The sequence below is a fragment of the Pseudomonas sp. 8(2025) genome (assembly GCF_052665325.1).
This window is the reverse complement of sequence record NZ_JBQOIE010000021.1, coordinates 1-57,671: the sequence shown is the minus strand read 5'-3', so window position 1 is coordinate 57,671 and position 57,671 is coordinate 1. Positions and strand designations below refer to the sequence as shown.

General features: G+C 67.2%; 39 protein-coding genes and 1 tRNA gene. 23 read left to right on the top strand and 17 right to left on the bottom strand.

Features of this window, described 5'->3' with window-relative positions:
- Window positions 1–209: 209 nt before the first annotated feature.
- From ACUXVH_RS28505 to ACUXVH_RS28475, 7 genes are all read right to left on the bottom strand, one after another.
- A complete protein-coding gene (locus tag ACUXVH_RS28505; protein WP_445496507.1) occupies window positions 210–1,844 on the bottom strand; it encodes a BatD family protein in 1,635 nt (544 codons plus the stop codon).
- Window positions 1,841–3,586, bottom strand: coding sequence for a tetratricopeptide repeat protein (locus tag ACUXVH_RS28500; RefSeq protein ID WP_445496505.1), 1,746 nt, complete (start codon window positions 3,584–3,586; stop codon window positions 1,841–1,843). Before ACUXVH_RS28500 ends, ACUXVH_RS28505 begins: the two co-directional genes overlap by 4 nt.
- Window positions 3,583–4,659, bottom strand: coding sequence for a vWA domain-containing protein (locus ACUXVH_RS28495; RefSeq protein WP_011061030.1), 1,077 nt, complete (start codon window positions 4,657–4,659; stop codon window positions 3,583–3,585). Before ACUXVH_RS28495 ends, ACUXVH_RS28500 begins: the two co-directional genes overlap by 4 nt.
- Entirely contained in the window at window positions 4,652–5,146 is a 495-nt protein-coding gene (locus ACUXVH_RS28490) for a DUF4381 domain-containing protein (RefSeq protein WP_011061031.1), read from the bottom strand. Before ACUXVH_RS28490 ends, ACUXVH_RS28495 begins: the two co-directional genes overlap by 8 nt.
- Window positions 5,143–6,084, bottom strand: a complete 942-nt coding sequence (locus ACUXVH_RS28485; protein ID WP_011061032.1) for a DUF58 domain-containing protein — start codon at window positions 6,082–6,084, stop codon at window positions 5,143–5,145. Before ACUXVH_RS28485 ends, ACUXVH_RS28490 begins: the two co-directional genes overlap by 4 nt.
- Window positions 6,085–6,089: 5 nt before the next feature.
- The gene (locus ACUXVH_RS28480) at window positions 6,090–7,049 is read right to left on the bottom strand and encodes an AAA family ATPase (protein ID WP_003218556.1); all 960 of its coding nucleotides are present in this window, start codon (window positions 7,047–7,049) and stop codon (window positions 6,090–6,092) included.
- 371 nt (window positions 7,050–7,420) lie between these two features.
- Window positions 7,421–7,777, bottom strand: a complete 357-nt coding sequence (locus ACUXVH_RS28475; RefSeq protein ID WP_019094865.1) for a hypothetical protein — start codon at window positions 7,775–7,777, stop codon at window positions 7,421–7,423.
- A 547-nt stretch (window positions 7,778–8,324) separates the two neighbouring features.
- On the opposite strand from ACUXVH_RS28475, the gene ACUXVH_RS28470 reads away from it, so the two are divergent.
- A complete protein-coding gene (locus ACUXVH_RS28470; protein WP_077934015.1) occupies window positions 8,325–13,184 on the top strand; it encodes an NAD-glutamate dehydrogenase in 4,860 nt (1,619 codons plus the stop codon).
- 97 nt (window positions 13,185–13,281) lie between these two features.
- Here the strand turns inward: ACUXVH_RS28470 and ACUXVH_RS28465 are convergent, their stop codons facing one another.
- The 3 genes from ACUXVH_RS28465 to ACUXVH_RS28455 form a co-directional block, all read right to left on the bottom strand.
- Window positions 13,282–14,004: a DUF4377 domain-containing protein gene (locus ACUXVH_RS28465; RefSeq protein ID WP_445496497.1), complete on the bottom strand. Its 723-nt coding sequence runs from the start codon at window positions 14,002–14,004 to the stop codon at window positions 13,282–13,284.
- Window positions 14,005–14,370: 366 nt separating this feature from the next.
- Window positions 14,371–15,735 carry an ArnT family glycosyltransferase gene (locus ACUXVH_RS28460; RefSeq protein WP_445496495.1) on the bottom strand — a complete coding sequence of 455 codons (1,365 nt, stop codon included), beginning with the start codon at window positions 15,733–15,735 and terminating at the stop codon, window positions 14,371–14,373.
- A 286-nt stretch (window positions 15,736–16,021) separates the two neighbouring features.
- A complete protein-coding gene (locus ACUXVH_RS28455) occupies window positions 16,022–16,336 on the bottom strand; it encodes a hypothetical protein (RefSeq protein WP_011061037.1) in 315 nt (104 codons plus the stop codon).
- Window positions 16,337–16,580: 244 nt separating this feature from the next.
- On the opposite strand from ACUXVH_RS28455, the gene ACUXVH_RS28450 reads away from it, so the two are divergent.
- From ACUXVH_RS28450 to ACUXVH_RS28440, 3 genes are read left to right on the top strand one after another with little or no spacing between them, the layout of a single operon-like run.
- Complete coding sequence (locus tag ACUXVH_RS28450; protein ID WP_050783811.1) at window positions 16,581–17,237, top strand: STN domain-containing protein; 657 nt, start codon at window positions 16,581–16,583, stop codon at window positions 17,235–17,237.
- Complete coding sequence (locus tag ACUXVH_RS28445) at window positions 17,234–17,779, top strand: RNA polymerase sigma factor (RefSeq protein ID WP_011061039.1); 546 nt, start codon at window positions 17,234–17,236, stop codon at window positions 17,777–17,779. Before ACUXVH_RS28450 ends, ACUXVH_RS28445 begins: the two co-directional genes overlap by 4 nt.
- A 37-nt stretch (window positions 17,780–17,816) precedes the next feature.
- Window positions 17,817–18,767 (top strand): FecR family protein, encoded by a 951-nt coding sequence (locus ACUXVH_RS28440; RefSeq protein ID WP_053158187.1) that lies wholly within the window; start codon window positions 17,817–17,819, stop codon window positions 18,765–18,767.
- 126 nt (window positions 18,768–18,893) lie between these two features.
- On the opposite strand, the gene gspJ is transcribed toward ACUXVH_RS28440, so the two are convergent.
- Entirely contained in the window at window positions 18,894–19,505 is a 612-nt protein-coding gene (gene gspJ / locus ACUXVH_RS28435) for a type II secretion system minor pseudopilin GspJ (protein WP_015635429.1), read from the bottom strand.
- Window positions 19,502–19,963, bottom strand: coding sequence for a GspH/FimT family pseudopilin (locus tag ACUXVH_RS28430; protein ID WP_011061042.1), 462 nt, complete (start codon window positions 19,961–19,963; stop codon window positions 19,502–19,504). The genes gspJ and ACUXVH_RS28430 overlap by 4 nt, the downstream gene beginning before the upstream one ends.
- Window positions 19,964–20,093: 130 nt before the next feature.
- Here ACUXVH_RS28430 and ACUXVH_RS28425 point away from each other — a divergent pair, with 130 nt between their 5' ends.
- Window positions 20,094–20,522 carry a type II secretion system protein N gene (locus ACUXVH_RS28425; RefSeq protein WP_011061043.1) on the top strand — a complete coding sequence of 143 codons (429 nt, stop codon included), beginning with the start codon at window positions 20,094–20,096 and terminating at the stop codon, window positions 20,520–20,522.
- 3 nt (window positions 20,523–20,525) lie between these two features.
- Here the strand turns inward: ACUXVH_RS28425 and gspI are convergent, their stop codons facing one another.
- Entirely contained in the window at window positions 20,526–20,912 is a 387-nt protein-coding gene (gene gspI, locus ACUXVH_RS28420) for a type II secretion system minor pseudopilin GspI (RefSeq protein WP_011061044.1), read from the bottom strand.
- 148 nt (window positions 20,913–21,060) lie between these two features.
- Between gspI and gspG the strand changes: the two genes are divergently transcribed.
- The 11 genes from gspG to ACUXVH_RS28365 all read left to right on the top strand — a co-directional run bounded on the left by gspG (window position 21,061) and on the right by ACUXVH_RS28365 (window position 46,191).
- Complete coding sequence (gene gspG / locus ACUXVH_RS28415) at window positions 21,061–21,510, top strand: type II secretion system major pseudopilin GspG (RefSeq protein ID WP_011061045.1); 450 nt, start codon at window positions 21,061–21,063, stop codon at window positions 21,508–21,510.
- 8 nt (window positions 21,511–21,518) lie between these two features.
- Entirely contained in the window at window positions 21,519–22,499 is a 981-nt protein-coding gene (gene gspK / locus ACUXVH_RS28410) for a type II secretion system minor pseudopilin GspK (RefSeq protein WP_019094873.1), read from the top strand.
- The gene (gspL, locus tag ACUXVH_RS28405) at window positions 22,496–23,710 is read left to right on the top strand and encodes a type II secretion system protein GspL (protein WP_445496490.1); all 1,215 of its coding nucleotides are present in this window, start codon (window positions 22,496–22,498) and stop codon (window positions 23,708–23,710) included. Before gspK ends, gspL begins: the two co-directional genes overlap by 4 nt.
- Window positions 23,703–24,269, top strand: a complete 567-nt coding sequence (gene gspM, locus ACUXVH_RS28400; RefSeq protein WP_019094875.1) for a type II secretion system protein GspM — start codon at window positions 23,703–23,705, stop codon at window positions 24,267–24,269. The genes gspL and gspM overlap by 8 nt, the downstream gene beginning before the upstream one ends.
- A complete protein-coding gene (gene gspD, locus ACUXVH_RS28395; RefSeq protein ID WP_445496488.1) occupies window positions 24,266–26,659 on the top strand; it encodes a type II secretion system secretin GspD in 2,394 nt (797 codons plus the stop codon). The genes gspM and gspD overlap by 4 nt, the downstream gene beginning before the upstream one ends.
- A 220-nt stretch (window positions 26,660–26,879) precedes the next feature.
- On the top strand, window positions 26,880–28,301 hold the full coding sequence (gene gspE, locus ACUXVH_RS28390) for a type II secretion system ATPase GspE (RefSeq protein ID WP_015635436.1): 1,422 nt from the start codon (window positions 26,880–26,882) through the stop codon (window positions 28,299–28,301).
- Complete coding sequence (gene gspF / locus ACUXVH_RS28385) at window positions 28,301–29,512, top strand: type II secretion system inner membrane protein GspF (RefSeq protein ID WP_019094876.1); 1,212 nt, start codon at window positions 28,301–28,303, stop codon at window positions 29,510–29,512. Before gspE ends, gspF begins: the two co-directional genes overlap by 1 nt.
- A 547-nt stretch (window positions 29,513–30,059) precedes the next feature.
- A complete protein-coding gene (locus ACUXVH_RS28380; RefSeq protein WP_065363919.1) occupies window positions 30,060–31,238 on the top strand; it encodes a substrate-binding domain-containing protein in 1,179 nt (392 codons plus the stop codon).
- 125 nt (window positions 31,239–31,363) lie between these two features.
- A complete protein-coding gene (locus tag ACUXVH_RS28375) occupies window positions 31,364–32,542 on the top strand; it encodes a substrate-binding domain-containing protein (RefSeq protein ID WP_011061053.1) in 1,179 nt (392 codons plus the stop codon).
- Window positions 32,543–32,742: 200 nt separating this feature from the next.
- Window positions 32,743–45,306, top strand: coding sequence for a filamentous haemagglutinin family protein (locus ACUXVH_RS28370; RefSeq protein ID WP_445496484.1), 12,564 nt, complete (start codon window positions 32,743–32,745; stop codon window positions 45,304–45,306).
- A gap of 168 nt (window positions 45,307–45,474) precedes the next feature.
- Complete coding sequence (locus ACUXVH_RS28365; RefSeq protein WP_065363922.1) at window positions 45,475–46,191, top strand: class I SAM-dependent methyltransferase; 717 nt, start codon at window positions 45,475–45,477, stop codon at window positions 46,189–46,191.
- 95 nt (window positions 46,192–46,286) lie between these two features.
- On the opposite strand, the gene ACUXVH_RS28360 is transcribed toward ACUXVH_RS28365, so the two are convergent.
- Together ACUXVH_RS28360 and ACUXVH_RS28355 are read right to left on the bottom strand one after the other, a co-directional pair.
- The gene (locus tag ACUXVH_RS28360) at window positions 46,287–46,415 is read right to left on the bottom strand and encodes a hypothetical protein (protein WP_255313423.1); all 129 of its coding nucleotides are present in this window, start codon (window positions 46,413–46,415) and stop codon (window positions 46,287–46,289) included.
- On the bottom strand, window positions 46,412–47,617 hold the full coding sequence (locus ACUXVH_RS28355) for an MFS transporter (RefSeq protein ID WP_065363923.1): 1,206 nt from the start codon (window positions 47,615–47,617) through the stop codon (window positions 46,412–46,414). The genes ACUXVH_RS28360 and ACUXVH_RS28355 overlap by 4 nt, the downstream gene beginning before the upstream one ends.
- 124 nt (window positions 47,618–47,741) lie before the next feature.
- Here ACUXVH_RS28355 and ACUXVH_RS28350 point away from each other — a divergent pair, with 124 nt between their 5' ends.
- Window positions 47,742–48,650, top strand: a complete 909-nt coding sequence (locus tag ACUXVH_RS28350) for a LysR family transcriptional regulator (RefSeq protein WP_011061057.1) — start codon at window positions 47,742–47,744, stop codon at window positions 48,648–48,650.
- Window positions 48,651–48,663: 13 nt separating this feature from the next.
- Here the strand turns inward: ACUXVH_RS28350 and ACUXVH_RS28345 are convergent.
- Both ACUXVH_RS28345 and ACUXVH_RS28340 read right to left on the bottom strand, forming a co-directional pair.
- Window positions 48,664–48,738, bottom strand: a tRNA-Gln gene (locus tag ACUXVH_RS28345).
- A gap of 169 nt (window positions 48,739–48,907) precedes the next feature.
- Complete coding sequence (locus ACUXVH_RS28340) at window positions 48,908–49,612, bottom strand: hypothetical protein (protein WP_065363924.1); 705 nt, start codon at window positions 49,610–49,612, stop codon at window positions 48,908–48,910.
- A 179-nt stretch (window positions 49,613–49,791) separates the two neighbouring features.
- Between ACUXVH_RS28340 and ACUXVH_RS28335 the strand changes: the two genes are divergently transcribed.
- The 6 genes from ACUXVH_RS28335 to ACUXVH_RS28310 all read left to right on the top strand — a co-directional run.
- On the top strand, window positions 49,792–51,396 hold the full coding sequence (locus ACUXVH_RS28335) for an FAD-binding oxidoreductase (protein WP_065363925.1): 1,605 nt from the start codon (window positions 49,792–49,794) through the stop codon (window positions 51,394–51,396).
- Window positions 51,393–52,982: a glycerol-3-phosphate dehydrogenase/oxidase gene (locus ACUXVH_RS28330; RefSeq protein WP_065363926.1), complete on the top strand. Its 1,590-nt coding sequence runs from the start codon at window positions 51,393–51,395 to the stop codon at window positions 52,980–52,982. The genes ACUXVH_RS28335 and ACUXVH_RS28330 overlap by 4 nt, the downstream gene beginning before the upstream one ends.
- Before the next feature lie 23 nt (window positions 52,983–53,005).
- Entirely contained in the window at window positions 53,006–54,580 is a 1,575-nt protein-coding gene (locus ACUXVH_RS28325) for an FGGY-family carbohydrate kinase (RefSeq protein WP_065363927.1), read from the top strand.
- Window positions 54,581–54,709: 129 nt separating this feature from the next.
- The gene (locus ACUXVH_RS28320; RefSeq protein ID WP_011061062.1) at window positions 54,710–55,213 is read left to right on the top strand and encodes a hypothetical protein; all 504 of its coding nucleotides are present in this window, start codon (window positions 54,710–54,712) and stop codon (window positions 55,211–55,213) included.
- Window positions 55,210–55,422: a DUF4287 domain-containing protein gene (locus ACUXVH_RS28315; RefSeq protein ID WP_053151294.1), complete on the top strand. Its 213-nt coding sequence runs from the start codon at window positions 55,210–55,212 to the stop codon at window positions 55,420–55,422. Before ACUXVH_RS28320 ends, ACUXVH_RS28315 begins: the two co-directional genes overlap by 4 nt.
- 148 nt (window positions 55,423–55,570) lie before the next feature.
- On the top strand, window positions 55,571–57,671 hold a 2,101-nt coding region (locus tag ACUXVH_RS28310; RefSeq protein WP_445496479.1), incomplete at its 3' end, for a TonB-dependent receptor family protein.

Below are 57,671 nucleotides of genomic sequence, written 5' to 3'. Positions count from 1 at the left end.
TAAGCTACGCGCAGCCAGGCGCACCTGGCTTGTCGCCGGGTGCAGGGCTTTTTGCGTTCTGGTGCACTGTCGTCACTGCTGAATGTGGGGGGCACGCGCTGCAGGAGCTGGCTCGCCAGCGAACAGGCCCGCCCCGGCGCGGCATGGCTTACGGGGCTTTTCGCCGGCAAGCCGGCTCCTACGGGGGAGGGGGCTGCGCGAAGCGCCGGTTACTTGGGGTACAGCGGCGGCAGGCTGGTGGTGTCCGCCACCGGGTCCTGGACCCGTTCGTCGATCGGGATGGCGCGTATCGCTCGCCACAGTTCCTCGCCCTGCCAGTACTGGCCGGTCTCGCTGTAGAGCGCGCCGTTGAGGCCGTCCAGGGCGTCGGACAGCGGCACGAAGCGCGCGGCCATTTCGGCCAGGGTTTCGGGCTGCTGTCGGGCCCAGGCGTCCAGGGCCTGGCGGGTGGCCTGGGGGTCGTTGGCCTGGCAGGCACGCTTGAGGTCGTCCAGCAGCGAGCGCGGGCTGGGGCCGGTCTGGGTGGCGCGCAGCACCGCCGGCTGCCAGCGGGCGCGCCACCACAGGCCGAAGCCCAGCAGGGTGGTGCAAGCCAGCAGCAGGGTGCTCAGTTGCCACAGCCACAGGTTGCCGCTGTCGGGCGCGGCCGAGGCGTTGCCTGCCGGGGTGTCCACCACCAGGCTCGGGTTGTTCGCCACCTGCAGGGCCCGCGACGGCAGGCTGGTGCTTTCCAGGCGGTCTTCGACGGTGTTCCACCAGGTCACTTCAATGGCGGGCAGTTCGACGTTGCCGGGGCGGGTGGGCACCAGCGCCTGGCGGTCTTCGCGAATGCCCAGAAGGCCCTGTTCAACGTGCTGGTTGCTCAATTGCGGCTGGTCCGGGTAGCTGCGCAGGCCATTGACGTCGGCCAGGGGCAGCGGCGGCAACTGGGCGCTGGACAGGCCTTCGGCGCGCAGGGTCAGGCTGCGGGTCAGGGAGTCTCCGACCTGAGGGTGCTCGGGCTCCGGGTTCCAGCTTTCGCTCAGGCTCAGGCTGCGGGCCGGCAGCCAGGGCGCGTCGGCCGGGTAGGTGGCGGGCTTGGCCTTGACCTGCAGGCTGATGTCACTGGAGCTGACGTGGATCAGCTTGCCGGCCCGGGGCGTCTGCGAGCTGGTTTCCTGGCCCGGGTCCGGGTTGGCCAGGGTGGCGCTGAAGGTCAGCGCGGGAATCTGCAACGGCCCGCTGCGCTGGGGATAGAGCGCGTAGCGCATCTCGATCACCCCGTGGCGCACGCCATTGATGAGCTTTTCGTAGGTGCGCGGCTCGCCCAGCTGTTCCACCCGGGTGTCGCTCAGCAGCAGCGGGCTCAGGCTGCTGTCGTCGAACAGCGGCACCGAGTGGTAGATGTGCAGGGTCAGCAGGGCCTGGGCCTGGACATAGACGCTGGGCTGGTCGAGCTCGGCTTCGATGAACACCGGTTCCAGGCGGGCGTTCTGGTCCTGGGCCGGGCTGGTGTTGACCTGCAGGCTCAGGGGCTGGCTCTGCAGGCTGCCCAGTTGCAGCGGGGCGATTTCCAGGGTGCCGGTGTGGCGCGGCAGCAGGGTGACGATCCAGCGGGTACTGGCGTGGTTGTCCCCCAGGCCGTTGAGCTGGTTGACCTGGCGCGTGCCGCGCACCTCGAATTGTGCCTCCAGGGGCGCCAGGTCCGGCTTGCCGAACTGGGTGACATCGGTGGACTCCAGGGTCAGCTCGACGGTTTCCCCGGAATTGACCTGGCTGCGGTCCAGGCTGGCGAGCAGGCCGGCAGCCTGGGACTGGCCAGTGCAGAACGCGAGGGCAAGCAGTAGGGCGGTGCAGCGGGTCATCGAGTTTTTCCCTGATCCTGATGTTGTTGCTGTTCGTACCAGAATTTGCGCCTGAGCAATTCACCCGGGTCGTCGGGGATCTTGCGCAGCCATTGTTCCAGCGCCTGCTGGTGTTCAGCGTCCAGGCTGTCCTCCACCGGGCGCAGCGGGGTGGTGGTGTGCTGGTCGTCCAGCTCGCTGCCGGGCACTTCGCTGTGGCCGGCGGCCTGTGGATCCGGCGGCGGCGTGTCGCCTTCGTTGGCCGGCGCCTGTGCCGGGTCCTGCGGGCCATTGCTGCCCGGTGGTGGCTGGGTGGCTGCACCGCTGGGGCCCGGGCGGGTGTCGTCGCCTTCGGGGGGGTCCGGCTTCTTCGCCGGTGGCGGTGTTTGCGCCTGGGCCTGTTGCTGTTGCAGCAGGCTTTCCACCAGGGCCTTGTTCTGCAACGCCGGTTGCAGGTCCGGCTGGCGTTCCAGGGCCTGCTCGTAGGCGTCGATGGCGGCTTCCAGCTCGCCGCTGCGGGCCAGGGCGTTACCGCGATTGTAGTGGGCGCGGGCGTCGTTGCCCTCGGCGAAACGCTCGGCGGCGGCAGTGTAGTTGCCGGCTTCGTACAAGGCCACGCCTTGCCATTGCGGGTCCTGGAAATGCCGCGCGGCCTCCGCCGGGCGCTGCTGTTGCAGAAGCCGCTGGCCCTGCTGGTCGGGGCGCAGCCACAGGTCATTGAAGTCTAAGGCGTAGCTCGGTTGTGGCACGGCGAACAGCAGCAGGGGCAGGCAGAACAGCCAGCCCCGGCGCCCGGCGCAGGCGGCCAGCAGCAACAGCGGCAGCAGCAGCCAGTAGCCCTGGTCGGCCCAGGTATCCAGGCGCAGGGTCTGGCCGTCGCTGCGCAGGCCTTGCGGGCCGCCCAGCAGGCCCAGGCCGCGCAGGTCGCTGTCGTCCAGGCGCGCCTGGCGGTAGCGCCCGCCCACGTCGCCGATGAAGTGCTTGAGGTCCGGGCTGTCCAGGCGCGATACCAGGATCGCGCCCTGGTCGTCCTTGAGGTAGCTGCCGTCTTCCAGGGCCACCGGGGCGCCGTCGCGGCTGCCGAAGCCGAGCATCAGCAACTGTGGGGCGTCGCCCTTGAGCGCCTGGCGGATGCCCTGGCGTTCCTCTTCGTTGAGGGAGGAGGCCATCAGTAGCACCCGGCCCTGGCCCAGGGCCCCCTGGTCCAGCAGCTTCAGGGCCTTGAGCAGGGCCAGGTCGGCGCGCTGGCCGGCCTGGGGCATGATCGACGGCTTGAGGGCGTCCAGCAGGTTGCGGCTGGTGGCCAGGTCATCGGACAGCGGCACCAGGGTGTGGGCGCTGCCGGCGTAGACCACGATGGCGGTCTGCGCGTCGCTGCGCAGTTGCAACAGGTCCAGCAGCTTGTGCCGGGCCTGCTCCAGGCGATCGGGCGGCACGTCGTTGGCGAGCATCTGCGGGGTCAGCTCCAGCAGCACCACCAGCGGGTCGGCGGGTTTCTGGCTGGTCTGTTCCACCCGCTGCCAGCTGGGGCCCAGCAGGGCCAGCACCGCCAGCAGCCAGGCCAGGCCCAGGGCCACCCAGGGCAGCTTGCTTTCGCGGCCATTGCCGCCGCTGAGCAGGGCGGCGTGAAAGGCCGGGGGCAGGATCATCTGCCAGCGCCCGGCCCGTTTCTGCCGGTGCCAGAGCTTCCACAGCAGCAGCGCCAGCAGGGGCAGCACCAGCAACCAGCCGGGGCGGAACCAATGGGGCCAGAGGCTGATCATCGACGCCTCCGCAAGCGCAGGCGCTTGAGCCGCTGGCGCCAGTCATGGGCAGGCAGCAGGAAGTTCGACTGGGTGAAGAAGCGTTGCAGCGGGTTCTGCGGCCAGCGCTCGCGCAGCACCAGCAGCACGCTGAGCAGCAACGCCGTGGCCAGGGGCCAGTGGTACAGGGCCTGGGCCGGGCGTGCCTGGGTCGGTTGCTGGGCCACCGGTTCCAGTTGGTCGAGGGTTTGCTTGATCGCTTGCAGCTCCTGGCCGTCCCGGGCGCGGAAGTAGCGCCCGCCAGTGACTTGCGCCAGCTCCTTGAGGGCCGGTTCGTCCAGGTCCAGGCTCGGGTTGATGCCCAGCACGCCGAGGGTGGCGCTCTGTTCCGGGTCGGCGCCGATGCCGATGGGGTAGATCTTCACCCCTTCCTCGGCGGCCAGCCGGGCGGCGGTGATGGGGGCGATCTCGCCGCCGTTGTTGGCGCCGTCGGTGACCAGGATCAGCACCCGGCTCTGGGCCGGGCGCTGGCGCAGGCGCTTGAGGGCCAGGCCGATGGCATCGCCGATGGCGGTGTTCTTGCCGGCGATGCCGATCTTCGCTTCATCCAGCCAGACCCGCACCGTGTGCCGGTCGAAGGTCAGGGGCGCCTGCAGGTAGGCCTTGCTGCCGAACAGGATCAGGCCCACCCGGTCGCCTTCGCGGTGTTCGAGAAAGTCCCCCAGCAGGTGCTTGACCAGGTTCAGGCGGCTGACGTCCTCGTCCTGCCATTGCATGTCGGGGAAATCCATGGAGCCGGAAACGTCCACCGCCACCAGCAGGTCGCGGCCGCTGGCGGCCACCGGCAAGGGGTCGCCCAGCCATTGCGGGCGCGCGGCGGCCAACAGCAGCAGGAGCCAGAGCAGGATGAAACGCACCTGCTGGCGCCAGGCCGGCAGGTGGGCGCGGGCCCGGCGCTTGGACAGGCCTTCCAGGTCACTGAGAAAACTCACTTTCAGCGCCGGCTCGCCGCTGTCGGCCACCGGCAGCACCAGGCGCAGCAGCCAGGGCAGCGGCAGCAGGACGAAGACCCAGGGCCAGGCGAACTCAAACATGCTTGCGAATCCAGGTGTCCACCGCCTGGGTCAGGCCGGCGATGGCTTTGTCGTCGAGCTTGCATTCGGGCTTGTAGGCGCCTTCCACCAGTACCATCCAGCGGGTCAGGCCGGCGGCCGGGCAACGGTTGTCGAGGAACGCCAGCCATTTGCGCCCGTTCAGGGTGTGGCTCTGGCTGTAGGGGTAATGGTTGCGGCACAGGCGCTTGAGCAGGGCATTCAAGGCCTGCAGCCAGGCGCCGGCGGGGGCACCGTCATAGGGCTTGGGCAGCAGCGCCAGTTCTGCCAGGGCGGCCAGGCGCACCGGGTCCAGGGGCTGCTCGCTGCGGGCGCGCACGGCCTTGCGCGGCCACAGGTGGCGCCAGTGCCAGAGGGCCAGGCCCAGCAGCGGCAGCAGGATCGCCAGCAGCCACCAGCCCGGGGCCGGCGGCCACAGGCTGACCGCGGGCGGCGGCAGCAGCGGTTGCAGTTGTTCCAGGCTGCTCATCGGCCGGCTCCGGGGCGCTGCGGGTTGAGGTACTCGCGCAGCTGCTCGACCATCTCGCTCTGGGTGCTCAGGGGCATCAGCAGCACCCGCAGCTTTTGCGCCAGGCGTTCCCAGCGGGCGATGCGCGCTTCGCTCATGGCGCGGTAGGCCTGGCGCAGGTCGTAGTTCAGGGTGTCCAGTTCCAGCTGGGCGCCGCGTTCGGCAAAGCGCAGCAGGCCGGCGGCGGGCAGGGCGTGGTCCAGCGGGTCGGAAAGGGGCATCAACAGCAGGTCGCAATGGCGCGACAGCAGGCTCAGTTGCTGCTCGGCGGCGTCGCTCAGGGCGCGTTCGTCGCAGATCACGATCACCAGGCTGCCGGGACGCAGGACTTCGCGCCCGCGCAGCAGCGCGGTGCCCAGGGCGTCGCGCTGGGGCCGGGCTTCGCTGTGCAGCGACTGGTTGACCCGCACCAGGCGGTTGAGCAGCTGCAACAGGCTCTGCTTGCTGCGCCGCGGCTTGATCTCGTAGTGCTCGTCGTCGCCGTAGACCAGCCCGCCGACCCGGTCGTTATGGCCCAGGGCGGCCCAGCCGATCAGGCTCGCGGCCTGGGCGGCGAGCACCGACTTGAACATCAGCCCCGAGCCGAAGAACAGCTGGCGGCTCTGTTCCACCATGATGAAGATCGGCCGCTCGCGCTCTTCGTGGAACAGCTTGGTGTGCGGTTCCTGGGTGCGCGCGGTAACCCGCCAGTCGATGGTGCGCACGTCGTCGCCGGCCTGGTAGACCCGCACCTGGTCGAAGTCCACGCCGCGCCCGCGCAGCTTGGAGTGGTGCAGGCCGATCAGCGGGCTGCGCTGGCTGGGGGTGGAGAACAGCTGCACCTCGCGCACGCGATGGCGCATCTCGATCAGTTCGCCGAGGGTGATGCGAATGCCGGGTTCGGCAACGGGCTGGGTCATGGGCTTCAGGCGACGGCAACGACGTCGAGGATGCGCTGTACCACACGGTCCTGGTCGATACCGGCCGCTTCAGCCTCGAAGGACAGGATGATGCGGTGGCGCAGTACGTCGAACAGCACGGCCTGGATGTCTTCGGGGCTGACGAAGTCGCGGCCGGCGAGCCAGGCGTGGGCCCGGGCGCAGCGGTCCAGGGCGATGGAGCCGCGGGGGCTGGCGCCGTAGGCGATCCACTCGGCCATCTCCGGGTCGAACTTGGCCGGGGTGCGGGTGGCCATCACCAGTTGCACCAGGTATTCCTCCACCGCATCGGCCATGTACAGGCCGAGGATTTCCTTGCGTGCGGCGAAGATCGCCTGCTGGCTGACCCGGCGCTCGGGCTTGGTTTCGCCGTTCAGGGCTTCGCCACGGGCCTGCTGGAGGATCCGCCGCTCCACCGCGGCGTCCGGGAAGCCGATCTTGACGTGCATCAGGAAGCGGTCGAGCTGGGCTTCGGGCAGCGGGTAGGTGCCTTCCTGCTCGATGGGGTTCTGGGTCGCCATCACCAGGAACAGCGGCGACAGTTCATAGGTGCTGCGCCCGACGCTGACCTGGCGCTCGGCCATGGCTTCGAGCAGGGCCGACTGGACCTTGGCCGGAGCGCGGTTGATCTCGTCCGCCAGCACCAGGTTGTGGAAGATCGGGCCTTGCTGGAACACGAAGCTGCCGGTTTCCGGGCGATAGATCTCGGTGCCGGTGATGTCGGCGGGCAGCAGGTCGGGGGTGAACTGGATCCGATGGAATTGCGCTTCAATGCCTTCGGCCAACTCCTTGATGGCCTTGGTCTTGGCCAGCCCCGGAGCGCCCTCGACCAGCATGTGGCCGTCGGCGAGCAGGGCGATGAGCAAGCGCTCGATGAGTTTTTCCTGGCCGAGAATCTGCGTTGAAAGAAAGGTTCGCAGCGCCAAAAGCGCTTCACGATGTTCCATCGGTGACTGTTCCTGGAGAGGGTGCGCCCCGGGCGTTGAGGGAACGTCGGGGCTGGGGGCGATACTTTAATCCATAGCGGGGGTCGGCGACTAACGGGGAAAACCTGATTTGGCGAATTAGTCGAAAAAAATCCGTGTTTTATTCAGCACCACGCGCACCCCCGGTAGAAGCCGGCTTGCCGGCGAAGAGGCCGGCAGGGTTTGCGGCGGAGCCGAAGACGCCTTCGCTGGCAAGCCAGCTCCTACGGTCGGGCGCGGTGTTGGGGCTCTGGTAGGAGCCGGCTTGCCGGCGAAGAGGCCGGCAAGGTTTGCGGCGGGGCCGAAGACGCCTTCGCTGGCAAGCCAGCTCCTACCGGGAAGGGCGCTGTCGCTCAGGACAGCTGGCTGATGTAGGTGCCGGTGCCCTTGAGGATGTTCTGCAGGGTTTCCTCCACTTCGGCCAGGTCCGAGGCAGCGGTGCTGTGGCGGATCTCCAGGTGGTCGGCGCCGTTCAGGGCGTCGGCGTCGGCCGCGGCGATTTCGATCAGCAGGGTGGTGGGGCTCAGGGTCACCTTGACGCCATCGAGGGTCGAGGGCTCGCCGTCGAGGGTGATCTCCAGTTCGTCTTCGTCCGGGTAGCGGCTCATCAGGAACATCTCGCCCTGGGTGCTGTGGCAGCAGAGCATGGCCATGTTGTCTTCTTCGTCGTCGCAGGGGTTGGCGATCAGGTGGGCGGTGGTCATGTGCATGGGGGCATTCCTGAGAGAGTGGCCGGGCGGGCAGAAAGGAAACAATTCTGCCAGCCCGATGGAATTTCTGCTGGCTTGTCTGTCAGAGAACAGGTCGTGAACACAATCGCTGCGGCAGTCACTTTTGGTACGCAAGTACCGTGAATCCGGGGAAAAAAACCGGTTTTTCCACCGCGGCTGCTAGTGTTGCTCAAAGCGTGAGCGTTCTGCTGCGTGCCGTTGACCGAATATGTCGCAGCATCGCAAGCAGCTGTCACATCGCACTCGTTAAGCTGCGCAGCGGACAATTTGTTCTTAGTGCAATAGGTTGCGTCTGATTTGTGATGGTCACCTGTAAAGGCATTGCGCTCGGTTTCCCGGCTAGCGTCAGTCGTTTTTGCAGATGCCCATCCCCGGAAGGTGAATGTGACCTGTGCGTCTCGTCCAGCTTCACCCACCTGTCATCCTGCTACCTCTGCCCGAGACCAGGAGCAGGATGCAGCACCGCCCCGCGAGGGGTTTGCACGCGACGCTTCCATCAATAACAAGCCCAAGCGGAGTACCACAGATGGCGTTCTTCACCGCAGCCAGCAAAGCCGACTTCCAGCACCAACTGCAAGCGGCACTGGCGCAGCACATCAGTGAACAGGCACTGCCACAAGTGGCGCTGTTCGCTGAACAATTCTTCGGCATCATTTCCCTGGACGAACTCACCCAGCGTCGCATGTCCGACCTGGCGGGCTGCACCCTTTCTGCCTGGCGCCTGCTTGAGCGCTTCGACCACGGGCAACCGCAGGTCCGCGTCTACAACCCCGATTACGAACGCCATGGCTGGCAGTCGACCCACACTGCTGTGGAAGTCCTGCACCACGACCTGCCGTTTTTGGTGGACTCGGTACGCACCGAGCTCAACCGTCGCGGCTACAGCATCCACACCCTGCAGACCACCGTGCTCAGCGTACGTCGTGGCAGCAAGGGCGAGCTGCTGGAAATCCTGCCAAAGGGCACCCAGGGCGAAGGCATCCAGCAAGAGTCGCTGATGTACCTGGAGATCGACCGTTGCGCCAACGCCGCCGAACTCAGCGTGCTGGGCAAGGAACTGGAACAGGTACTGGGCGAAGTGCGGGTCGCCGTGGCCGACTTCGAGCCGATGAAGGCCAAGGTCCAGGAACTGATCCAGAGCATCGACAACAGCCAGTTCCCGATCGCCGCCGAAGAAAAGACCGAGATCAAGAGCTTCCTCGAATGGCTGGTGGGCAACCACTTCACCTTCCTCGGTTATGAAGAATTCGTGGTCGGCGCCGACCAGGACGGCGGGCATATCGAATATGACCCGAACTCCTTCCTCGGCCTGGCCAAGCTACTGCGCGCCGGCCTGACCAGCGATGACCTGCGCATCGAAGACTACGCCGTCAACTACCTGCGCGAACCGACGCCGCTGTCCTTCGCCAAGGCCGCGCACCCGAGCCGCGTGCACCGTCCGGCCTACCCGGACTTCGTATCGATCCGCCAGATCGATGCCGACGGCAAGGTCATCAAGGAATGCCGCTTCATGGGCCTGTACACCTCTTCGGTGTACGGCGAAAGCGTGCGGGTGATTCCTTACATCCGCCGCAAGGTCGAAGCCATCGAGCAGCGCTCGGGCTTCCAGGCCAAGGCGCACCTGGGCAAGGAACTGGCCCAGGTCCTGGAGGTACTGCCTCGCGACGATCTGTTCCAGACCCCGGTGGACGAGCTGTTCAGCACCGTGATGTCCATCGTGCAGATCCAGGAACGCAACAAGATCCGCGTGTTCCTGCGCAAAGACCCCTACGGCCGCTTCTGCTACTGCCTGGCCTACGTGCCGCGTGATATCTATTCCACCGAAGTGCGGCAGAAGATCCAGCAAGTGCTGATGGATCGCCTGCAAGCCACCGACTGCGAGTTCTGGACCTTCTTCTCCGAGTCGGTGCTGGCCCGTGTGCAGTTGATCCTGCGGGTGGACCCGAAACAGCGCATCGACATCGATCCGCTGCTGCTGGAAAAAGAAGTGGTGCAGGCCTGCCGCAGCTGGCAGGACGACTACGCCAGCCTGGTGGTGGAAAGCTTCGGCGAAGCCCACGGCACCAACGTGCTGGCGGACTTCCCCAAAGGCTTCCCGGCCGGCTACCGCGAGCGTTTCGCTGCCCATTCGGCGGTGGTGGACATGCAGCACCTGCTGAGCCTCACCGAAGCCAACCCGCTGGTAATGAGCTTCTACCAGCCCCTGGGCCAGGTCTCCGGCCAGCGCGAGCTGCACTGCAAGCTGTACCACGCCGACACCCCGCTGGCGCTGTCCGACGTGCTGCCGATCCTGGAAAACCTCGGCCTGCGCGTGCTGGGCGAATTCCCGTACCGCCTGCGTCACAACAATGGCCGTGAGTTCTGGATCCACGACTTCGCCTTCACCGCCGCCGAAGGCCTGGACCTGGATATCCAGCAGCTCAACGACACGCTGCAGGACGCCTTCGTCCATATCGTGCGCGGCGATGCCGAGAACGATGCCTTCAACCGCCTGGTGCTGACCGCCGGCCTGCCATGGCGCGACGTGGCGCTGCTGCGTGCCTACGCCCGCTACCTGAAGCAGATCCGCCTGGGCTTCGACCTGGGCTACATCGCCAGCACCCTGAACAACCACACCGACATCGCCCGCGAGTTGACCCGGTTGTTCAAGACCCGCTTCTACCTGGCGCGCAAGCTCACCAGCGACGACCTGGAAGACAAGCAGCAGCGTCTGGAGCAGGCGATCCTCACCGCCCTGGACGACGTACAGGTGCTCAACGAAGACCGCATCCTGCGGCGCTACCTGGACCTGATCAAGGCCACCCTGCGCACCAACTTCTACCAGACCGACGCCAACGGCCAGAACAAGTCGTACTTCAGCTTCAAGTTCAACCCGCACGCGATCCCAGAGCTGCCGAAACCGGTGCCCAAGTTCGAGATCTTCGTCTACTCGCCACGGGTCGAAGGCGTGCACCTGCGCTTCGGCAACGTTGCCCGTGGCGGCCTGCGCTGGTCCGACCGTGAAGAAGACTTCCGCACCGAAGTCCTGGGCCTGGTCAAAGCTCAGCAAGTGAAGAACTCGGTAATCGTGCCAGTCGGTGCGAAGGGCGGCTTCCTGCCGCGTCGCCTGCCACTGGGCGGCAGCCGGGACGAGATCGCGGCCGAGGGCATCGCCTGCTACCGCATCTTCATCTCCGGCCTGCTGGACATCACCGACAACCTGAAGGACGGCGCCCTGGTGCCGCCGGCCAACGTCGTGCGCCATGACGACGATGACCCCTACCTGGTGGTCGCGGCGGACAAGGGCACTGCGACCTTCTCCGACATCGCCAACGGCATTGCCATCGACTACGGCTTCTGGCTGGGTGATGCATTCGCCTCCGGTGGTTCGGCCGGTTACGACCATAAGAAGATGGGCATCACCGCCAAGGGCGCGTGGGTTGGCGTACAGCGCCACTTCCGCGAGCGCGGCATCAACGTGCAGGAAGACAGCATCACCGTGGTCGGCGTCGGCGACATGGCCGGCGACGTGTTCGGCAACGGCTTGCTGATGTCCGACAAGCTGCAACTGGTGGCGGCGTTCAACCACCTGCACATCTTCATCGACCCGAACCCGGATCCGGCCACCAGCTTCGTCGAGCGCCAGCGCATGTTCGCACTGCCGCGTTCGGCCTGGAGCGACTACGACACCAGCATCATGTCCGAAGGCGGCGGTATCTTCTCCCGTAGCGCCAAGAGCATCGCCATCTCGCCGCAGATGAAAGAGCGCTTCGACATCCAGGCCGACAAGCTGACCCCGACCGAGCTGCTCAACGCCTTGCTCAAGGCGCCGGTGGACCTGCTGTGGAACGGTGGTATCGGCACCTACGTCAAGGCCAGCACCGAGAGCCACGCCGACGTCGGCGACAAGGCCAACGACGCCCTGCGGGTCAACGGTAACGAGCTGCGCTGCAAGGTGGTGGGCGAGGGCGGCAACCTGGGCATGACCCAGCTGGGTCGTGTGGAGTTCGGCCTCAATGGCGGCGGTTCCAACACCGACTTCATCGACAACGCCGGTGGCGTGGACTGCTCCGACCACGAAGTGAACATCAAGATCCTGCTCAACGAAGTGGTGCAGGCCGGTGACATGACCGACAAGCAGCGCAACCAGCTGCTGGCGAGCATGACCGACGAAGTCGGCGGCCTGGTGCTGGGCAACAACTACAAGCAAACCCAGGCCTTGTCCCTGGCTGCGCGCCGTGCCTACGAGCGTGCCGCCGAGTACAAGCGCCTGATGAGCGACCTGGAAGGCCGTGGCAAGCTGGACCGCGCCATCGAGTACCTGCCGACCGAGGAGCAGCTCACCGAGCGCGCCGCCACCGGCAAGGGCCTGACCCGTCCGGAACTGTCGGTGCTGATTTCCTACAGCAAGATCGACCTCAAGGAAGCCCTGCTCAAGTCCCTGGTACCGGATGACGACTACCTGACCCGTGACATGGAGACCGCGTTCCCGCCAAGCCTGGTGGCCAAGTTCTCCGAGGCCATGCGTCGCCATCGTCTCAAGCGCGAGATCGTCAGCACCCAGATCGCCAACGACCTGGTCAACCACATGGGCATTACCTTCGTGCAGCGCCTGAAGGAGTCCACCGGCATGAGCCCGGCGAACGTCGCCGGTGCCTATGTGATCGTGCGGGACATCTTCCACCTCCCGCACTGGTTCCGTCAGATCGAAGCCCTGGACCACCAGGTTTCGGCTGAAGTGCAACTGGCGTTGATGGACGAGCTGATGCGCCTGGGCCGTCGTGCCACCCGCTGGTTCCTGCGCAGCCGGCGCAACGAGCAGGATGCGGCGCGTGACGTTGCGCACTTCGGTCCGCACCTGGCGGCGCTGGGCCTGAAGCTCGACGAGCTGCTCGAAGGCCCGACCCGCGAGGGCTGGCAAGCCCGTTACACCGCCTATGTCGAAGCCGGTGTGCCGGAGTTGCTGGCGCGCATGGTTGCAGGCACTACCCACCTGTACACCCTGCTGCCGATCATCGAGGCCGCTGATGTGACCGGCCACGATGCGGCGGAAGTGGCCAAGGCCTACTTCGCCGTGGGCAGTGCCCTCGACCTGCCGTGGTACCTGCAGCAGATCAGCGATCTGCCGGTGGCCAACAACTGGCAGGCGGCGGCGCGCGAAGCCTTCCGCGATGACGTGGACTGGCAGCAGCGGGCGATCACCATCAAGGTCCTGCAGATGGCCGATGCGCCGGATGACATGGAGGCCCGCGTGGCCCTGTGGCTGGAGCAGAACGCGAGCATGGCCGATCGCTGGCGCGCCATGATGGTGGAAATCCGTGCCGCCAGCGGCACCGACTACGCCATGTATGCGGTGGCCAACCGCGAGTTGCTGGACCTGGCCATGAGCGGTCAGTCGGTGCTGTAACGGCCTGACCCCGCCCAGAACCAAAAAAGCCCCGTATCTTGCGATACGGGGCTTTTTTATTGCCTGTCGGTTTGTGCCGGCTGGCGGGTGGCTCGGCTCAGTGGGCCGCCGAGGCGTCCTGCTCGACCACCATGTCCAGCACATAGACGCTGGACGGGGCATCGGCGGGTGCATTCTTCCACTCGTACTGCTTGACCCGCAGCACATTGCGCACGCCGTCCTGGTGCTCGTAGCCCTCGATGGACTGGTACAGCGGGTGCCAGGTGTCCTGGGTCGGCAGCTGCAGGCCGGCGTCGTCGTAGCGGCGCTCACGTACTTGCAGGCACTGGAAGTCGGGGATCAGCGGGTGGCTGCACTTGACGGTCTTGGCCGCCACTTCCAGGAAGCGGGTCTGGCCCTGGCTGCCGTAGCGGGTTTCCGGGGTGGGCTGGCCTTCGAACGTGAGCAGGGTGCCGTCCTGGGTGGCCAGTTGCAGGGTCGGGGTCGACTGGTCGCCGCCGAAGGTGGTGCGCAGATCGCCCTTGAGCAGGTTGGCGATTTGTGCGTCAAGGGCCATCAGTTTCGGCTCGCAGGCCATCAGGGTGGCGGCCAGTGGCTGTACCTTGAGCACGCCATTTTCATGCTGGAAGCCGCCGAACTGGCGGTTGCAGCCGCCGCTGATGCTCAGGTTCTGCCCGGCGAAGGTCAGGCGCAGCTGGCGCTCGATGCCCTTGTCCAGGGCGGCGACGGGCTTGCCCGCCGCATCGCGGGCCGCAACCAGCTGCCAGTAGTAGGCGGACAGCGCAGGCTGGGCGCTGGCGGAGGCAGTGCTGGCGGGCATGGAAGAAGATCCTTCAGGGGTGGTGGAAGCCGGGGTGCAGGCCTGGAGCAGGGCGGCGCAGACGGATACGAGGAGGATGTTTTGCTTCATGGTTCGCTCTTTCAGCCTTGATGGAGTATGGCCTGCCGCATGGGGGGCAGGCCCAGGCCGGTAACCTGTGGCGGTGAGGTCGTCGGGCCAGTGCTGCGTGGGCCGCAAGCCGCCGCAGGGCGACCTCCGCCGTTACCGATTGCGATGTGACAGCACTGTGCCAGTTCGGTTTCATCGCCGGGGGTGCCCGGGAGTGTTACCAAATCTTGCACGCTGCCGGTGAGCGCCGTTGCCTGCTTCCGGCCGGGCGCTGCGGGCCAGGTGTGGACGCCCGCCTTACCAGAACCAGTAAGGCAGGAATTTGGGAGTGGGTTCTTTGGCCAGTTCCAGATGATAGGTGATGGCGTTGAAGAAGAACCCATCCAGCAAGAGAAAGGCCGCCACGCCGAATGCCAGGACGATGACCTCGTAATGCCGGTGCCCGGTGTACTGCCGGCCGATCCAGTAGCGCACGCCGCTGAGCAGGGCAAAGCTTGAAAACACCCCGGCGAAGTCGGGCTGCAGGGGCCGGGCGGCAAAGCTGTTGTAGCCCAGCACCAGCAGCGCCAGGAACGCGCCGATGGTCGGCAGGTTCAGGCACAGGCGCAGCAGGCGTCTGCGGGTGGCGCTGAACAGGCCGTTGGGGTCGATGAAGATGTAGGCCGCCAGCAAAGAAATGGCCGGGGTGATGGACAGCACGTAACGCGCCTTCTTCGAGTTGGGGATGGTGAAGAACACAATCAGCACCACGAACCAGGCGCCCAGGTGCAGCAGCAGGCGCGGCGCCGACAGCGACGGGGCGCCGAGCCACTGGCGGCCGCTCCTGGCCATCACGCAGAGGGCGTAGAACGCCGTGAAGCTGTAGGTGATCAGCCCGGCGCTGAAGTAGAAGTAGTAGCGCGGCGAGTGATCGCTGGCGATCCGGCCCAGGCCCTGCATCTCCAGCACTTGCTGCATGAAGGCATCGCCGCCCTGCACGTGGGCGGCCCAGGCCAGTAGCGCGACCCCGGCGGCGAACAGCAGGCCGCTCACCAGCGAGAACCCGACCAGGGTTCGCCACTGCCGGCTCAGCAGGTAATAGCTGCCGACCACCAGTGCCGGGCCGATCATGCCGATCGGCCCGCGCAGGGCAAAGCCCAGGATCAGGCCGAGGAACACCAGCGCCAGGCGTCCGCGTTGCTGCTTGAGGTCGGCGGAGTAGGCCAGGTAGAAGCAGCCTGCGGTGATCAGGGCGGGGTAGATGTCCAGGGCCAGGGAGTTGACGCTATCCACGAAGGCCCAGGTGAACAGCGCAAAGAGCACGCCGCACAGGCCCCATTTGCGCTCATGCAGGGCCCCCAGCTTGTAGATGAACACCAGCATCAGCGACGCAGCGATGCAGAAGGGCAGGCCCATCGACAGCACGGACAGCTGGCCGAAGGGCAGCGACGCCAGATAGACCAGCACCGTGTTGGCAATGGTGTAGTCGGGGTAGGGCTGCAGATCGTCGGCAATGGGGAACAGCGTGATGCCGTGCTGCAGCATGTAGTCGGCAAAGTCGACGAAGCGCGTGGTGTAGTTGAGGACTGCCGGTTTGTACTGCAGCGCCATGAACAGCGCGAGGGCAATCAGGAAAATGCTTTGGCAGGGGCGCTGCAGGATCAGCTTTTTATAGTCTTCCATGCGTCCAACACGCAAAAAAACACCAATGATAGGGTGGCCGGCAGGCGAACGCCATCCACGCGCCGTGTTCGGGGCCGTTGCCGGCACCGGGGTTCAAGGCTCGGCAATCTAGCGCGCTCGGGGTTAACGCCCGGTATACGGGCAGGGGCTGATCAAGGGGGCGCGGCGCAGTGCGCGATTGGCCACGGGGCGACCGTCGCCCGCTGCCTTCGCCGCTGTCCAGGCGGGTCCTGGGACGGGCCCGGTGGCGGGTAGCGGCCCGGCAATCGGCCGCCCGCGGCGCCGTTCAGGGCCGTTGCGGCTTGACCGAGGTGCCGAAGGTGTTGCCCATGCGCACGCCGGTGGCCGCCGGCGTCGAGAGCCCGACCTGGTTCGGTGGGCGCTTGTTCACCGGGTCCTCCAGGGCCTGCTGGTTGGCCTGGGCCGCCTTCACTGCGTCCGGGTTGTTGCCCATCTGTTTGCTCAGGCAGTTGTAGTCGGGGGCCTTGTAGCCACCGACGCTGACTTCCACGCAGCCCTCGCTGGCTTCTTCGGCATGCAGCGTCCAGGGCAGGGCGCTGAGCAGCCACAGGGCTGCGCTGTATCGGCTTAATCGTTTCATCCTGGCCTCCTGGCTGGCCCGGGGAATCGGGCGTCGATGCCGGCCGAGTGTAGTGCAAAGCCCGGCCTGAAAAAGTGATGGTTTTTTTGCCGTGGCCGTAACACCAGATTCATAAACTGGCCTCAGGATGACGCTTTTCAGGGGTTGGACCGCAGTGCAGCGACGCAGAGCGCAGGTCGGGCGATGGACTTCATTGCACGGGGGCTTGGCGACCTGTGTGGTGGCGCTCGGGCTGCTGCTGTGGATGCCGGCGGGCTGGGCCCAGGGCCCTCCCGGCGGGCCGCCGCGGGTGGATTCACAGGCCCTGCTGGCACTGGAGATACCGGCGCAGAACCTGGCGGATGCCCTGGAGCTGTTCAGCCGCGCCACCGGGATGGCGGTGCTGGTGGACCGGGAGCTGACCCGGGGCCGGCGCTCGGTGGGGATCAACGGTCACTACAGCGCCCGGGAAGGCCTGAGCCGGTTGTTGGCCGGCAGTGGCCTGATGGCCCGCTACGCCCGCAGCGATGCTTTTACCCTGCAGGTGCCGCAGGCCACACAGCCGGCCGTGCAGCCCGGCGCGGCGGGCAGTCGTGCGGCGCGGCTCAACAGCAGCTACGCCAGCGCCCTGCAACGGGCGGTGGAACGCAGCCTGTGCGGCTCGGCGCTGACTCGGCCGGGGAGCTTTCGCGCCTTGCTGCAACTGTGGATCGGCGGCGACGGAGCGGTGCAACACAGCCGCCTGGTGAGTTCCACCGGCGACCTGCAACGGGATGAGGCGCTGGTGCAGCGCCTGGCCCAGACCCGGGTCGAGCGCCAGGCACCGAGCTCGTTGCGCCAGCCGCTGACCTTACTCTTGATACCGGACACGACAGGGAAACGCATGGACTGCAAGGAATGGGAAGGAGCTTCCGGGGTATGAAAAATACCGGACACAGTGCGATGGTCAGGCTGTTCCTGACGTCCTACGAGGATTTTCGGGTGCGCTTGCGCAGGCGCCTGGGGTCCGAGGACCTGGCCAACGACGTCCTGCACGAAACCTACCTGCGGGTCGACCGCATGGAAGAGCCGCCGAACCTGGCGCAACCCAATGCCTACCTGTACCGCATGGCGCTGAACATTGCCGCCGACCGGCGCCAGTCCGATGCCCGCCTGCTGACCGGCGATGAGGTCGAGGAGCTGTTGCAGATCGCCGACGAAGCCCAGGACCCCTCGCGGGTGGTGGGTGGCCAGAAGGAAATCCAGACCCTGCTCAAGGCCCTCTACGAACTCCCGGCGCGGCGCCGCAAGATCTTCATTGCCGCGCGCCTGGAAGAGGCGCCGCACCTGGAAATTTCCCAGCGCTTCGGCATTTCCACACGGATGGTGGAGAAGGAACTCAAGGCGGCCCTCGGCCATTGCGCCCTGCGCCTGGAAAGAAAAGTCATTCAGCGGTTCGGTCCCGGGGCCGGAAAACCGTCCTAGACAAAGAGCCCTGATCAATCCGTGAGTACCTGCGCGCTTGAACATTTTTAGCATCTCCACACCCCAGGCCTCGGCGGACCAGCAGTTGCTGAACGAAGCCCGGGACTGGCTGGTCCTTCTGACGTCGGGGCGGGCCACCGCCGCCGATGCCCGGGCGCTGCGCCAATGGTGCGGGCAAAGCCCGCAGCACGCGGCCGCCTTCGAGCAGACCAAGGCCCTGTGGCATTGCCTGCAACCGGCAGCGGCGCTGCTGGAGCAGCAAGCGCGGCCGCGGCACTTTGGCCGCCGGGCCTTTCTTGGCGGCGCCCTGGCGGCCTCGGCGGCGCTGTTCATGGTGCGGCTCACGGTGCCGGGCGGCTTTGCCGGATTGACCGCCGACTTTGCCACCGAAGTCGGCGAACAGCGCCGGGTGGATCTGGCCGAGGGCGTGAGCCTGGAGCTCAACACCCAGACCCGCATCAGCCGGCGTGACCTGGGCGCGGGCGAGCAGGGCATCGAACTGCTGGAAGGCGAAGTGGAAGTCTTCAGCCAGCGCCTGCAGCCGCTCAAGGTCCAGGCCGGCGAGGGCTGGCTCAGCGCGCGCCAGGCGCGCTTCAACCTGCGCAACACCGACCACCAGGTGTGCGTCACCTGCATCGAAGGCAGCCTGCAAGTGGACGTGGCCGGGCGCAGCATTGGCCTGGACAGCGGCCGCCAGCTGACCTACGACCCGCGCAGCATCGGCGAACCCCAGGTGGTGGACATCCACAGCGTGATCGCCTGGCGCGAACAGGTCCTGGTGTTCGACAACGCCAGCCTCAACACGGTGATCAGCGAGATCAACCGCTACCGCCCGGGAATGCTGGTGCTGCTCAATGCCGAACTGGGCAAGCGCAAGGTCCAGGCGCGTTTCAACCTCAACCAGCTGGCTGGCGTGGCCTTGCTGATCCGCGACGCCTACGGCGCCAAGTGCACCGAACTGCCTGGCGGCGTGGTGCTCCTGAGCTGATCCGCGAAACACCAACAGCCCCCTGTAGGAGCTGGCTTGCCAGCGAAGGGGCCGGCGCTATTTGCCGAATTCTCAGGGCCTGGCCGCTACGCGGTTCGCCGGCAAGCCGGCTCCTACGGGAGAGGGTTATTGCAACGGCCCCAGCACTTGCCGGTAGCGCTCTTCGCCCTGGGGCGTCTGGCGCACCAGGCGGATCTCCAGGCCCAGGGGGCTGTCCTGGCGGTTGCCGCTGAGCTGGCGCCAGCCTTTGTCGGCATCCCAGACCCGTACTTGCAGGTCGCTGACCCGGTTCAGCACCGCCACGCCGTCGCGCGGCGCGGGCAAAGGGTAGCGGTCGCGGGGCTCGGCCACGGCGCGGTACAGGGTGTCGCCCTTGAGCCACCAGCGCACCCGTTGCAGGCCATCCCCCGGGGTGGCGGCGCTGCGTATCACCTCCAGGCGAAAGCCCTTGCTGTCGGAGCTGCGCACGCTCAGCGGGGCCGGGCTGTCGGGCTCGGCTTCTTCGCTGTCGCCCAGGGCCGGCTCGCGCAGCTGGGTGCCGGCACGCAGGGCCACGTCACGTTCCAGCTGGTTGAGGGTGCGCAGCAGTTCTTCGGTCTGTTCGGTGCTGGCCTTGAGATGGCTGTCGGCCCGGGTGACGCTGTCCAGGCCGCGCCAGGCAATCAGGCTGACCACCGCCATCAGCATGATCGCCACCATCACTTCGATCAGGGTGAACCCCTGCTGCCGACGCTTCATGGCTGGGTCACCACCCGCAGTTGGCCGGCGGCGCTGCGTTCCAGGCTCAGGCTGTGCTGGCCGTCGGATAACACCAGGCGCAGCGGCGGGTTGATCCATTCGGCGTTCAATACCAGGCGCTGCCTGGGTTCGATGCGCACTTGCAGCGCCGGGGTTTCCCAGGCCCGGGGGCGCAGTTGGGGGTCGCCACGCAAGTCATCGATGCCGCCTCCGGATTCGCTGTGGCGGCTGAAGGCAAAGCCCTTGGCCGTGGCTCGCCAGGTGATCGGCCGACCATCGGCGCGGGCTTCGGCCTGGGCCACTTGCAGCAGTTGCGCCAGGCGCTCGGCGTCCTTGCGCAGCAGTTGCAGCGGGTCGGGCTTGATGCTCAGGCCCACGGCCGCGCTGGCAATGCCGATGATCACCAGCACCACCATCAGCTCGATCAGGGTGAAGCCTTGTTGCTTGCCTGCCTGCATCGGATTGCACTCCTTGGCCCTCGGACCAGCCTGCCAGACGCAGATGATCGTCCGGTGAAATAAAACCGTGAGAATTGAGCGGTAGGCTGGGGGCACGGACAAACAGGAGGTCCCCCCGATGCTACGTGCCATGTCATTCGCCCCGCGCCTTGATGCCCCTCGACTGCTGCAGTACGCGGCCTTGCTGGCGGCCCTGGGTGGGGTCGCCACCTGGTCGTCGCTGCTGCTGACCCCGGCCGAATCCCAGACCCCGGCGGTGGCGCCCCAGGTGCTGGCCGCGCGCTCCGACAACCCGGCCCTGCAGTGGTTTGCCAACCAGCCGGCCCAGGTGCAGATCAAGGTGTCCGGGGTCATGGCCGGGGCCCGTGGCGCAGTGGCGATCCTGCATCTGAACGATGGCCCGCCGCGCAGCTTCCTGGCCGGGGAAACCCTGACCCAGGGTGTGCGCCTGGCTGCGATCGAGGCCGACGGCGTGCTGATCGAGCGCGGCGCCGAGCAGTCGCGGATCAAGGTCAGCAAGCTGCCGGACTCGCCGGAGCTGCCGCGGTTGACCCGCTAGGCCTCACTGGCGTTGTACCTGCGGCCGGCTGACCAGGGTTTCCAGGCGCGCAAGCGGCGGCGCCTCGCGGCTGCGGTCGCTGACTTGCACCTGCACCCGCACCAGCCCCGGCGCACTGCCCGGGGCGATGCGGGTTTCGCAGCGCAGCTTGAGCCGTCCCTGGTCGCAGTCGAGGTTCTTCACGCCGCTGTTCAGGCGGCCTTCCAGGCGCACTTCGGCGACCCGGCTCTGGGCCGCCAGCAAGGCCAGGGATTTGTCCCGCAGCAGGCCATTGCTCTGGGTCATCAGGCCCGCCACGCGCACCGCTGCAGCCATCGCCACGGCAATGATGGCCAGGGCCACCAGCACTTCGATCAGGGTGAAACCAGCTTGTTTGCGCAGGGCTTGCATGGGCCGCTCGAGACCGGGAAACAGCCTCGCAGACTAGCCTGCGGGCTTGACCGAATGGCGACCGAAACTCCCGAGGTTTTTCAATACCACTGACATATCTTCTTGCAACACTGCGCGACGAATCGAACTTACGCCAAGGAATGTCGAGATGGATATCGCGCCTGTAACATCCCCGCCCCGAGGCCTGCGCGGCCAGCGTGGCTTCACCCTGATCGAGATCATGGTCGTGGTGGTGATCCTCGGGATCCTGGCAGCCATGGTGGTGCCCAAGGTCCTGGATCGCCCGGACCAGGCACGGGCCACGGCGGCCAGGCAGGATATCGCCGGGCTCATGCAGGCCCTCAAGCTCTATCGCCTGGACCACGGCAGCTACCCGAACATGAACCAGGGCCTGAAGGTGCTGGTGGAGCGCCCGGCCAATGCCAAGGACAGCAACTGGCGCTCCTACCTGGAACGTTTGCCCAATGACCCCTGGGGCCGCCCGTATCACTACCTCAACCCCGGTGCCAACGGCGAAGTGGATGTGTTTTCCCTCGGCGCCGATGGCCAGCCCGACGGCGACGGCGTGAATGCCGATATCGGCTCCTGGCAACTATAGGGCCGGTCGTGAAAGCCCATTCGCCCAGTGCGGCGAAGCAGCGTGGCATGGCCATCATCAGCGCCTTGCTGATCGCCGCGGTGGTGGCGGTGATCGCCGGGGGCATGCTTACCCGGCAAACCTCTTTCACCCGTGCGGTGGAAGCCGAACAGGCGCGGATCGTCGCTGCCGGGGTTCTTCAGGGCGGCCTGGAATACAGCCGGCAACTGCTCTGGGATGCGCGCCAGCGTGATGTGTTGACACGCCTCGACCAGGCCTGGGCGCGGCCCATCGGCGACCAGGCCCTGGGTGGATTCAACGCCGGGTTCCAGGGCCACCTGCAAGACCTGCAGGGCAAGTTCAACCTGCGCAATCTGGTGTTCAACCAGCAGGTGGATGCGGGGCAACTGCAGAGCTTCCAGCAGTTGTGCCAACTGATCGGCATCGACGGCGCCCTGGGCCGGCGCATCAGCCAGCGGGTGATCGCTTCCTACCCCCAGCGCCTGCAGGCGCCAGCCGCCACCAGCAGCCATGGCAGTTTCAACAGCGGTCGCCAGACCTCGGCAGGCGCTGCGGCGCAGACCCTGGCGCCCAGGCAGCCGATGCTGCGCAGCCTGGACGACTTGCTGGGCCTTGAGGGCGTGACCCCGGAACTGCTGGCGCGCCTGGAGCCGTACGTGAGCATCCTGCCGGGCAATACCTGGATCAACGGCAACACCGCCAGCGCCGAGGTGCTGGTGGCGGCGGTGCCGGGCCTGGATCTGTCCCGGGCCCGGGCCCTGGTGGCCGAGCGTGACGCCGGGCACTGGTTCATCAACCGTGGCGACTTCGTCAATCGCCTGCGCCTGCCGCAGTTGCAGGTGGACCAGATCAAGGTCGGCATCACCAGCGAGTGGTTCCTGCTTCAGGGCCAGGCCCGCCGTGATCAGCGCCGGGTCAGCCTGCAAGCGCTGCTGCACCGTCCCGAGGACCGCATGCCCCAGGTGATCTGGTCGCGGGTGGGCGCATGAGCCGCCTGCGCATCGGCCTGCCGCCCCTGGATTTGTTGCTCGGCACCGAGCAGCCGCAGCAGTGCCGAGTGGATTTTGCAAGGCTCGATCGTGGCGGGCGGGTCACGGATACCGGTTGCTGTGCCCTGGGCCAGTTGGGGTTGCCGGGCAAGGGTGACAAGCCGCCCGCAGTGGAGTGTTTCCTGCACCCACTGGACAGCCTGCTGACCCAGATCCCATTGCCGCAATTGCCCGCTGCGCGGATCAAGGCCGCGGTGGCCTGCGCTGCCCAGGCGCTGATCCTCGGCCCCAGTGAACAGATGCATGTGGCCCACGGCCCCCGGGATGCAGAGGGCCAGGTGGCGCTGAGCTGGCTGCCCCGGGAACGCCTGCAGGCCCTGGGGCGGCTGCTGGAGCAGGCCGGGTTGAAGCTCGCCGGCCTGTACCCGGCGCCCTACGCCTTGCCGGTGCCGCCCCCGGGGCAGATCAACCTGTGCCTGCTGGACGAGCAGTTGCTGGTGCGCCAGAGCGCCACCCAGGGCAGCGTGCAGCCCCTGGTGGCCGAGACCCTGGAGCAGTTGCGCGCCAGCGCCAGCGAGCTGTGCTGGATCGGCGAAGTGCCAGCGCTGCCGGGGCAACCATTGCCAGCGCCACAACCCCTGCCGGCGCAATTGCGCTGGAGCGGCACGCCGCCTTCCTGGGGCCTGCACAGCGGCGCGCTGGCCGGCACCCGCGCCCCCCAGGGCTGGGGCCGGGCCCTGGGCTGCTGCGCCCTGGCGGTGGCGGTCTGGGTGCTGGGCCTGAACCTGTACGCCGCCCGCGAGGCAGAGCAGGGGCAGCGGCTCAAGGCGCAGATGAGCCAGCGGGTGAAGCAGGTATTCCCCGAATTGCCGGTGGTGCTCAATCCGTTGCAACAGGCTCGCCAGCAACTGGCGGCGCGCCAGAGCGGCGCTGCGGCGGACCCGACCCAGGGCTTCGCCCACCTGCTGGCCCAGGCGGGGCTGGCCATGCCGTTCATGGTGGGCAGCGTGCAAAGCCTGGAGTTTTCCGGGCAGCGCTTGCAGCTCCAATTGTTGCCAGACACCCCGAAAACCGCCGACAGCGCCTGGCAGGGGGCCCTGATCCAGGCCGGCTACAGCGTCCAGGCCCAGGGCAATGGCTGGAGCCTGGCCCCGGGGCAGGCTCCAGCCGAAGAGAGCACAGCCGAGGCAACGGGAGAAGACAATGAATAAGGCCATGCTGGCGCCGTATCGGGCGCGCTGGTCGCGCCTGCGGGCCCAGGCCCTGGGTCACTGGAACGGCCTGGCCCTGCGGGAAAAGCGCTTGCTGGGGGCCACTGCCCTGGGGTTGCTGGGGCTGTTGCTGTGGTTGCTGCTGATCCAGCCGCCGCTGAAGAAGATCGACTACTGGCAAGCCGAGACACCCAAGCTGCGCTCCCAGGCCGAGGCCCTGGAAGTGCTGCTGCACGAGGTCGCGGCAGGCCCTCGCAATGCCCCGGGCGAAAGCCTGGAACAGGCCCTGCGCCTGGCCCTGGATGCGGCCGGGCTCCAGGGCCGCTACCAGTTGCAACACGCGGATCAAGCCGGCCCCGAGAGCTGGCGGTTGACCTTTGAGCAGGCCCCGGCGGATGCCGTGGTCGGCTGGCTGCTGGGGGCTCCCCGGCAGTTTTCACTGCAGGTGGTGGAGGCTCGTCTGCAACGCGCAGACGCGGCCGCCGCCCAAGACTCGGCAGGCACACTGTCCGGGACCGTTCGCATGGATCAGGCGCAGGGCGCTAAGGAAGCTTCATGAAGTGGTCAGGTTCCAACTACGTGCGCCAGTGTCGCAAGGCCGCACCTTTTCTGCTGCTGGCGCTGGGGGCTTGCAGCAACACCACCTCCACCACGCCGCCGCCCTTGCTGGTGGACAGCGAGCTGGGCCAGCCCCTGGCCGACACCCGGCGCAGCGGCGATCTGCTGGCGGACCGCGAGCGCTTGCAGGCGCAACAGGCGCAACAGGCGCAACGGCCGAAAGTCCTGCACCCGGTGACCAGCAGCAGCCGCGCCCAGGGCACGTCGCGCAGCACCAGCGTGCCGCGCAATCCTCTGGGGGATCAGCCGGTGCAACTGAACTTCGTCGACGCCGATATCCAGGCGGTGGTGCGCGCGCTGTCCCGTTCCACCGGCCAGCAGTTCCTGGTGGACCCACGGGTCAAGGGCAACCTGACCCTGGTCAGCGAAGGCCAGGTGCCGGCGCACCAGGCCTACGACATGCTGCTGGCGGCCCTGCGCATGCAGGGTTTCTCCGTGGTGGACGTGGGCGGGGTGGCCCAGGTGGTGCCCGAAGCCGACGCCAAGCTGCTGGGCGGGCCGATCTACAGCGCCGACAAGCCGGCGGGCAACGGCATGCTGACCCGCACCTTCCGCCTGCAATATGAAAATGCGGTGAACCTGATTCCGGTGCTGCGGCCCATCGTCTCGCCGAACAACCCGATCAATGCCTACCCGGGCAACAACACCATCGTGGTCACCGACTACGCGGAGAACCTGCAGCGGGTGGCGCAGATCATCAACGGCATCGACACCCCGAGCGCCATCGACACCGATGTGGTGGCGGTGCAGAACGGCATCGCCGTGGACATCGCCACCATGGTCGCCGAACTGCTGGAAACCCAGGGCGCCGATCAGACCCAGAAGATCAGCGTGATCGGCGACCCGCGTTCCAACTCCATCATCATCCGCGCCGGCAGCCCGGAGCGCACCGAACTGGCGCGCAACCTGATCTACAAACTGGACAACGCCCAGAGCAACCCCAGCAACCTGCACGTGGTGTACCTGCGCAACGCCCAGGCCGGCAAGCTGGCCCAGGCCCTGCGCGGGCTGCTCACCGGGGAAAGCGACAGCGCCGGCAGCGACGGCGCCCGGGCCATGCTCAGCGGCATGGGCGGCAACAGCCAGGGCGCCCAGGGCGCGAGCCAGAACAGCAGCGGCACGCCCACCGGCAGTGGCAACCTCAACAACAGCAGCAGCGGCAGTGGTGCCTACGGCCAGGGCAGCAGCGCCGGCCAGGGCGGCACGGGCCAGCAGAATGACCAGAACACCGCCTTCAGTGCCGGTGGCGTGACCATCCAGGCCGATGCCACCACCAACACCTTGCTGATCTCGGCGCCGGACCCGCTGTATCGCAACCTGCGGGAGGTCATCGATCAGCTCGACCAGCGTCGCGCCCAGGTGGTGATCGAGAGCCTGATCGTCGAAGTCAGCGAAGACGATGCCAGCGAGTTCGGCGTGCAGTGGCAGGCCGGCAATCTCGGCGGGCATGGCGGCTTTGGCGGGGTCAACCTCGGTGGCAGCGGGCTGGTGGGCACGCCGGCGAGCAAGACCAGCATCGACGTGTTGCCCAAGGGCCTGAACGTCGGCGTGGTCAACGGCACGGTGGACATCCCGGGGATCGGCAAGGTGCTGGACCTCAAGGTCCTGGCCCGGGCCCTGAAGAGCAAGGGCGGCACCAACGTGTTGTCGACGCCCAACCTGTTGACCCTGGACAACGAGGCGGCGAGCATCTTCGTCGGCCAGACCATTCCCTTTGTCACCGGCAGCTATGTGACCGGCGGTGGCGGCACCAGCAACAACCCGTTCCAGACCGTGCAGCGTGAAGAGGTGGGCCTGAAGCTCAATGTGCGGCCGCAGATCTCCGAAGGCGGCACAGTGAAGCTGGACATCTACCAGGAGGTCAGCAGCGTCGACCAGCGGGCTTCGGTGGACGCCGGCACCGTGACCAACAAGCGGGCAATCGACACCAGCATCCTGCTGGATGACGGGCAGATCATGGTGCTCGGCGGCCTGCTGCAGGACGGCTACAGCCAGAGCAACGACGCAGTGCCGTGGCTGTCGAACATCCCCGGGCTCGGGGTGCTGTTTCGCAACGACAAGCGCAGCGTGACCAAGACCAACCTGATGGTGTTCCTGCGGCCCTACATCATTCGCGACAGTGGCGCGGGGCGCAGCATTACCCTCAATCGCTATGACTTCATGCGCCGGGTACAGGGCCAGTTGCAGCCGGAGCGCAGTTGGGTGATGCCGGATATCCAGGCGCCGCAACTGCCGGCGGCGAGCAAGGCGATCCCCGGGGCAGTGCCGGTGTCCCTGCAGGGCGTACCGCAGACGCCGCGGGCGCCGATTCGCGCGGTGCCGGTGCAATGAACGGGGCAAAGGGGTCCCAAATCCGGGCTGCCAAGCCCTTCGTAGGCACCGGCTTGCCGGCGAAGCGGCCCGTGGATCGGGCGCTGATCTTGCTGGCGCCTGCGCTGGCAAGCCGGCGCCTTATGGAGGATGCCCCCATTCATTTCCAGGCCGTCGGCCATCGCGGGTTTCACCGTGGCAGCCCACGCAATGGCGCCGCACCCCACAAGGAGCCACAGCCATGACCACCCAGTTGCCCTACGCCTGGGCCAAGTCCCAGCGCATCCTCCTGCGCCACACCGAGCAGGGCGCGGTGCTGCTGGTGTGCCCCTCGACGCCTGGCTGGTCCATCAGCGAAGCCCGCCGCCAGTTCGGCCCGGCGCGCCTGGAACGGATTCGCGACGAGGAACTCGACGGCCTGCTGGCCACCGCCTACGCCGACACCGGCAGCGCAGCAGCGGTGGTCGGGGCGGCGGAGAACGAGGTGGACCTGGACCGCCTGATGCAGGACATGCCGGAAATCACCGACCTGCTGGACACGCAGGACGGCGCCCCGGTAATCCGCATGATCAACGCCTTGCTCACCCAGGCCGCGCGGGACGAGGCCAGCGATATCCATATCGAACCCTTCGAGACCCATTCGGTGGTGCGCTACCGGGTCGACGGCACCCTGCGCGACGTGGTGTCGCCACGCAAGGCGCTGCACGGCGCGCTGGTGTCGCGGATCAAGATCATGGCCCAGCTGGACATCGCCGAAAAACGCCTGCCCCAGGACGGGCGCATCGCCCTGCGGGTGGCCGGGCGGCCCATCGATATCCGTGTGTCCACGGTGCCCACCGGGCATGGCGAGCGGGTGGTGATGCGCCTGCTGGACAAGCAGGCCGGGCGCCTGCAACTGGAAACCCTGGGCATGGACCCGGACCTGCTGGCGCGCCTGGATACCCTGATCCGCCAGCCCCACGGCATCGTCCTGGTCACCGGGCCCACCGGCAGCGGCAAGACCACCAGCCTCTACGCGGCCCTGGCCCGGCTGGATGCCAGCACCAGCAATATCCTCACCGTCGAGGACCCGGTGGAATACGACCTGCCGGGCATCAGCCAGATCCAGGTCAACGCCAAGATCGACATGACCTTCGCCCTGGCCCTGCGGGCGATCCTGCGCCAGGACCCGGACATCATCATGATCGGCGAGATCCGCGACCTGGAGACCGCGCAGATCGCGGTCCAGGCCTCGCTCACCGGGCACCTGGTGCTGGCGACCCTGCACACCAACGACGCGGTATCGGCGGTCAACCGCCTGATCGACATGGGGGTGGAGCCGTTTCTCCTGGCCTCGTCGATGCTCGGGGTGCTGGCCCAGCGCCTGGTGCGGCGCCTGTGCAGCCAGTGCAAGGAGCAGGACCCGGCCAACCCCGGCACCTGGCGCCCGGTGGGCTGCCCGGCCTGCAACCACATCGGCTACAGCGGGCGAACCGGGATCCATGAGCTGTTCTGCATCGATGACGATGTGCGCAGCCTGATCCACCAGGGCGCCGAGGAGCAGGCACTGCGTGCCGCCGCGCGCCGGGCCGGGATGTTCAGCATGCGCGAGGACGGTGAACGCTGGGTGCGCAGCGGCGCCACCGCGCCGGAAGAAATCCTGCGTGTGACACGGGACGCCTGATGAATCGCTATCGCTATGAAGCCGCCGACGCCCTCGGCAAGATCGAATCCGGGCACCTGGAAGCCGACAGCCAGGATGCGGCCTTCGCCAGCCTGCGCAGCCGCGGCCTGACCGCCTTGCTGGTGCAGCTCGATGGCAACGGCGGCGACGGCGGAGCAGGGGGGCTGCTGCGCCCCAGGCTCTCGGACAACGACCTGGCCTGGGCCACCCGCCAGCTGGCCAGCCTGCTGGGGGCCAGCCTGCCGTTGGAGGCCGCGCTGAGCGCCACGGTGGAGCAGGCCGAGCGCAAGCACATCGCCCAGACCCTGAGCGCGGTGCGCGCGGATGTGCGCAGCGGCATGCGCCTGGCCGAGGCCCTGGCGGCGCGGCCCAGGGATTTTCCGGAGATCTACCGGGCGCTGATTGCCGCCGGCGAAGAGTCCGGCGACCTGGCCCAGGTCATGGAGCGGCTGGCGGACTACATCGAAGAGCGCAACGGCCTGCGGGGCAAGATCCTCACCGCCTTTATCTACCCGGGGGTGGTGGGGCTGGTGTCCATCGGCATCGTGATCTTCCTGCTCAGCTATGTGGTGCCTCAGGTGGTCAGTGCCTTCTCCCAGGCGCGCCAGGACCTGCCGGGGCTGACCCTGGCCATGCTCAATGCCAGTGATTTCATCCGTGCCTGGGGCGGCCTGTGCTTTGCCGCCATGGTCGCCGGGTTCTGGGGCTGGCGGGTGTACCTGCGCAACCCCCGGGCGCGCTTGAACTGGCACAGCCGGATCCTGCGCCTGCCGCTGATCGGGCGCTTTGTCCTGGGGCTGAACACCGCGCGTTTTGCCTCGACCCTGGCGATCCTCGGCAGCGCCGGGGTGCCTTTGTTGCGGGCCCTGGAAGCGGCGCGCCAGACCCTGTCCAACGACCGCCTGAGCCAGAGCGTGAGCGAGGCCACGGCCAAGGTGCGCGAAGGCGCCAACCTGGCGGCGGCGCTGCGGGTGGAAAAAGTCTTTCCGCCGGTGCTGATCCACCTGATCGCCAGCGGCGAGAAGACCGGCGCCTTGCCGCCGATGCTGGAACGGGCGGCGCAGACCCTGTCGCGGGATATCGAGCGCCGGGCCATGGGCATGACCGCCTTGCTCGAACCCTTGATGATCGTGGTGATGGGCGGTGTGGTGCTGGTGATCGTGATGGCGGTATTGCTGCCGATCATCGAGATCAACCAGCTGGTCACCTGAACCGCACGACTCAACCCGACCTGACCCCGTCCGGTCCGGTCCGGCCCGGTCCGTAGGCGCTGGCTTGCCAGCGAAGGCGTCGGCAGCGGCGATGCAGGGCTGGCGGGCCTCTTCGCCGGCAAGCCGGCTCCTACGAGAGCGAAGCGGTGGTGCGAAGCACAGGGCAGGGCAGCCATAAAATTTCGCGCCGCGTGCCTCACTCCCGACCGGGCAACGGGCCAACCTCGGGTTCCTCGTTCTGTCATGTTCAGACCCGGTGGCCAGCCCCCTCGGCGCTTGCAGGGCAATGCCGCTTCCAGCCCCGGCAACCTGGCGGTCATTTTCCCGGGAAAGGCGCGAAAACCTCCGACAAACACCCGAGAATCTTTTGCAAAAACAGCCGCTTTCTCCCGAGGTTTTTTCCTTTATCTGTCACCGGAAACTGCGAACTTCTCTCCCCATGGCCTCACCCATCAAGCCGTCTGGATCAAGGCTTCTGGCCCGAGTGCCATGGCGTCATGCAAGAGCTATTCACCCAACGTACGAACACGACGAAAGGAGATTCTTCATGTTTAAGCGCAACGTTCTCGCGGCATCCCTGACCCTGGCTGCCCTGTGCTCGGCACAGGCTGCAATGGCTGATATCAACGGTGGTGGCGCAACCCTGCCACAACCGCTGTACCAGACCGCTGGCGTACTGACCGCCGGCTTCGCTCCCTACATCGGCGTAGGCAGCGGCAACGGCAAGGCTGCCTTCCTGAACAACGACTACACCAAGTTCGTGGCCGGCACCACCGGCAAGAACGTGCACTGGGCCGGTAGCGATTCCAAGCTCACCGCTGCCGAATTGAACAGCTACGCCACTGGCCACCAAGCGGCCTGGGGCAAGCTGATCCAGGTGCCTTCGGTGGCCACTTCGGTTGCCGTTCCATTCAACAAGGCCGGCACTGCTGCCGTTGACCTGAGCGTCAACGACCTGTGCGGCGTGTTCTCGGGCCGTGTTTCCGACTGGAGCCAGATTGCAGGTTCGGGCCGTACCGGCGCCATCACCGTGGTTTACCGCAATGAAAGCAGCGGCACCACCGAGCTGTTCACCCGCTTCCTGAACGCCAAGTGCGCCGAGACCGGCACCTTCGCCGTGACCACCAACTTCGCTTCCAGCTACTCGGGCGGCCTGCCTGCCGGTGCGGTTGCCGCTGTTACCAGCCAAGGCGTCATGGACGCGCTGAACGCTGGCGACGGTCGCATCACCTACATGAGCCCGGATTACGCCGCGCCGACCCTGGCCGGCCTGGACGACGCTACCAAGGTGGCCAAGGTGGCTGGCGTTTCCCCGGCGCCTGCCAACGTTTCCTCGGCTATCGCCGCGGTTGCCGTGCCTGATACCACTGTTCGTGGCGACCAGAACCTGTGGGTTCCTGTCTTCACTTCCCAGGCCAACATCGACGCCAACCCAAGCGACAAGAGCCTGCGCCTGTACCCAACCAGCGGTTACCCAATCCTGGGCTTCACCAACCTGATCTTCAGCCAGTGCTACGCCGACGCTAACCAGACTTCGCAAGTACGGGCTTTCTTCAGCCGTCACTACGGTGCCCTGGTGAACAACGACACCGCCATCAACAACAACCGCTTCGTGCCTCTGCCAGCTGCCTGGAAAACCGCAGTACGTGACTCGTTCGTCACTGCCTCCAGCGGCCTGAGCATCGGTAACGCCAGCGTCTGCAACGCCATCGGCCGTCCGCTGTAACTTTCGCGTCCGATACCTGCAGCACCCGGATCAGCAACGGTTTCGACCGTTGCTGATTTTTTTCATGCTCGGCACAACGGTCCGGCACGAGTGCTCGCCCGTCCTGATACGACAGGAGTCATGTCATGTTCAAAATGCATTGGTTAGCCACGTCACTGGTGGGCAGCGCCCTATGTGCCCAGTTGGCCCTGGCGGATATCAACGGTGGCGGGTCGACGCTGCCGCAGTCGTACTACCTGGCGCCCGGGGTACTGACGGCGGGTTTTGCGCCCTACATCGGCTCTGATCTCGGGGACAAGGAAGCCTTTCTGAACAACGACTACAACCGCCTGATTCCGGGCGCCCCTACTCGGAACGTGCACTGGGTGGCCACTGAATCGAAGTTGAGAGGCAGCGAGCTCGACGGCTACTCCATGGCCCATGGCGCGAGCTGGGGGCCGTTGATCCAGGTGCCCGTCGCCGCCACGGCGGTGGCGATCCGCTTCAACAAGGCCGGCATTGGCAACCTGGACCTGAGCGTCAATGACGTGTGCGGGATCTTCTCGGGCCGGCTGGACCGTTGGGAGTACCTGTCGAGCGGTGCAGGCACTTACGGACCACTGACGGTGGTCTACCCGCAAGGGCCCAGTGGCACCACCGAGCTGTTTACCCGTTTTCTCAATGCCAAGTGCTCTGAACCGGCCGGGCCTTTCGCGGTGACCCGGTTCTTCGCCAACGCTTATCCAGCCTCGGTGCCACAGACCGCCAAGAGCGCGCAGGGCAGCCCCCAGATCATGGAAGTGCTCAATGCAACCCCGGGGAGTGTGACCTTCATCGGTTCGAGCCACGCATCCAGCACCCTTGCCGGGCTGGAAGATGGCAGCAAGGTAGCGCGGGTAGGGGGGATAGCCCCGACACCGGCGAACATCGTCAACGCCATCAGCCTGATCAGCCCGCCGACGGCGAACCTATCGACCGGCCCGTTCAGCGACCCCATCAGGTGGGTACCGGTGTTCGCCGCTTCGTTCGATGGCAATGACCCCTCGGTGGTGCCATTTCCCAGCGTCGGTTATCCGATCCTGGGCTTTAGCACTGCGATTTTCAGCCAGTGCTACGCCGATGCGACGCAAACCGCCCAGGTGCGGGCGTTCTTTGCCCGCCAGTACGGTTCGCTGGTCACTAACGATGCGGCACTGCTCAACAACAACCTGCAACCCTTGCCGGCGATCTGGAAGGCCGCGATACGGAACGCCTTCGTGACGCCCGCCAGCCTGCGCAGTATCGGCAACCCCAATATCTGCAACGCCATCGGCCGACCTTTCTAGCCGGCCAGCGCCGCTTGCCCCTGCCTGCCGCCGTGGCACGCAGGGGCAGGGGCGACACCCTGCACCCCAAAGATGAATTTTCCGTGACATCCGTTCGGTCGCGCCTCGCGCCAACGGCCTATCCCCTAAAGCAGTGACGCGCGCCCTGGGCCCTACAAGCGTCGCGCTCCCGTGGGCGTCATAACAAAGGATGAGTAGTAATGGTTCGCTGCAAACCACCGGTCAAATCCCCCGCGCTGCGCCCTGATGGCGAGCTGCCGATCCTGCGGCTCAAGCCCCTGGCCCAGGCCATCGCCCTGCTGATGGTGGCGGGCAGTGCCCATGGCGCCACGGCCTTCAGTTCCGGCTGGTTCGCCGACAAGGGCGCGTCCCAGGCCGCCACCGCCGCGCGCACCAACGGCCAGGTTCCGGGGATCCCGCCGCTGTCCCAGCAGACCCGCGCCAACCAGCAGTTGCAGCGCTCCCTGAGCAACCTCAATTCCAGCGTTGCCGCCATCGCCGCCCAGCAAGCGGCCCAGGCTGCCGCACGCCAGGCCGCATTCGGCACGGTGAGCACCATTCCCGATGGCCTCGGCGAAGGCGGGCTGAAGGTCGACAACAGCCTGACCCAGGGCTGGCTCAATGCCAAAGGGCCGGTGCAGAGCCAGTCCGGCGGCAAGACCACGGTGACCATCGAGCAGACCGCCGACAAGGCCATTCTCAACTGGGAGACCTTCAACGTCGGGCGCAACACCACCGTCGATTTCCAGCAGCAGTCCAACTGGGCGCTGTTGAACAAGGTCAACGACCCCAATGGACGGCCCAGCGAAATCCAGGGCCAGATCAAGGGCGCCGGTACGGTGATGATCATGAACCGCAACGGGGTGATCTTCAGCGGCACCAGCCAGGTCAATGTGCGCAACCTGGTGGCGGCCGCGGCCACCATCAGCGACGAGCAGTTCACCCAGCGCGGGCTCTATGTGGACGCCAACGGCACCCAGCCGACCTTCAGCGATGCCCTGGGCAAGGTCCAGGTGCAGCGCGGCGCGCTGATCCAGACCCACCCGGCGGCCACCTCCACCGAATCCGGCGGCTATGCCTTGCTGCTGGGCTCGGAAGTGGAGAACGCCGGCACCATCGTCACTGCCAAGGGCCAGACCACCCTGGCGGCCGGCGACAGCTTCTACATCCGCCGCGGGGTCGGCACCAGCGGCAACCAGCACTCCACCACCCGGGGCAATGAAGTTGCCACTTCGCTGAAGGCCGGCAGCAGCGCCGGCAAGGTCAGCAACAGCGGCCTGATCATGGCCTCCACGGGCGACATCACCCTCACCGGGCACCAGGTGGCGCAGAACGGCGTGGCCCTGGCCAGCACTTCGGTGGACACCCGCGGCACCATCCATTTGCTCAACTCCGCCAGCGACAGCACCGGCAGCGTGACCCTGGGGCAGGGCAGCACCACCGCAATCCTTCTGGACAGCAGTGGCAGCAGCGCTCTGGACAGCCAGCGCAACAACGGCCTGATCAACCTCGACGGCACCCCGACCAACCTGATCACCGGCCAGTTCAACAACCTCAGCAGCGTGGCCGACCGCAGCGACCAGTCCCGGGTGGAGATCGTCAGCGGCGGCACCGTGGATTTCCAGGACGGCTCCATCACCCTGGCCACCGGTGGCCAGGTGGCGGTCAGTGCCGGGCAGCGCAGCCTGGTGCGCGATGGCGCGGTGATCGATGTGGCCGGAGCTGTCGGGGTCAAGGTGGCGATGGAGTCCAACACCATCAAGATCAACGTCCAGGGCAACGAGCAGCGCGATTCGGCGGGCAACCGCGACAGCGGCCAGTTGATCAACAACGACGTCTGGGTCGACCTGCGCGAGCTGGTGTTCGTCCCGGCGGGCACCAACGGCTACGCCACCGATCGCTGGTACACCGCCGGCGGCCTGCTGGAAGTGGGCGGCTACCTGGGCACCCAGGGTCACAACATCGGCGAGTGGATGGCCCAGGGCGGTACCCTGACCTTCACCGGCAAGGACGTGGTGACCCAGTCCGGCGCCCAGTTGAACCTCTCCGGCGGCACCGTCGATGTGCAGGGCGGCTACATCCAGCAGACCTGGCTCAAGGGCGCCGACGGGCGCTTGTACGAGCTCTCCAGGGCGCCGGGGGACCTGCTCTACACCGGCATCTACAAGGGCTATGTGGACAGCAGCCCGCGCTGGGGCCGCACCGATTACTACTACAACCCGCTGATCGCCCAGCAGCGCCGCTACGAGGCCGGCTACAGCGTCGGCCGCGACGCCGGCAAGCTGGTGATCGGCACCAGCAACGCCGTGCTCGAAGGCCAGCTGGTGAGCGAAGTGTTCAAGGGCGACCGCCAGACCCAGGCGCCGAACATCAACCTCGACGGCTACCAGCAATCGCACAAGGCCGTGGCCCAGCGCGCGCAACTGATCATTGGCAACTACACGCCGATCTACAACAAGACCAGCGGCACCCTGCGCTACGCCCTGAGCCCCAGCGTGGACAAGGTGCTGATCGAGGCCAACCAGCAGAAGATCGCCGACGGCCTGGACCTCGCCACAGCCCTGCCGGCCAACCGCCAGGGCCAGCTGGTGCTGGACAGCGACCAGCTCAACGGCTTCCAGCTGGGGGCGATCAAGGTCGGCGCCAGGCAGCAGGTCCAGGTCAACGGCGCGCTGAAGGTGGCCGATGGCGGCGACATCACCCTGTTCGGGCCAGAGGTCAAGATCAACGCCAACCTCACCGCCCACGGTGGCAGCATCAACGCCGGCAACGTGCTGAACCAGGTGGATGTGAACCGCAACTTCGTGGTCGGCGATGTGATCCTCGCGCCCACCGGCGGCGCCCAGGCCCGGGTCGATGTAGCCAGCGGGGTCAAGCTGGATGCCAGCGGGCGCTGGAACAACCTGGCCCTGGACCCCTCGGACAGCAGCGGCCTGGCCTTTATCAACGGGGGCAAGGTGTCGCTGCGCAGCAGCGGCGACCTCAACCTGGCCAACGGCACCCTGGTGGATGCCAGCTCCGGCGCCAGCATTGCCTATGACGGCAAGACCAGCGGTGGCAAGGGCGGCGACGTGACCCTGGCCGCCGACGGCAAGCTCGACCTCGATGGCGAGCTGCGCGGGTATGGGGTCAACGGCGGCGGCACCCTGGCCCTGCAGGCGCACAAGGTGCTGATTGGCGCCCATGATCCGGCCCCCGAGGCCGGCACCCTGCAATTGGCCGGGGATTTCTTCAACAAGGGCTTCGGTGCCTACGACATCACCGGCAACGAAGGGCTGACCGTGGCCGAGGGCGCCCAGGTCGAGGTCAACATGCCGGTCTACCGCTTCGGGGCCCAGGCTGGCAGCAGCGCCACTGGCAGCGATCCGGCCAGCGTTCTGCAGCCATGGCTGCCGGAGCTGTACCAGCAGGATGCAACCAGGGGCGTGCTGACCCAGCGCCGTGGCGCCGGCCTGACCCTGAGCGCCGGCAACCAGTACTCCACGGCCGCCCAGTTGGCCACCACGGCGCTGAGCGTGGGGCAGGGCGCGGTGATCAGTGTCGACCCGGGGCAGGCCATCAACCTGCGCAGCGTTGGCCAGTTGACCCTGAACGGCACGCTCAATGCCTGGGGCGGCAGCGTCAGTCTGGGCGGCCTGACGGTGGCCAGTTCCGAGGCCGCCAATGCCGCCGGTCACGGGCGCTCGATCTGGGTCGGCGAGCAGGCGGTGATTGATGTGGCGGCGCGGGCGGTGAGCGCCGTGGACAACCGTGGCCGCCGTTACGGCCAGGTGCGCAATGGCGGCAAGATCGCCATCGGCGGCGAGATCGACCTGGCCACCGGTATCGCCAAGGCCAGCGACCTGTTTGTGGTGGTGCGCGAGGGGGCGCGTCTCGACGCTTCCGGCGCCCAGGCGGCCCTGGACATTCCCGGCCAGGGCCGGGTGCAGGTGGCCAGCAACGGTGGCAGCATCAGCTTCGCGTCCAACAACGGCCTGTACCTGGATGGCAGCTTCGTCGCCCGGGCCGGAGGCGCTGGCGCTGCAGGGGGCACCTTGTCGCTGGCCCTGGAAAGCCCGTACTACATCAAGAACGCGGTCAGTGACCGGGTGCTCAAGGCCCGGGAACTGGTGCTCAGCCAGACCCACCAGGGCAGTGCGCTGCCCGCTAGCGCCGACGCCGCAGCCGCCAGCCTGGAGTATGGCCACGGCCGCCTCGGGGTGGATCAGGTCACCGCCGGCGGCTTCGACAACCTGGCACTGCTGAGCAACGGCCTGTTGAGCTTCGATGGCGATGTGTCGCTGAACATGGGCCAGAGCCTGCGCCTGTACAGCGGTGCCCTGAACCTCAGCGAAAGCGCCGCGGCCAATAGCCGGGTCGACCTGTCGGCACCCTACCTGCTGCTGGCGGGCATCCTCGCGCCGCTGGAAGCCAAGGACCAGTACGTGCGTCCGGTCTCCACCGGCACGCCGTCGCAACAGGCCACCCAGGCGCAGTTCAATGCCAGCGGCAACCTGATCGATGTGCGTGGCAACGTGGTGTTCGGCAGCAAGGGCACGTTGCGCCAGGCCGACAACAGCCTGCTGAGCGTCGAGCGCCGCGGGTTCGACCATGTGCAACTGACCAGCCAGGGCGACCTGCGCTTTCTCGCCGGGGCCGGGGCCGATGTGATCGCCAAGGGCATCAGCACCCAGTTGCTGACCCAGGGCGACATGACCCTGCGGGCCGCGCAGTTGTACCCGGGTACCGAGGTCGGGGCCCGGGTGATTGCCGGCTACCTCAACGATATTTCCGGCACCAGCATCAACTTCGACCCCACGCGCACCCTGACCATCGGCCGCACCGGCCAGGGCGAGGCGCCTGTGCCGTACTCGGCCTTCGGCCGCTTGCAGCTGGGCGCGGCCAACATCCAGCAGGGCGGGGTAGTCCGTGCGCCCCTGGGGCTGATCGAGATCGGCAACCTGGGCGCGAGCAAGGTCGAGCTGCTGCCCGGCAGCCTGACTTCGGTCAGCGGCAAGGGCCTGGTACTGCCTTACGGCGGCACCGTCGATGGCCAGGTCTACAAGTACAACGGCAAGACCGTGACCTTCCTCGGCCAGGGCGCCCTGGTGAATGAGAACAGCGACCTGAGCGTCGGGGTGATCCTGGGCGGCAAGTCGGTGCAGGTACAGCCCGATGCGACCGTGGACCTGTCCGGTGGTGGCGAACTGCTGGGCGCCGGGTTCATTTCCGGGCGCGGCGGCTCCACCGATGCGCGCTACAGCCCGCTAGTGCAGATCGGCGCCAACGGCAGCTTCATCCTCCCGGGCCTGGGCAGCAACCCGATCTACGCCATAGTGCCCGGCGTGCAGCCGGGCTATGCGCCGGTGGCACCGGAGGGCGGCGCGGTGGACCCGCTGATCGGCCAGCAGATCACCATCGGCGCCGGGGTTCCGGGGCTGGCGGCGGGCACCTACACCCTGATGCCGTCCACCTATGCGCTGATGCCGGGGGCCTTTCGCGTGGAGATCAACGGCCTGGCCGGGCTCGGCACCGAAGGCGCGACCCAGCCGTTGCGCAATGGCTCCTGGTCCACCGCCGGGCGCCTATCGATCGCCCATACCGGGATCAGCAACAGCGTCGCCAGCCAGTTGATCCTGACCTCGGCCGACACCCTGCGCCGCTATTCCCAGTACAACGAAACCGGCTATGCCCAGTTCGCCCTGGCCGATGCCGCCAAGCTCGGGGTGCCACGGCCGATGCTGCCGGTGGACGCCAAGACCCTGAAGCTGGCCCTGGAGCCGGGGGCCGGTGCGGATGCCTTCTCGTTCAAGGGCATTGGCCGTTTCGATGCCGCTGCGGGGGGCTATGGCGGCACCGTCGCGGTGTTGAACATGGGCAGTGGCAACATCGAAGTGGTGGCGGCCGGCAAGTCGGCCACCCAGGGTTTCAACGGCGTTACCCTGGATGCCGACAGCCTCAACGCCATGGGCGCAGCGCGCCTGATGCTGGGCGGCCTGACGCTGGTCAAGTACGGCCAGGGCGGCAACTACATCACCGTGGCCGAAGGCGTGAACACGCCCAAGGGCTCGATCACCTTGCGCGAGGGCGCCACCCTGGCCGCGCCGGAAGTGTTCCTGGTGAGCAACACCGGCGAGATCGTCCTGGAGCAGGGCGCCTCGATCAATACCCTGGGCCGAGGCAAGGCCAGCTATGACGCCCGTGACGGTTTCACCTACCAGGTGGCCAATATGCTGGCGGTGTCCAACGGCTTGCTCAACGTGATCAGCAAGGCCCAGGCCGGCGGACAGACCAGCGGCGGCATCCGGCTCGGGGTATGCGCCAGCGCGCCGTGCAGCGGGCAGACCGCACTGTATTCCGATGGCAGCCTCGTTGCCTTGACCGACAACGCCTTCGAGCTGGGTGACCAGGTGCGCTACGGCACCCGCCACCTGAACCTGGGCCTGAACAACATCAACGTCGGCAGCCCGGAGGCGCTGGCGGCAGCGGCGGCGGGCAATCGCCTGCCCAGCGGCATGACCCTGACCCAGCAACTGCTCGACCGTCTGCTGCGCGGCGATACCCAGTTCGGCGCCCCGGCCCTGGAGACCTTGCAGCTCTCGGCCCGGGACGGCTTCAACTTCTACGGCAGCGCCAGCCTGGACACCTACGACCCGGCGACCGGCAAGTCGCTGCTGAGCAACCTGATGCTCTCCACCCCGGCGATCTACGGTGCCGGGGGCGCCAATGATGTGGCCAGCATCCACACCGCCAACCTGATCTGGCAGGGTTCCGAGACCCCGGCAGGCGCAGTGGTGGCCGGCGGTGCCGGAACCGGCAGCGGCCGCCTGCAAATCAATGCCGAACGCATCGAGTTCGGCTACGGGGCCTTTGCCCAGCCCAGCACCACCAAGAGTTTCGACCGCCTGGCCCTGGGTTTTGCCAACGTCGACCTCAATGCCAGCCAGCGCATTACCGCCAACCACAAGGGCAGCCTGTCGGTCTATCAGAGCCAGGGCGCCTTCGATCCGCTCCAGGGGTTTGCCTACAGCGGCGGCAACCTGAATATCCTCACCCCACTGATGACCGGCGAGGCCGGCTCGGTGAACCGCATCACCGCTGGCGGCGCCATGGATATCGGCGCCTCGGCCGGCCCTCGTGGCCAGGCCAATGGCCAGGGCGCGGAACTGTCTCTGCAGGGCGACAGCATCCGCCTGGCCAGTGCCGTGGTGCTGCCCAGCGGCAAGGTGACCCTGGGGGCCCGGGGTGATGTCAGCCTGACCGATGCGGCGCTGATCGATGTGGCCGGCCGCACCATCGGCTTCAATGACCTGAGCAAATACGGCGCCGGCGGCGAAGTGCTGCTGCAGAGCGCTACCGGCAATGTGCTGCAGGCCACGGGCTCGACCATCGACCTTTCGGCCACCCATAACCAGGCCGGCAAGCTGCGGGCGGTGGCGCTGGACAGTGCGGCCGGCCGGGTAGACCTGGCGGGCAAGGTCCTTGGCGGCAGCAGCGGCTACTACGATGCCGGCGGCACCCTGGTGCCGTTCCTCGGCGCCACGGTGGAAATCCAGGCCCAGCACCTGGGCAGCAGCGGCACCCTGGACGAGCAGTTCGCCGCCCTCAACCAGCGCCTGAACCAGGGCCAGGTCTTTGGCGCACGCAGCTTCCAGCTCAAGCAGGGCGACCTGACCATCGGCGACGGGGTCAGGGCCAGCACCGTCAACGTCTCGGTGGACAACGGCAGCCTGCGGGTTACCGGGCGAGTGGACGCCAGCGGCGAACGGGTCGGCAGTATCAACCTGGCGGCCGGCAAGGGCCTGACCCTGGACGGCAGCGCGGTGCTCGATGCCCACGGCAGCAAGCTGCGGGTGGACAGCTACGGCAAGATCATCGACTCACCGAACCGCGCCAGCGTGGTGCTCAGCTCGGGCCAGGGCCGCCTGACCCTGGCCGACGGTGCGCGCATCGACCTGCGCCACGGCACCGACGTGGCAGTGGGCAGCGCGGCGGGGCAGAACGACGGTCGTAGCCGCGGCACCCTGGAGCTGAACGCGCCGCGCCTCGTCCAGGCGGACCAGAGCAGCAACGACATCGACATCGATGCCCGCGGCCCGCTGGATATCCAGGGCGCGCGCTCGATTGCGGTCAACGGTATGCTCCGCTACGACGATGCTCCGGAAAAAACCGACGCCACCGCCAGCGGCCGCCCTTACCAGGAAATCACCCAGGCCTACCTGGATGCCAAGCATGCCCAGAGCACGGCCTTTATCAACGCGGCCCTGCAAAACAGCGACCTGCTGCAGAACAAGCTGGCCGGCCTGAACAACGCCGGCTATGCCGACGCCTTCCATCTGCGGCCCGGGGTCGAGATCGTCAGCAAGAGCGCAGACGGCGACCTGGTGGTGCAGGGCGACCTGGACCTGTCGGGCTATCGCTATGCCAGCCTCAACCCCCACAGCCAGAAGACCTCGGTCTACGGTTCCGGCGAGGTCGGCAGCCTGACGCTGCGCGCCGGGGGCGACCTGAATGTCTATGGCAGCATCAACGACGGCTTCGCGCCGCCGCCTGCCACCGTGGACGACAAGGGCTGGGTGCTGCTGCCGGGCGTGGACTTCACCGGTGGCACTATCATCGTGCCGGGCAACGGCGTGACCCTGGCCGACGGCACCGCCTTCCCGGCGGGCAGCACCCTCAACTACGACCTGCCGATCAAGGGGCTGACCGTGGCCGCGGGCACGCGCCTGCCGGTCACGGCGACTCTGGACCAGACCCTGGTACTGCCGGCGGGTACGGTACTGGCGGCGGCGATTCGCGATGCCTCGGGCAACCTGCTGTTCGCCGCCGGCACCCTGCTCGGCGAGCCCCGGACCCTGGTCGCCGGCACCCGTCTGGAGGCCGGGACGCTGTTGACCCAGGGCACCCAGCTGCGGTCCATGACCTGGCCCAAGGGCGTGCCGCTGCCGCAAGTACACCTGGCCAATGTGAACAACAACATCGTCATGCTCGACGGCAGCAAGGCCCTGCCCAAGGGCGGGCTGATCCCGGCCGGCACCAACGTCAAGCTGCCGAGCGGCGTCGACTCGGTGCAGTTGCGGCCCGAAGACGTCGGGCGCCAGGGCAAGCTCTGGGCCATTGCGCCGATGCTTGCCGAAGGCTCGCAATCCTGGTCCCTGCGCCTGGTGGCCGGGGCCGATACCAGCGCAGCCGACAGCCGCATCGTGCAGGCCAACCCACGCAGCGGTGACTTGCATCTGGCGGACAGCCATTACGGGATGTTCGCCAAGGAACTGCCCAGCCAGGTGGTGCGGACCTGGACCCAGGTGGCGGTGGATGACCTGGCCGGCGTAGGGATAGTGGTCAAGGCCGGCGATCCGATCGACGAACAACTGCTGGTGGATCTGGGGCAGACCTCGATCGAGCAGTTCTGTGCCGACAGCCCGGCCTATTGCGCGATCAAGGCCAGCTACGCCTGGACCCAGCTGGCGGTGGACGAGCTGGCGGGCGCCGGGGTGGTGGTCAAGGCCGGCGATCCGATCGATGAGCAACTCCTGCTGGACCTGGGGCAGTCGTCCGTCGCGGCCTTCTGTGAAGAGTCGCCCGCCTTCTGCATGGCCCTGGACAGCAAGACCTATGGCGCAACGCCGTCCAGCAGCCGCTTCAGCGTGATCCGCACCGGCACCGGCGACCTTGAACTGCTCAGCGCCGGCAACCTGAGCATGGACTCGCTGTACGGGGTCTACACCGCCGGTACTTCCTCCACGGCGACGACGGCCGGCGATCCCTACAACCAGCCACGGGCCCTGGGAACGGGAGCCACGGTGCTCAATGACCCGGGCAGTTACTTCGAGCAGTTCGTCAATGGCAGCGGCACCAGCCTGTACCGCGCCTGGTACCCGGAGGCGGGGGGCAACCTGCGGGTCAGTGCCGGTGGCGACCTGACCGGCAATATCAGCAGTACCGCCAACGACAGCCGTGCCTGGCCCAACCCCAAGGACAACGGCCAGGACTCGGCCGAAGTGGGCAACTGGCTGTGGCGCCAGGGCAGCGGCGATGTCGCCACCGGCGGTTCGGCGCAACCCGGTGCCTGGTGGATCAACTTCGGCACCTATGCGGCCAACGGCAGCGCCGACCGGATGCTGGGCTTTACCGGGTTCGGCACCCTGGGCGGCGGCAACCTGGAGCTGAATGTCGGCGGTGACGCGGGCATCCTCCAGCGCCTGACGGACAGCGCCGGCGCCTCCACCGTGGCGCCCCGCAGCCAGGGGCTGGTGCTGGCCGTGGGCAGTACCGGCCGGGTCGCCAGCGATGGCAGCCTGCAACTGACCGGCGGTGGCGACCTGCGGGTGAACATTGCGGGCGCCTTGAACCCGGCCAGCAACCTGGTCATCGAGCATCGCAACGGGGTCGTGGTCAACCTGCGTGGCAGCAGCCATTTGCAGAGTGCCTCCCTGGGCAGCATCGACCTGCACTATGGCGGCACCGCCGTTGACCACAACCCCAGCGAAGCCCGGGCCTTCGACCCGTTGCGCGCCACCCGTGGCCTGGCCCAGGGCGGCCTGACCCTGGTGCCCGGCGATGCCACCTTCAACCTGCAGAGCCGCGGCGACCTGGTGGTGCAGAACGTCGAGGACCCGGGCCGGGTCCGCCAGTTCAACACCGCGCTCTTCAGCCGTGGCAGCCAGCAAGGCAGCGGCCGGAGCTGGTTCACCCTGTGGACCGAGCGTACCGCCATCGACCTGATGTCCCTGGGCGGCAACCTGACCCCGCTCACCAGCCCTGGCAGCACCGATCTGGCGGTGGTCTATCCGTCGATCCTCAGGGCCGTGGCAGCCAGCGGCAGCCTTTACTATGGCAAGGCCGCCAGCGCGCAAGTCGGCGACCTCAACTACCGGGTGCCGCTGTTCCTGGCGCCGGGCGCCGCAGGGCAGTTGCAGTTCCTGGCCCAGGACTCGATCTACGCGGGCGGTTTCACCGTCAGCCAGTCGGGCGCCGCGGCCGCTTCGGTGGCCACGCCCTGGCGTCCGGCATTTGTCGGCAGCATCGAGGGTGAGGTGGTGGCCAGCAACCTGTCGGTCAACGGCAACCCGGTCATCGGCTCGATCCTGCCGTTGTTCGCCTTCGGTTCCGGCAGCGTCTCCGGGCTGGTTGCCGGCCCGGCCGATCCGGCGCGTTTCTATGCGGTGAACGGCGACCTGATGGGGGTCAACAGCGGCCGGATCATCACCTTCGGCCAGGCGGCCTCACAGTTGCACTCGGGGCAGACCTGGTACGAGGGCAGCCGCCCGGTGTGGATGATGGCCGGGCGCGATATCGTCAGCAGTGGCCGGACCTTCGGCGTCGAGGACCCGGTCAATGGCTCGACCTCCCAGGGCAACCTGTTCGTGCACAACAACCCCAGCGACATCTCCGTCGTCAGCGCCGGGCGCGACATCCTCTACAGCAACTTCAACGTCGCCGGCCCCGGCACCCTGGAACTGACCGCGGGGCGCAACATCCTCATGGAGGACAAGGTCAGCGTCACCAGCATCGGCGCCGTGGCGCCGGGGGACCGCCGGCCCGGGGCGAGCATCGTGATGCAGGCCGGGTTCGGCCCCAACGGCCCGGGCTACCGGCGTTTCGTCGAGGCTTACCTGGACCCGGCCAACCTCGCCCAGCCGGGCGAAAGCCTGTCGGGCGCTAGGGTGGCCAAGACCTACGAGGGCGAACTGCTGGACTGGCTGGCCGAGCGCTTCGGCTTTGTCGGCGACAGCGCCCAGGCCCGGGCCTATTACGCGGCCCTGCCCGCGGAACAACAGCGGGTGTTTGCCCGGAATGTGTATTTTGCCGAGCTCAAGGCCGCCGGCCGCGAGTACACCGAGGAAGGCGGCATGCGCCAGGGCAGCTATGCCCGTGGCCGTGCGGCGATTGCCGGGCTGTTCCCGAGCACCGACGTGGCGGGCAACCCGATCACCTACCAGGGCGATATCACCTTGTTCGGCGGTGCCGGGGTGCACACCGACTTTGGCGGCAACATCCAGATGCTGACCCCCGGCGGCAACCAGACCTTCGGCATCGAAGGCACGGCGCCACCGGCCTCGGCGGGGATCATCACCCAGGGCGCGGGGGACATCCAGCTGTACTCCCTGGGCAGCATCCTGCTGGGCCAGAGCCGGATCATGACCACCTTCGGCGGCTCGATCATGGGCTGGTCGGCGGCGGGCGACATCAACGCCGGCCGCGGTTCCAAGACCACCGTGGTCTATACACCGCCCAAGCGGGTCTACGACAACTGGGGCAACGTCAGCCTGTCGCCGTCGGTGCCCAGCACCGGGGCGGGGATCGCCACTCTCAACCCGATACCCGAAGTGGCGGCCGGCGACATCGACCTGATCGCGCCCCTGGGCACCATCGATGCCGGCGAGGCGGGGATCCGGGTCTCGGGCAACGTCAACATCGCCGCTCTGCGGGTGGTCAACGCGGCGAACATCCAGACCCAGGGCAAGTCCAGCGGGGTGCCGGTCACGGCGGCGGTCAACACCGGCGCCATGACCTCGGCCAGCGCCGCCGGCTCCGCCGCGTCCCAGGCCGCGGAAGATGCGGCCCGCAACCAGCAGGCGGCGGCCAAGCAGGGCCGGGCGTCCATCGTCACCGTGGAAGTGCTGGGCTTTGGTAGCGAACCGGTGCAACGCCCCCGTGAAGACGCCAGCCGCGCCCCGGGCTACAACCCCGACAGCCCGGTGCAGGTGCTGGGCGCCGGGCCCTTGAGCGACCAGGCCCGGGCGCGTTTGACCGACGAGGAGCGCGGGCAACTGACGCTGTAGGTTCTCTCGTGGTAGCAAGGCTTGGGGGGCGATCGTCGATCGCCCCCTTTTTTTTCGGGAGCAGGGGAGGTGCTATTCCAGGAAGGAATGCAATGAATAAAAACAATGAATTTTAATTATCAAGCCGCAGGGCCTAGCCTGTCCCGATCCTTTGAATGGAGCCCTGCCATGACCTCATCCTCGGTAAACCCGGCTGAAAAATTCGACCGCTCGCGAGCCGACGAATACGCCCGCCAGAGCCGTATCGCCCTGGCGGGCTATGACGCCTGCCATGACCTTGCCGCCTGCATGTTGGCGGCCAGCCTGGGCGAGGGGCGTGCGGCCCACATCCTGGCCGTGGGGGCTGGTGGCACGGCCCAGGAGATTATCGCCATGGCTTCCCTGGAACCGGGCTGGCGCTTTACCGCTGTAGACCCCTCGGCACCGATGCTGGAGACAGCGCGCCAGCAGTTGCAGGCGCAGGGTTTGATGGAGAGGACCGAAGTGCGTCTGGCCACGGTGGACGAACTGGCGGCGGACGACCCCTTCGACGGGGCCACGCTGATCGGCGTGCTGCACCATCTGCCCGGTGATGAAGCCAAGCGGCAATTGCTGCGGGCCATCGCCCGGCGCCTCAAACCCGGCGCGCCGCTGATCGTCGCCGGCAATCACTACGCCTACGCCAGCCAGCCCCTGCTGCTGGCGGCCTGGGGGCAACGCTGGCGCCAGCAGGGCGCGACGGCGGATGAGGTACACGCCAAGCTGGGGAAAATCCTTCAGGGCGCCGACCCGCCCCATTCCGAGGCGGCGGTGCAACGGTTGCTCGAAGAGGGCGGTTTCAGCGCGGGAACACGTTTCTTCAGCAGCCTGTTCTGGGGCGCCTGGTTGAGCCGCAAGCGTTGCTGAGGGGCCGCTCGAACAGCGTAGCTCGGAGCCTGGCACGCCTTCAGGCCGGCAAGCTCCACAAGGTCATCACTCATGGAGTGTCGCCGCATGCCGGGTCAGCCCGCGAGGCTGGTATCGCCTTTGAGCATCTGCTGTACATGAGCAATGTGCCGCCACTGGCGGCCTCGCCCCCCTGTCGGGCAGCCCAGGCGCAGATTGCCGCGCGCCTGGGCATCAATGATCACGCGCCGGTCCTGCTCCTGGCCTGTTCCAGGTTAGCCGCGCCCACCCAGTAGAACAGCCCGCCGGCGACTATGAACGCTCCCAGCATGTAGAAGATCCAGTGCGCCGGGTGGCTGGCCAGGAGCATGCCGCAGAGTATCGGGCCCAGTGCGCCGCCGAGGTTGGAGAGGTTCTGCGCGCCGTAATACAGGCCTCGCAGGTGTTCGGGGGCGATCAGGTCGATGAACATGTACTCGGCGGGAAACACGATGATTTCCCCCAGGGTGAACACCACCATCGACAGCACCCACAGCGCCAGGCTGGTGGCCAGGCCGAAGCCGCTGACCCCCAGCAGGAACAGGCCCAGCCCCAGTGCCAGCCAGCGGCTCAGGTGGCGCTGGGTAATCCTGCGGCCGATGGCGTATTGCAGGGCGATCACCAGCAGCGCATTGGTCGCCACCAGGGTGCTGATGATGCGGTAGGTGGCCTCGGCCGAGGTGGTGACCACCAGGTACTGCGACAGGTACGCCGAGAACTGGCCAAAGACCACGGCGCTGAGCAGGCCGCCCAGGGTGAAGCACACCAGGCGGTAATCCCGTAGCAGCTGTTTGCCCAGGGCCGCGAAGGATAGCGGCGCTGGTGTCGGGCCGGCGGCGCTCAGCTGTCTGTCGCCCCAGCGCATATGGATCGCCAGGAACCCGGCGCCCAGGGCGGCGGAGATCAGGAACGGCAGGCTGATGTCCAGGCGCGCCAGCCCGGCGCCGAGGAACGGGCCCACGGCGTAGCCGATATTGGTCAGGGTGTATTTGATCGAGAAGGCTTCGCTGCGCTGTTCCACCGACAGGCGCTGGGCAAAGCCGGCCTTGATCGCGATGTCGATCACCGCATAGGCCAGGTTGACCAGCACCAGGCACAGGTAGAACAGCCACAGCTGGCGGGCACTGAAGGCGCCGATGAAACCCAGGGTGAACAGCGCGCAGCAGGCCAGGATCAGCCGGTAGCTGGGCGTGCGGTCCACCAGGAAACCACCGTAGAGGCTCAGCAGCGAGCCGAGGATCATGCTGCTGCCGATCACCAGCCCGATGTCGCTCACTTGCAGGCCGAAAGCACTGCTCAGGTAGATCACCAGGTAGGGCAGGGTGATTGCCCGGGCCAGGGTCAGCACCAGGGTGCCGGCCAGCAGCAGGTTGATTGCTTTCGGGTAGCTTTTCAGGGTGCGCAGCATCCGTGCCTCATCGGTCTGTAACGGCGTTTTTGAGAATGGCAGCCAGCTTACTGGGGAATCTGGTTCTGTTTTATGATGTTTTTTACCCAGTGAATGGAATCAGATTCATGAATAAGAGGCGCCGATGTTTTCTTCCGAACGCTTGAAGGGGATCGATGTATTTGTCTGCGTGGCCGACTGCGGCAGCTTCAAGGCCGCCGCCGAACGGCTCAACCTTACGGCTTCCGCCGTCAGCAAGGCCATCGCCCGGCTGGAAGGGCGCCTGCAGGCGCGGCTGTTCCAGCGCACCACCCGCAGCCTGGCGCTGACCGACGCGGGCACGGCCTTCTACCGCACCTGCAGCGGGGTGCTGGCAGACCTGGAAGAGGCCGAGCTGGCGCTGAACGCGGAAAACTCCGAGCTGCGGGGGCGGGTGCGCATCGACCTGCCCGGGACCTTCGGCCGCTCCCAGGTGCTGGGCGCCGTCCTGCGCTTTGCCCGGGAGCATCCGGGCTTGCAGCCGCACATCACCTTTTCCGATCCCGGTGTCGAGCCGCTTGAAGCCGGTGCGGACATCGCCGTGCGCCTTGGCGGCTCGGGACAGTGGCCGGCGGCGCTGGGGCACCGCTGCCTGGGCCGCGAATGGCACCTGTTCTGCGCCTCGCCCGACTACCTGCGCAGCCATGGCGTGCCGCTGACCGACCAGGACCTTGAGCGCCATCAGTGCATTGCCTATGGCTGGGTGGATGGCCGGGTCAGCCCCTGGAACTTCGCGAGCGGCCGCCCGGGCGAGAGTGAGCGCCGGGTGATGTCCGCCAGTTGCGTGGTGGGCGATGGCGAGGGGCTGTTGATGGCGGTGCAGCAAGGCTACGGCATTGCGCAACTGCCTTCCTGGCTGGTCAAGCGCCAGTTGGAGGACGGAAGCCTGGTGGAGGTGCTGCCGCAATGGGCCAGCGAAGGGCAGGCGATCCATCTGCTGTGGCTGAAAAGCCGGCAGGGGTTGCCCAAGGTCAGTGCATTGCTGGAGATGCTGGAACGGAATCTGCGGGGATAACGATGAGAAAAAATGGCAGGGGCGGCTGGATTCGAACCAACGCATGGCAGGATCAAAACCTGCTGCCTTACCGCTTGGCGACGCCCCTGTAGCTGTTGCGACGTTACTTGCCTGAACTGCCGGCCCGGGGAGGGCCGCTGCAAGAACGGGCGCAAATTTATCAACTTATCGGCGGGCTGGGAAGCCCCCTGGTGAAAAAAATGAGTTTGAAAACAGCTGCTTAGTCTTTTTCAGGGCGATTTTATCCGTCCCGGGGTTCAAGGGACCAGGTAGCCGGGCTGTGAATCCTTCAGCGGCCGGGCCATGTCCAGTGCGCGGCGGATGGCCCGCAACTCCGCCCCTTCAAGGGCGCGCCGGCCAAATTGATAGTCGTCGCCCCCCGGGCCCAGGTGCACCGAAAGCAGCCCGAACAGCTCCTCGCCCACTGCTTCGATGAACATTTCCATATAGCTTTCGTAACGGCCGTAGGCGCACAGGTAGATCAGCCCCTGGACCTCGGCGCGCTCGCACTCGTGAATGTCATCCCAGGTCAGGCAACTGCCCTGTTCGCCACTGATCAGCGGCAGGTGCCAGGCGTTCGGTACGAGCGGTTGGGCGCGCAGGGCCGCCGGTAGCGGCTGGCAGGACAGCACCTGGAAGCGGTACCTGAGCCTGCCATGGTGGTTGGCATGCCGTGGCGCGGGCGGCTCGGCGGCCGGGCCGGTGATCCGCACGTGCAGCAGGTGGCTCAGGGCGATTTCCGAGGGTTGCTCGTTCCAGCCATTGAGGTCCGCCAGCGGCGGGCACCAGATCAGTTGCAGGGTTTCACCGAGCACGATGCCGTCCTGGCGTTGGAAGAAGGCTGAGCTCTGCTCGCCCACCACTGGCAGCAGGTCGCGCAGCTGCAAGGTCGGCGCGCCGTAGTCGATGCCCAGGTCGGTGGACCAGAACAGGGGGGTGCAGGTTCTCAGGGTTGCCGGCATGGACGCGAGCCTGTGATGGGGAAGGGGAGGATTCTTCGGTAACTGGCGCCGGATGTCACCTCTGTCTGACTCAATCGGCTACATCCGCTGGCTCAATGTGACCGTGACAGCCCGCTGCCGCGCACTAGTATAGGGAGCCTTGGGCAAGACCTATAAGAACAGCAGAAGGACACACACGCATGCGACGCTGGAACGGCTGGGGGGATGCATCCACGGTGGTCGAATTGCCGGCCCAGGGCGCGGGGTTTCTCGCCGAGCGCCTGGGGCCGGGACGCAGGTTGCCGGAGGCGACCCTGGAGCAGGCCCTGGCCCGGGTGCCGGCATCGCGCCTGCAAGCCCATGACTTGTACAGCATCAGTGCCGAGGACCGGCTGCTGCACGCCCGCGGCCAGAGCCTGGCGGACTGGCTGGCGCTGCGCGAGGGCGAGCTGGGGGCCTACCCGGACGCCGTGGCGTTCCCGGAAACCGCCGAACAGATCCGCCAGCTGCTGGCCCTGGCCGAGGACCGCGACCTGTGCCTGATTCCCTACGGCGGGGGCACTTCGGTGGCCGGGCACATCAACCCCGGCTGGTCCCAGCGGCCGGTGCTGACGGTGTCCCTGGCGCGCATGAGCCGCCTGCTGGACCTGGACGAAGACAGCCTGCTGGCGACCTTCGGTCCCGGGGCCAGCGGCCCTCAGGTGGAAAGCCAGCTGCGGGCCCGGGGCTACACCCTGGGGCACTTTCCCCAGTCCTGGGAACTGTCGACCCTGGGCGGCTGGGTCGCCAGCCGCTCCAGCGGCCAGCAGTCGTTGCGCTACGGGCGCATCGAGCAGCTGTTCGCCGGCGGCACCCTGGAAACCTTTGCCGGGCCGATGCCCATCGCCACCTTTCCGGCGTCCGCCGCCGGGCCGGACCTGCGCGAGGTGGTGCTGGGCAGCGAAGGGCGCTTCGGGATCATTTCCGAGGTCAAGGTGCGGGTCAGCCGCCTGCCCGATGACGAACGTTTCTACGGGGTGTTCCTGCCCGACTGGCAGCAGGCCCTGCAAGCGGTGCGCGCCCTGGCCCAGGCCCGGGTGCCGCTGTCGATGCTGCGCCTGTCCAATGCCCTGGAGACCGAAACCCAGCTGGCCCTGGCCGGCCACCCGACGCAGATCGCCTGGCTGGAAAAGTACCTGGCCTTGCGCGGCGCCGGGGCGGGCAAGTGCCTGTTGACCTTCGGCGTGACCGGCAACCGCCGGCAGAATGCCCTGTCCCTGCGCCAGGCGCGCCAGCACCTGAAGGCTTTCGGCGGGGTGTTCACCGGCACCCTGCTGGGCAAGAAATGGGCGCAGAACCGCTTTCGCTTTCCCTACCTGCGCGAAAGCCTGTGGAACGCCGGCTACCTGGTGGACACCCTGGAGACCGCCACCGACTGGAGCAATGTCGACCGCCTGCTGCAACGCATCGAGCAGAGCCTGCGTGACGGCCTGGCCGCCGAGGGCGAGCAGGTGCATGTGTTCACCCACCTGTCCCATGTCTATGGCGAAGGGTCGAGCATCTACACCACCTACGTGTTCCGCCCGGATGCCCAGTACCCGGCGACCCTGGCCCGCTGGCAGGCACTCAAGCACGCTGCCAGCCAGACCATCGTCAACCACCGCGGCACCATCAGCCACCAGCACGGCGTGGGCAAGGACCATGCGCCGTACCTGCTGCGGGAGAAGGGCCCGCTGGCCATCGATGCGCTGCAGGCCCTGAGCCGCCACTTCGACCCGGCCGGGCGCCTCAACCCCGGCACCCTTTTGGAGCCCCGTGAACCATGAGCCAGGACTGGAATGCCCAGTGGCGCCAACAGGCGCTGCCCGGGCTGGCGGCGCAAGCCTGGGACCTGATCGTGATCGGCGGCGGCATCAGCGGCGCCGGCATCCTGCGCGAAGCGGCGCGGCGCGGCTGGCGTTGCCTGCTGCTGGAACAGCGAGACTTTGCCTGGGGCACCTCCAGCCGCTCCTCGAAGATGGTCCATGGCGGCTTGCGCTATATCGCCAAGGGCCAGTGGCGCCTGACCCGGGATTCGGTGCGCGAGCGCCAGCGCCTGTTGCAGGAGGCCCCGGGGCTGGTGGAGCCCATGAGCTTCCTGATGCCCCATTACCGCGGCAAGTTTCCCGGGCCCCGGGTGTTCGGCGGCCTGCTGGGTGTGTATGACGCCCTGGCCGGGCGGCGCAACCATCGCTTCCACGATGCCCGGCAGCTGGCTTTCCTGGCCCCCGGGGTCAAGGAGCCGGGGCTGTTGGGGGGGACCAGTTTTCTCGACGCCCTGACCGACGATGCGCGGCTGGTGATGCGGGTGCTGGCCGAGGCCCGGGCCGATGGCGCCCAAGTGTTCAACGGCGTTCGGGTCACCCGCCTTTTGCGCGAGAACGGGCGGGTCTGCGGGGTGCAGATCGAGGACAGCGAAGGCGGGCAGCCGCAGCAGGTGCGCTGCGCGGCCCTGGCGGTCGCTACCGGCGCCTGGGCCGAGCGCCTGCGCCCGGCGGACCGCGTGCGCCAACTGCGGCCCTTGCGCGGCAGCCATCTGCTGCTGCCGGGCTGGCGCTTGCCGGTGGCCCAGGCCTTCAGCTTCATGCATGCCGAGGATGGCCGGCCGGTGTTCGTCTTCCCCTGGGAGGGCGCCACCGTGGTCGGCACCACCGACCTGGATCACCGTGATGACCTGGACCAGAGCGCCAGCATCAGCCAGGAAGAGCTTGAGTACCTGCTGGCCGCCTGTGCCCAGCAGTTTCCCCAGGCCCTGATCACTGCCGGCGACGTGCTGTCGACCTGGGCCGGGGTGCGCCCGGTGGTGGCCAGCAGCGACGGCCAGCAGGGCAAGCCTTCCAATGAAACCCGCGAGCATGTGCTGTGGCAGGAACCCGGCTGCGTGACCCTGGCCGGCGGCAAGCTCACCACCTTCCGCCCCCAGGCCATCGAAGTGCTGCAGGCCTGTGGGGCGATGCTCGGGCGTGAAGTGGTGGACGACGGCGCCCCGGTCTTCACGCCTGTGGCGCCCCTGGAGATCCCCGGCCTGAGCGGCGCCCAAGTGCGGCGCCTGGCTGGCCGCCACGGCCGCCATCTGCCGCGGCTGGCGCAGTGGGTGGCGACCCTGGGCGGCGATTGCGTCGGCGCCAGCGACACCCTGTGGGCCGAGCTGGCGTTTGCCGCCGAGGCGGAAATGGTCCTGCACCTGGACGACCTGCTGCTGCGCCGCACCCGCATCGGCCTGCTGCTGGCCGAGGGCGCCGCCCAGTACCTGCCGGCCATCCGCCGCCTGTGCCAGCCACAGCTGGGCTGGGACGACGAGCGCTGGCAGGCCGAGGAACAGCGCTACCGGGCCCTGTGGCAACGCCATCACAGCCTGCCGCCACTCGCCTAACGATGCTCAACCAAGAGAGCCCCATGGATAACCACAACAACAATAAGCAGGACTACCTGCTGGCCATCGACAACGGCACCCAGAGCGTTCGTGCGCTGCTGTTCGACCTCAAAGGCAACCTGCTGGGCAAGGGCAAGGTGGAGCTTGAAGCCTATTTTTCCAGCCGGCCCGGCTGGGCCGAACAGCACCCGGACTACTACTGGGCCAAGCTCGGCGAAGCCTGCCAACTGCTCTGGCAGCAGACCGGCATCGACCGTTCGCAGATCCGCGGCGTGTCCCTGACCACCCAGCGCGGGACCCTGATCAACGTCGATGCCCAGGGCCGCGCGCTGCGCCCGGCGATCCTCTGGCTCGACCAGCGCCAGGCCGAGGTCGAAGGCAAGATCAAGGGGCCCTGGGGCTGGTTGTTCAAGTTGATCGGCGCCGAGGCCACGGTGGATTATTTTCGCGCCCAGGCCGAGGCCAACTGGGTGGCTCAGGAGCAGCCCGAGGTGTGGGCCGCCACCGACAAGTTCCTGTTGCTCTCGGGCTTTCTCACCCATCGCCTGACCGGCAATTTCGTCGACTCGGTGGGCTGCTGCGTGGCCTACCTGCCGTTCGACTACAAACGCCTGCGCTGGGCCGCCCCCAGTGACTGGAAGTGGCAGGCCCTGGCGGTGCGCCAGGAGCAGTTGCCGACCCTGCTCAAGCCCGGGGAAACCCTGGGCCGGATCACCGCCGAGGCCAGCCACCACACGGGCATTCCCGAGGGCCTGCCGCTGATTGCCGCGGGTGCCGACAAGGCCTGCGAAGTGCTGGGCTCGGGCGTCCAGGACTCGACCACCGCCTGCCTGTCCTACGGCACCACGGCCACCATCACCACCACCCGTTCGCGCTACCTGGAGGTAGTGCCTTTGATACCGCCGTACCCGGCGGCGGTGCCGGACCACTACAACTGCGAGGTGATGATCTTTCGCGGCTACTGGATGGTCAGCTGGTTCAAGCAGCAGTTCGGCCTGCGCGAAGTGCAGCAGGCGGCGGAGCAGGGGCTGGAGCCGGAGCAGCTGTTCGACGCCCTGGTCCAGGCGGTGCCGCCCGGGTCCATGGGCCTGACCCTGCAACCCTACTGGTCGCCGGGCATCCGCGAGCCGGGCATGGAAGCCAAGGGGGCGATGATCGGCTTTGGCGACGTGCACACCCGGGCGCACATCTACCGTGCCATTCTCGAAGGCCTGGCTTATGCCCTGCGCCAGGGCATGGAGCGCATCGAAAAGCGCTCCAGGCTGAAGATCAGCCGCCTGCGGGTGGCCGGCGGCGGCTCCCAGAGCGACGCGGCCATGCAACTGACGGCGGACATCTTCGGCCTGCCGGTGGAGCGGCCCCATGTCTATGAAGCCTCGGGTCTGGGTGCGGTGATCGCCTGCGCGGTGGGCCTGGGGCTGTACCCGGACTTCGCCACGGCCATCAGCGCCATGACCCGGGTTGGCGCAGTGTTCGAGCCCCAGCCCCAGGCGCAGCAGATGTACCAGCGGCTGTACAGCGAGGTCTACCTGCGCATGTACCGCCAGCTCAAGCCGCTGTACCAGAGCATTCGCGAGATTACCGGCTACCCTGCTTAGCGAAAGCGCCGGCCAGCGGCCGGCAGGGGGGCGAACCTCTGCGAGGTAAAAAGTTCTTCCAGGCGCCAGGGCTGATCTATCGTGATCAAGGGGCAGGGCCCCTTCGACCCCCACGCCTGCGAGACGAGCATGAACCGCCAGGAAGCGCTGAACATCCTGTGGAAGCGACTGTTCCTCATCTTTGTGCTGCTATTGGCGGCATCCCTGGTGTCGGTGGCCATGGCCGATGGCTACACCATTCCCTCGGTGGTGTTCATTGCCGGCAACATCGGCGGCTATGTCGGTTTTCACCGCCAGCTTTCCAGCCTCAGCGAGGAGGAAATCATCGGCCTGTGCAGTTCCTGGTTCAGCCTGGTGCTGCCGTCATTCATCGGCGGCATCCTCGCGGGGCTGCTGTATATCCTGTTCATTTCCGGGGTGGTGCAAGGGGAGCTGTTTCCAAAGATCGTCGCCGATGAAACCTGTCGCTACAGCGAGAACAGCTTCTATGTGATCTTCTGCCAGCACGCCGGTGGCTATGCCGCCTACGCCAAGCTATTGTTCTGGTCCTTTGTCGCGGGGTTCAACCAGAACTACGTGGTGGACCTGATCGACAACATCAAGGGCAGCCAGAAGACGGAGAATCAGCCATGAGTGAACAGAGCAAAGGGCCGGCGTCGTACTTCCCCTCCATTGAAAGGCACTACGGCCAGCCCATCGGGCACTGGCTGGAGCTGCTGGCAACGGTCGACGGCAAAAAGCATATGGAGCTGGTGGCCTGGCTCAAGACCGAACACGGCATGGGCCATGGCCACGCCAATGCCCTGGTGGCGCACTTCCTGGCGGCCAGCAAGGGCCGCTAGTCCCCCGGTGCGCCATTCTTCGCCAGTGAAAGCCTGACTGCCGACATCCGCTTTCCTGGCGAAAAAAGCCAAATTCCCCTGTGTTCTCTTCGTTCTTTCCTACGTCGCACCTTGCATTGCCCTCTTTCTGCCTGTCGGAGTTTTCTCGATGTCTTCGCCAAAATCCTTGCCCACGGCCCTGTTGGGCCTGGCCCTGGCCTGCCCGGCATTTGCCGAAACCCGTGCCGTGGAGCTGGCTCCGGCGCAGGTCCTGGGCCAGGAACAGGGCGGTGAGGGGCAGCCGGCGCAGGAGGCCGCGGCGCGGCTGGCCCAGGTGCCCGGCGGCACCAATGTGGTGGACATGCGCCGCCCGCTGCAGGGCCGGGTGGCCAGCAACCAGGATGTGCTGGCCTACCAGCCCGGGGTCTATGCCCAGTCGGCGGGCAACGAAGGGGTGAAGATCTCGATCCGCGGCTCGGGCATCAACCGCGCGCCGGGTGCCCATGCCTCGGGGCTGTATACGATGCTCGACGGCCTGCCCCTGACCGGCCCTGGCGGCACCCCCTATGAGTTGCTGGAGCCCCTGTGGGTCGACCACGTGGAAGTGCTGCGCGGCGCCAACGGGTTCGACCGTGGCGCCCTGGCCCTGGGCGGGGCCATCGACTACGTCAGCCATACCGGCTATGACGCACCGCTGTTGCAGGTGCGCTACGCCACTGGCAGCCACGGTTATCAGCAGCGTCAGGTCAGTTCCGGGCAAGTGCTGGGGGATTTCGATTATTACGTGTCATTGACCGACTCCAATGCCGACGGCTACCAGGATCACACCCGCAGCCAGAGCAAGGGGCTGATCGGCAACTTCGGCTACCGCTTCAACCCGAACCTGGAAACCCGCTTCTACCTGCGCTACCGCGAGACCGACAACGATCTGGCCGGGCGCGTGACCAAGCGCTCCATCGAACACGACCCGCGGGCGGCCAACCCGGCCTACGTCAGCCGCGACGACCGGCGCAAGCAGCCGGGCAGTACCTTTGTCGGTAACAAGACCACCTATTACCTGGACGACGATTCGAGTATCCAGGCCGGGCTGGTGTACCACGACTACCCCATGGACCTGCGCGAAGGCCCCAACCGTCTGAAGGTGGCCTACAGCGACGTCAGCGGCACCCTGGACTACAAGCGCCGCGACAGCCTCTGGGGCCTGGAAAGCCGCAGCACCCTGGGCCTGCGGGTGACCAAGCACCTGCCCAATGACGGTGCCAGCGAGTTCGTGCGCATTCCTGGCAGCAATACCAAGACCTACGCGCCGGGCACGCGGATCCGCAACTTCACTTACCAGGGCTCGGACACCGTCCTGCACGTTGGCAATGACCTGGAGATCGCCGACGACCTGTGGCTGACCACCGGGCTGGCGGCCATCTACACCCGCCGCGAAAGCGCGGTGACCTACCCCGAGGGCGGCGGCAAGACCAGCCTTGGCGACTGGGACTACGCGCCGCGCCTGGGCCTGCGCTACCAGCTGAACCCGGATCTGCAACTGTTCGCCAACCTCAGCCGCTCGGTGGAAGCGCCACACCCCTGGTCGCTGATCTACAGCGCCAATCAGCGTTTTCCGGCCGGCAGCGGCGTCGCCACCGGCGCCCAGCGCGACCCGGTCAAGCTGCGCAATCAGACCGCTACCACCCTGGAACTGGGCGGGCGTGGCGACAGCAGCCTGGGCCAGTGGAGCCTGGCCTGGTACTACGCCCAGGTGCGCCACGAACTGCTTTCGGTGCTGCCGGATGCCAACGCCATCACGCCTTACGAACTCAACGCCAGCCCCACCGTGCACCAGGGCGTGGAGGCCAGCCTGCAGAGCGAGCTGTGGTCGCGCCCGGGCGTCGGCCGCCTGAGCCTGCGCCAGGCCTATACCTTCAGTGATTTCCACTACCGCGACGATCAGCGTTTCGCCGACAACCGCCTGCCGGGCCTGCCCATGCACTACTACCAGGGCGAGCTGCGCTACGACTGGCCCCTGGGCTTCTTCGCCGCGGTCAATACCCAGCTGGTGTCCAAGGTGGCGGTGGATTACGCCAACAGCTACTACGCCGATCCCTATGCGCTGTTCGGCGCCACCCTGGGCTACAACGCGCCGAAGAACGACTGGCAGACCTGGGTCGATGTGCGCAACCTGACCGACAAGCGCTACGCCGCTACCGTGACCCCGGGCTATGACGACAAGGGGCTGGACGCGGCGCGTTCAACGCCGGGGGAGGGGCTGGGGGTGTACC

What these genes read in the sequence shown, in the direction of transcription:
- gspG (WP_011061045.1), top strand. Translation starts at nt 21,061, where the DNA reads ATGGATATCGCGCCTGTAACATCCCCGCCCCGAGGCCTGCGCGGCCAG.
- ACUXVH_RS28465 (WP_445496497.1), bottom strand. Translation starts at nt 14,004, where the DNA reads ATGCCCGCCAGCACTGCCTCCGCCAGCGCCCAGCCTGCGCTGTCCGCC.
- ACUXVH_RS28470 (WP_077934015.1), top strand. Translation starts at nt 8,325, where the DNA reads ATGGCGTTCTTCACCGCAGCCAGCAAAGCCGACTTCCAGCACCAACTG.
- ACUXVH_RS28475 (WP_019094865.1), bottom strand. Translation starts at nt 7,777, where the DNA reads ATGCACATGACCACCGCCCACCTGATCGCCAACCCCTGCGACGACGAA.
- ACUXVH_RS28495 (WP_011061030.1), bottom strand. Translation starts at nt 4,659, where the DNA reads ATGTTTGAGTTCGCCTGGCCCTGGGTCTTCGTCCTGCTGCCGCTGCCC.
- ACUXVH_RS28335 (WP_065363925.1), top strand. Translation starts at nt 49,792, where the DNA reads ATGCGACGCTGGAACGGCTGGGGGGATGCATCCACGGTGGTCGAATTG.
- gspM (WP_019094875.1), top strand. Translation starts at nt 23,703, where the DNA reads ATGAATAAGGCCATGCTGGCGCCGTATCGGGCGCGCTGGTCGCGCCTG.
- ACUXVH_RS28425 (WP_011061043.1), top strand. Translation starts at nt 20,094, where the DNA reads ATGTCATTCGCCCCGCGCCTTGATGCCCCTCGACTGCTGCAGTACGCG.
- ACUXVH_RS28365 (WP_065363922.1), top strand. Translation starts at nt 45,475, where the DNA reads ATGACCTCATCCTCGGTAAACCCGGCTGAAAAATTCGACCGCTCGCGA.
- gspI (WP_011061044.1), bottom strand. Translation starts at nt 20,912, where the DNA reads ATGCAAGCCCTGCGCAAACAAGCTGGTTTCACCCTGATCGAAGTGCTG.
- gspF (WP_019094876.1), top strand. Translation starts at nt 28,301, where the DNA reads ATGAATCGCTATCGCTATGAAGCCGCCGACGCCCTCGGCAAGATCGAA.
- ACUXVH_RS28460 (WP_445496495.1), bottom strand. Translation starts at nt 15,735, where the DNA reads ATGGAAGACTATAAAAAGCTGATCCTGCAGCGCCCCTGCCAAAGCATT.
- ACUXVH_RS28315 (WP_053151294.1), top strand. Translation starts at nt 55,210, where the DNA reads ATGAGTGAACAGAGCAAAGGGCCGGCGTCGTACTTCCCCTCCATTGAA.
- ACUXVH_RS28340 (WP_065363924.1), bottom strand. Translation starts at nt 49,612, where the DNA reads ATGCCGGCAACCCTGAGAACCTGCACCCCCCTGTTCTGGTCCACCGAC.
- ACUXVH_RS28450 (WP_050783811.1), top strand. Translation starts at nt 16,581, where the DNA reads ATGCCGGCGGGCTGGGCCCAGGGCCCTCCCGGCGGGCCGCCGCGGGTG.
- ACUXVH_RS28375 (WP_011061053.1), top strand. Translation starts at nt 31,364, where the DNA reads ATGTTCAAAATGCATTGGTTAGCCACGTCACTGGTGGGCAGCGCCCTA.
- ACUXVH_RS28445 (WP_011061039.1), top strand. Translation starts at nt 17,234, where the DNA reads ATGAAAAATACCGGACACAGTGCGATGGTCAGGCTGTTCCTGACGTCC.
- ACUXVH_RS28380 (WP_065363919.1), top strand. Translation starts at nt 30,060, where the DNA reads ATGTTTAAGCGCAACGTTCTCGCGGCATCCCTGACCCTGGCTGCCCTG.
- ACUXVH_RS28485 (WP_011061032.1), bottom strand. Translation starts at nt 6,084, where the DNA reads ATGACCCAGCCCGTTGCCGAACCCGGCATTCGCATCACCCTCGGCGAA.
- ACUXVH_RS28480 (WP_003218556.1), bottom strand. Translation starts at nt 7,049, where the DNA reads ATGGAACATCGTGAAGCGCTTTTGGCGCTGCGAACCTTTCTTTCAACG.
- ACUXVH_RS28320 (WP_011061062.1), top strand. Translation starts at nt 54,710, where the DNA reads ATGAACCGCCAGGAAGCGCTGAACATCCTGTGGAAGCGACTGTTCCTC.
- ACUXVH_RS28355 (WP_065363923.1), bottom strand. Translation starts at nt 47,617, where the DNA reads ATGCTGCGCACCCTGAAAAGCTACCCGAAAGCAATCAACCTGCTGCTG.
- ACUXVH_RS28325 (WP_065363927.1), top strand. Translation starts at nt 53,006, where the DNA reads ATGGATAACCACAACAACAATAAGCAGGACTACCTGCTGGCCATCGAC.
- gspD (WP_445496488.1), top strand. Translation starts at nt 24,266, where the DNA reads ATGAAGTGGTCAGGTTCCAACTACGTGCGCCAGTGTCGCAAGGCCGCA.
- ACUXVH_RS28505 (WP_445496507.1), bottom strand. Translation starts at nt 1,844, where the DNA reads ATGACCCGCTGCACCGCCCTACTGCTTGCCCTCGCGTTCTGCACTGGC.
- ACUXVH_RS28330 (WP_065363926.1), top strand. Translation starts at nt 51,393, where the DNA reads ATGAGCCAGGACTGGAATGCCCAGTGGCGCCAACAGGCGCTGCCCGGG.
- ACUXVH_RS28490 (WP_011061031.1), bottom strand. Translation starts at nt 5,146, where the DNA reads ATGAGCAGCCTGGAACAACTGCAACCGCTGCTGCCGCCGCCCGCGGTC.
- gspL (WP_445496490.1), top strand. Translation starts at nt 22,496, where the DNA reads ATGAGCCGCCTGCGCATCGGCCTGCCGCCCCTGGATTTGTTGCTCGGC.
- gspJ (WP_015635429.1), bottom strand. Translation starts at nt 19,505, where the DNA reads ATGAAGCGTCGGCAGCAGGGGTTCACCCTGATCGAAGTGATGGTGGCG.
- ACUXVH_RS28455 (WP_011061037.1), bottom strand. Translation starts at nt 16,336, where the DNA reads ATGAAACGATTAAGCCGATACAGCGCAGCCCTGTGGCTGCTCAGCGCC.
- ACUXVH_RS28370 (WP_445496484.1), top strand. Translation starts at nt 32,743, where the DNA reads ATGGTTCGCTGCAAACCACCGGTCAAATCCCCCGCGCTGCGCCCTGAT.
- ACUXVH_RS28350 (WP_011061057.1), top strand. Translation starts at nt 47,742, where the DNA reads ATGTTTTCTTCCGAACGCTTGAAGGGGATCGATGTATTTGTCTGCGTG.
- ACUXVH_RS28500 (WP_445496505.1), bottom strand. Translation starts at nt 3,586, where the DNA reads ATGATCAGCCTCTGGCCCCATTGGTTCCGCCCCGGCTGGTTGCTGGTG.
- ACUXVH_RS28430 (WP_011061042.1), bottom strand. Translation starts at nt 19,963, where the DNA reads ATGCAGGCAGGCAAGCAACAAGGCTTCACCCTGATCGAGCTGATGGTG.
- gspE (WP_015635436.1), top strand. Translation starts at nt 26,880, where the DNA reads ATGACCACCCAGTTGCCCTACGCCTGGGCCAAGTCCCAGCGCATCCTC.